The organism is Halomonas sp. WWR20 (assembly GCF_054602495.1).
This window is the reverse complement of the sequence record NZ_JBTRHR010000010.1, coordinates 1-57,671: the sequence shown is the minus strand read 5'-3', so window position 1 is coordinate 57,671 and position 57,671 is coordinate 1. Positions and strand designations below refer to the sequence as shown.

Here is a 57,671-nt window from a genome sequence, read left to right as displayed (position 1 = left end):
CGATACGCCCCAGCGTGACAGCAGCGCAGCCGAACCGTATGGTGACAGGACCATGGCTCGCCGGGCCACTCCCAAACGGCGTGGATGCGGGCGCAAGGACACGGGCAGGAGGAACGCAGATGTCACGTCAGTTCGCCATTCTGGGGCTAGGCTACTTCGGGGTGACCGTCGCCCAGGAACTCCGGCGTCGCGGCAATCAGGTGCTGGGTGTCGATCACGACGAGGAACGGGTCAACACGCTGGCCGACCAGCTCAGCCATGCGCTGGTCGCCGATATTACCAATGAGCAGGCGCTTGCTGAACTTTCCCTGGAAGAATACGACGCCGTCATCATTGCTGTGGACGACAATCTCGAGGCCAGCATGACCTGCACCCTGCTGGCGCGTGAGCAAGGGGCCCGCGAAGTCTGGGTCAAGGCCCATTCGGATACGCATTATCGTTTGCTCGATCATCTGGGCGCCGATCGTGTCATCTATCCCGAGCACGACGCGGGCATCCGCGTGGCGGAAAGCCTGCACTACCACGCGCTGGTGGATTTCATCGATCTGGGCGATCGCCATTTCGTCGTGGACCTGCAGGTCACCCGGCACCTCTGCGAGCAGTGTGCCACGGTGGCCGACCTTGACCTGGACAGCGACCACATGTCGCTGATCGCCATCAAGCGCGGCCATGAGCTGCTGTCATCCCCCGATGCGAACACCCGGCTACAGGAACAGGACAACCTGATCCTGATCGGCGACCTGGACGACCTACGCTCGTTGGGAAAGAAACTTTAAGTCCAGTCACTCAAGCCCAGCCAAGAGAGATCTCCCGTCACCATGAGGCTCCGCCAACGTCTTGCCCGCCCCTTCCGGCACCTTCCCCATGGAGGCGTGATTCGCTTTTCGCCCCCCGAACTGCTGCTGCTCGGCTTTGCTCTGCTTAGCGCCGTCGGTACCCTGCTGCTGCATCTGCCTATTGCCGCCTACACCCCCTTGGCCTGGAACGAGGCGCTTTTTACGGCCACATCCGCCGTGACCGTCACCGGCCTGACCATCATCGATACCTCGGGGCTCACCCTGTTCGGGCAGATCGTGGTGCTGAGCCTCATCCAGCTTGGCGGCCTCGGCTTCATGACCTTCACCGCCCTGACTCTGCTGCTGCTGGGCATGCGCCTGCCACTTCAGCAGCAGAAACTGCTGCGCGAAAGCCTGAGCCACACCTCCTTCAAGGATCTGGTCCACCTGGTGCGTCTGATCATTCTTTTCGCTCTGATCGCCGAGACATGCGGCGCACTGTTACTGGCCATCAGTTGGGTACCCGAATACGGGCCGCTGAAAGGAGCCTGGTTCAGCGTGTTCCATGCCATTTCGGCGTTCAACAATGCCGGATTCTCGACCTGGCCCGACAGCCTGGCATCCGACGTCGCCAATCCATTGGTCAATGGCGTGATCAGCGTGCTGTTCATCACCGGCGGCCTGGGATTCGTGGTGATCGCCGAACTCATCGGGCGGCGCAGACAGGCAGGCCTCTCGCTGCATGCCCGCCTCGTGCTGCGCACGACGCTGGCTCTGATCGGGGTGTCGATGGTCGCCCTGTTGCTGCTCGAATGGCGTAACCCCGCCACCCTGGGCGGGCTGGACGGCATCGGCGCGCGGCTACAGGCTGCCTGGTTCCAGGCCGTCACGCCACGTTCTGCCGGCTTCAATACCGTGGATACCGGCGCATTGACGGCACCCTCGACACTACTGACCATGTTATTGATGTTCATCGGTGCCGGCCCGGGCTCGACGGCCAGCGGTATCAAGGTCACTACCTTCGTGATCCTGTTTCTGGTGGCCCGAGCCTTTCTGCGCGGCAGCGCCCAGCCCGCCGCACTGGGCCGTGCGATACCCGAGGAAACGGTACTCAAGGCGGTGGCCGTGGCGCTGGCCGGCATGCTGCTGATTTTCACCAGTCTGTTCGCCCTGACCCTTACCGAACCCGACAAGGCGTTTCTCGATCTCGCCTTCGAGACGGTCTCCGCCTTCGGTACCGTGGGGCTGTCACGCGGCATTACCGGAGAGATGTCCCTGCCCGGCCAACTGGTGCTGATCGTCACCATGCTGCTGGGCCGCACCGGCCCGATCACGCTGGGCTATTTCATCGCCACGCGACGTCAGCGCGGCATCCGCTATGCCGAGGGTCAGGTGCATATCGGCTGATCACGCTGGAAAAGCCGCGACATCTCCCACCAGCAGACGCCAGGCGACCAGAATCAGCAGCGTTGCGATGCAGGCATCGATGATTCGCCATACCCAGGGATTGGCCAGGCGCGATGCCAGCCAGCCGGCAGCCGCAACGAGCCCGAAGAACCAGCCGAAAGAGGCACTGGCCGCGCCAAGATAGAAGCCCAGCGGGCTGGCCTGGGCCGCCCCGATCGCACCCAGCATGATCAGCGTGTCGAGGTAGACCTGCGGATTGAGCAGCGTCACCCCCAGCGTGGCCAGTACGACCCGGTGGCGCGACCCCGAGCGCACCTGGCTAGCGGCCAGACCGCCGCGGCGAGGCAGGCGGCGCAGCGCCTGGCCTGCCTGCCACAGCAGAAACGCCGCCCCCCCCAGCCGGGCCAGCAACATCAGCCCCTCGTGGCTGGCGATCAGCCGTCCCAGCCCCAGCACGCCCAGGCCGATCAGCAGCCAGTCGCAGAGCGCGCAGAGTGCCGCAACCGTCCAGGGATATTCCCGGCGCAGCCCCTGCCCCAGCACGAAGGCGTTCTGCGCCCCGATGGCGATAATCAGACCGGCCCCGGTCACCGCGCCCTGAATAGCCGAGCTCCACATGCCTTCCCCCGTTTCGTGGTGCCATTCCGTTTTGTGATACCGGAGTTGCAAGGAGATGGCAGAGTAAGCTTGACTAGGGAATAAGTGAAATTAATTGAAGAGATAGGTAATTAACAAATCTGATGCTTGACTACAAACTCCTCGAGGCACTTGCGGTGGTGATCGATCAGGGGGGATTCGAGCGAGGCGCGAAATACATCGGGCTCACCCAGTCCGCCATTTCCCAGCGCATCAAGCTGCTCGAAGCCCGCCTTGGCCAGCCGGTACTCGTGCGTGCTCCCAAGCTCGCCCCGACGCCGCTGGGCCGACGTCTGCTCAACCACGTACAGCAGGTCAGGCTGCTGGAATACGACCTGCTGGATCAGATCCCCGCACTGGGAACGCGCGAGCAGCGTCTACGCTTGGCCCTGAATGCCGACAGCCTGGCGACCTGGTGGTCGCAGACCACGGGAGAGTTCTGCCAGCGCCAAGGCGTGCTGCTGGACCTGGTCGTGGAGGATCAGGACGTTGCGCTCAAGCGCATGCGCGACGGTGAAGTCGCTGGCTGTATCTGCGCCACCTCGCGTCCGGTGCAGGGGGCGCGCGCCCATGCGCTGGGCAGCATGCGCTATCGCGCCCTGGCCAGCCCCGCCTATGTGGCGCGGCATTTTCCCGACGGCCTGAATCACCAGGCCCTGCGCCAGGCGCCTGCCATCGTCTTCGGCCCGGATGACCGGCTGCAGCATCGCTACCTGGAGATGCGCGGCTTTCGCGAGCCTTTCCCGCACCACCTGTGTCCGTCGTCGGAAGGCTTCGTGCATCTCGCGCTGGCGGGCATGGGCTACGGGTTAATCCCTGAACGTCAGGTTGTACGCGAACTCGCCGAGGGGCGCCTGGTCGATCTGGACCCGAGCAGTTACATCGATGTTCCACTCTACTGGCACCACTGGCGTCACGGCGGTGAAATTCTCGAGGCACTGACCGCACACTTGCTGGCTGCAAGCGGCGAATGGATGACTAATGCGCAAGATGCGCCACCAAGCGTTGCATGAACGCCTCGCAGGCTGCCAACTGCTCGATCTCGAGATATTCGTCGGGCTGGTGGGCCACGCGGATCGAGCCCGGACCACACACCACGGTTGGCCAGCCCTCGGCCTGGAACTGTCCCGCTTCGGTGGTATAGGCCACCGCCTGGGGCACCTGTTCACCCAGCAGCTCACGGCACAGCGCCAATGCCGGTTCGCGCTCCCCATCGCCCAGTGCCGGCACGGTATCCATCAGACGCTCGGTGACGATGCTCGCCTCGGGCGCCCGTGGGCGATACGGCGCGATCAGTTCCTCGGCAAAGGCGTCGACTTCGCCGAGCATGGCCTCGACATCCTCGCCGGGAAGATGGCGGATCTCCCACTCGAAGTGGCACTCGCGCGCCGTCACGTTGGTGGCGATGCCGCCGTGCACGCTACCGACATGGTAGCTGGCATGCGGCACGTCGAAGCGGTGATCGAGCATCGCATGACGAATCCGCTCCTGCATGCGGTTCTCGATGAAGGTAATCAGCTGGGCGGCGATATGAATGGCGCTGACGCCCTGGCCGACTTGGCTGGAATGGGCCGCGCGCCCGGTGATCGTGGTCCGCATGTCGGTGATGCCCTTGTGGGCGTTCACCACCTGCATCAGGGTCGGCTCACCGACGATCACGGCGCTGGGGGCCGGCAGGGTGTCACGCAGCCTTTCGATCAGCCGCGGCGCACCCAGGCAGCCGATTTCCTCGTCGTAGGAGAAGGCCAGCATGATCGGGCGCGTGAGCTTGGCCGCCAGCATATCCGGCACCGCCGCCAGTGCGCAGGCGATGAAGCCCTTCATGTCGGCACTGCCGCGGCCATGGAGCCGCCCGTCGCGCTCGACCAACTGAAACGGATCGCTTGTCCACGGCTGCCCTGTCACCGGGACCACATCGGTATGTCCCGACAGTACCACGCCGCCCGGCACCTCCGGCCCGATCATCGCCAGCAGGTTGGCCTTGGCCCCGCCATCGTCGGGAATCCGCCAGCAGCGCACCCCTCGGGCCTCCAGCCAATTCTGCATGGCGTCGATCATCACCAGGTTGGAATCCTGCGAGACGGTCGGCATCGCCACCAGGGTTTCCAGCCAGGCACGTGCGTTCATGGTCTTTTGGCTTGCCATCGTTGCCCTCGGTTCGTCTCGAAAAGAGAATATCCGCGAGTATGCGCAGCTTTACCTGTCTGTACCAGCCCGGTCACGATACCTGAACGTCAACCGGAATGGATAGCATCGGCCATGCATTGGCTTGCGCCGATGTCGCAGATAACAGACAGTAATGTCGCTCTGCCAACACGCTTGCGGAGCCAGACAGAGAGGACTATAAGAAGGAGTGCATGCTACGATCCGGCTGATCGAATAACACCTGCATTTTCAGCTCGGTAGCATGTATCTTGCGGTATCAGGATGATACCGCCATTGAGATGGCACCGCCCTGCGGACGCCCACCTACCCCCCGGAAAGGAGTCTTGCAATGACCTCACCCCATCGTATCTGTCGCCCACTGGCTTTCGGCCTGGCCGCCATCGCTTCGTTGACCCTGGTCGGTTGTGCCAGCGACAGCAGCTCACTGGAAAAACGTCCTACCGACTATGTCGTCACCGGTCTCGGCGACGATCGTGATGAAGCGCTTGCCGCCGCCAAGGAGCGCGCGCTTGAGCAATGCGAGGAACAGGATCAGGACTCGTTCGAAATCACCGAGCAGCACCTGTACCGTCCCGACTCGGCCAGCGCGCAAGACGCCGAGCAACAGTTGGAGGGGGCCACGATCGACGAAGACACGGAACTCAGTACTCTTTCTCAAGAGGGTGAAGCCTACAAGGCCGTCTGGACCATTCAGTGCCGCTGACACGCTAACAAGCAGCCTCACCCCGACTGCAACCTTACGATCGATGGCCGTCGACCTTGGCCTACGGTTGGCGGCCTCGCAGATCGAGTTAGCCCTCGTCGAGCAGCGCTTGAACACGGTCGATGCGACCGGCGATGGAGGATTCGGCGTCGGTACGCGTGCCGATGTGGAGCGTCGTGGTAATGCGCGGCGCGCCCATGGCGTGCACCGCCTCATGGCACTGCTTGACCACCGCCATCACCTCGTCCCACGGTCCTTCGATATTGGTGCCGAAGGCATGCAGGCGGTGTTCGAGCCCTGCCGCATCGATAATCCTTTCACACTCGCAGATGTAGGATGACACAGAAACCCCTACCCCCAGCGGCACGACACATAAATCGATAATCACATGCATGGCGCACTCTCCCGGATTGTCTGGCGATATGAAATAGCGTAGCAGCCTTGATAGTCGTATTACCGGGTTATTGTCACCATAGGTAATACTTAATTGACCCGACTGCTTCCAGCAGACAAGGTAATCTCAGCGAAACGGCTAAAGGCGGCATGCGCGCCCAGCGCCATACCACGTCTATCCACAACGCGCTTCTCGGCTATCCTGGAGCTTACCCAAGCCTTGAAGCGACAGCTCACACCACCCGACAGGGAGCCTGCGATGACGGAACGAACGAGCAGTGAATCCACCTCGGCAAAGCCGGAGATGGATGAGGAAATCATCAATTTCGCCAATGGTGTGTTCGACAGCATCCGCCGCGGTGAAACGGTAGAAATCAGCGAATTGCTGGAGCAGGGCCTACCCGCCAACTTGCGCAATCACAAGGGCGACAGTCTGGTGATGCTCGCCAGCTACCACGGCCACCTCGAGACGACGCGGGTACTGCTGAGTCATGGTGCCGACCCCGAGTTGCGTAACGATAATGGCCAGAGCCCGCTTGAAGGTGCCGCCTTCAAGGGTAATTTGCCCATGATCCAGTTGCTGCTGGAGCACGGTGCGAATGTCGAGGGTGCTTCACCCGATGGCAAGACGGCGCTGATGTTCGCCGCCATGTTCAACCGCACGGAAATCGTCGACTACCTTCTCGCCCAAGGGGCCGATAAAAGTATCAGAGATAGCCGTGGCATGACGGCTCATGACCTCGCAGCGGCCATGGGAGCCACGGAGACCCAGGCCCAGCTGGCCTCCTAGACACAAGCGTCTTGGCTATGCGCCCTTCGCGTCAGCTGGCGGCCAGATCGCTTCGCGTCGCTTCGAAGCGATTGAGCAGCGCATGCACGCCAGCCATCACGACCAGGCCGACCACCAGTGCGACTGCCATCGACGAGAAGCGATACAGGGCGCTATAGACCAGATCCTGATTAGGCGATAGATACTGGCCGAACAGGATACCCAGTGTGGATACCCCACCGAAGCCGATGCCCGAGGCCCCCCCTTCCAGCACGTGCGCCCGGGCAAACAACATCAGGCCGATCCAGTACATGATCAGCACCAGCAGCAGATTGTCGGCGTAGGTGAAGAGCAGCAACTGCATGATCAGCCCCATGTTGCACCCCAGCAGCGTACCAATGATGCGCTTGCGGGCCGAGACCCGTATACCCGGATAGTTCAGCGCGAACAGGATCAGGATCGTCGCCATCTGGGCCGACAGCGAATCACGCAAATCGAAGACCTGGAACACCAAGAAGGAGAGCGTTGCCATGATCGCGCCGAGCAGCGTTTCATGGCGTATCTGTCGCGACGACTTGGGCGGGCGCGCGGGGGGCGTGCGCGGCGCCACGTCGGGAAACAGTCGATACATCAACAGGGCGATCACCACCGCGAGTAGCGACGCGACGAAGTTGCTGGCCAGCAGGTCGTACAGATCCACGCTGGGATAGCTGGCAAAGTGGAACATGATGCTCAGGCTCAACACGCCGTTGGCCCCGAACAGGAACATCGGCCCACGCGCCATCAGGGCGAAACGTGTATAGAACAGCACGAAGACCACGCCCGTCATGATGACCGGCATGTGGCTCAACATCCCGACCACCAGACTCACTTCAATACAATTGATGGCCGCCCCGCCGAGGAACTGACGAACGATGTGCGCGTTGATGGTCGGCAGGATAGCCAGCAGGAACATGGGGAAAATGGTGAAGAAAACCCCGTAGTTCCAGTTCATCAGGTGACTGATCAAAAACCCCAGCGCTCCCCCTCCGGCGACACGCAGGCATTGCCTCAGCCCGTTGGTGTCGAGTCCGGGCCCCGTCTGGACGCGACCGCTCAACGGTCGCAACAGCCAGCCCAGCGCACTGCGCAGATGATTGGGTATCCGGCGCTGCCGACCTTGCACCGCCTGGGCAGGCCTTGGTGTCACCGCCTCATTCGATGACGTATCCGCAGGCGATGCGTCAGTAGACGATGGAGGCTCAGTAGACGGCTCAGTAGACATAGTGCAGCAGGCTCACCAGCCGAATCTGTACATGGGCAAGCCACTCGACAAGAGGATGATCCTCGGGTAACAACTGCACCGTGACCCGCGCGCCGGTGGCCGGTGTCTTGGGCAGCGTCTCCTCGAGCACGGCATGCAGGCGCAGTCGCTGTGCGTCGCGTACCCAGCGGTCGGTGGTGGGAATGTCGGTGAGCTGACCGTTGGCGAGCTGCTGACCGTCGCGCACCCCGGCATCGACCGAGGCCACTTGCGCCGTGAAGACCTGGCCCGGCATGGCATCGAATGCCACGCGGACCGGGTCTCCGACATCCACATGCCGCAGACTCTTTTCGCGAAAATCGGCGACGATATCCAGCGACTCGCCGACCAGCGCCATTACCGGCACGCCCGCCTGGGCATAAGCGCCCTCTTCGAGCTGGAGATTACTCACCATTCCGCCGTGTTCGGCACGCACCGTGGCGCGGCGCAGGTTGAGTTGGGCATTGGCCAGTGCATTGCGTGCCTGGCGCACCAGCAAATTATCCTCGCCGCTCTCGCCGCGCTGGGCTTCCAGTTCTTGAACGCTGGCTTCGGCCGCTTCGACCTCGGCCCTGGCGGCGCGGTAACTGGCCACGATCTTGTCGTGTTGCTGGCGCGAAATACTGTTGTTTTTCAGCAGGCTCTCGACCCGACGCCTCTCCTGGGCCAGCTCCTCGGCATCGGCACGCGCCGCGCTCAGATCCGCCCGGGCCGCCGCCAGTGAGGCATCGAGCCGGGCGTTCTGCTGCGCCGCTTCCTCAAGCGCCAGTTCGGCTTTCTCCACTGCGATGCGGTAAGGCTCGGCATCCAGACGAAACAGTACGTCTCCGGCATGTACATGCATATTGTTGGTCGCCGCCACTTCGACGACACGGCCACCCAATTCGGGAGCCACCTGGGTCACTTGGCGCATCGCCCGGGCCTGGGGCGTCAGCGGCATGAACAGATCCGCCACGATGAAGTACGCAAACAGCAAGGCAAACAGCGCGATCGCCATACGTACCCAGCGGGCAAAACGTTGGTCCGGCGTCATAATTCTCTCTCGTTACAGAATACAGCGGAAGGCTCAGGAGGAACCCAGCACCTCGTCGGCGTTACGTTCGATGCGCGCCAGCGCCCGCAGCAACGTGTCGCGCTCCTGTGCGGAAACGCCCACCAGCAGACGCGCTCGTGCGTCGTTCGCGCGGGCATCGAGTTCGGTCAGTACCCGCGAGCCTTCGGGAGTGAACCACACTTCCCGGGCTCGGCGATCTCCGACGCTGGTAAAACGGCGCACCAGGCCCTGGCGTTCGAGTTGCTCCAGGGTTCGGGACAACGAGGACAACTCGATGCCGAGCGAATCGGCCAACCGTTTCTGAGTCGTTCCCTCACCCAGATGACGCAGGACGATTAATGCCGTCCAGCGCGGCTGGGTCAGGCCCAATGGCGCCACGGTGTGATCGACGACCATGCGCCACAGGCGATGGACGTGGCCTAAGCGCAATCCAAGCCCATCCACGGAAGAAGGATATTCTTTTAGCATGCTAAGAAGTTTAGCAGAGAATTACTTAGCTAAGCAAGTATATGCCGCGTACCCCCCTCCGCCTGGGGGCGTCGTTGCGCATGGAAAGCGTTCAGCGGGAGCGGCACATCTCGGCGGGATGATACAATTGCGCCAGTAAATAGGCTTTGAGTTGGGAATCGACACGCATCTCGTCGAGCGCCGTACGCATGCACAACAGCCAGGCGTCGCGCTCTTCGGGACCGATGGGCAGGTGACGATGCGCCATGGGAATGGCGATCGGCCCGAAGCGCTCACGGTAGCGGCTGGGGCCGCCCATCCAGCCCATTAGAAAGGTCGCCAGCTTGTCCCGCGATAAAGAAAGATCCTCGGCATGCCAACCCCGAATAGTACGGGCCTCGGGCAGGCGCTGCATGGCCGCATAGAAACGCTCGGCCAGTTCCTGGACGGCCGCCTCGCCACCCAGCGCCTGCAATGTGCTGTCGCCGACGCCATAAATAGGCTGGGTCATGTCACTCCTCGCCATCTGCCAGTGCTTGCAACCAGCGTTGTTGTAGGGGGTCTTCCAGTGCCTTGCCGGCGCCGGCCGCCAAAGTGGCATCGTCGATCAGTTCCTGATCCAGCCCCCGCGACCAGCGCGTGCCCGGGCGCTGCTTGGCCTTGCCTGTCAACGCATGCAACGGATGACCGTCATCGGCCTCCAGCCGCGCCATCATCGGTGCATAAAGTGCCGATAGCCGTAAGCCGGGCAGCGAGTGGCGCAGATGACTGAAGATGCGCAGGCCTTCGGGGTCGAGATCGCCCCAGAACGTGATATTGGGCAGCGCAAGCAGCTCGGTCAGGCGATGCGACGACCCTCCCTCACCGATCAGCCGCACTTGCTCGGGCGACTTCAAGGCTTCGCCCAACGACAGGCCATAGCCGAAACTGCACACCAACGCCAAGCGCTCGTTCAGGCCCACCCGGCAGGCCTGGTCGAAACTCTGCGGGTTCTCGATCAGCAGCAAGCCCTGCGGGCTGTCAGGCACCGCGGCCAGCACCCAGGCCACGGGACCGCGAAACGCCGACGTATCGATGCCGAAACTGCGCACCAGCTCACGAGGCAGCGCTGTCAGCAGCTTGCTACTGCCGAGCAGATGATGGGCGCTAGCCTCGAAGGCACTCAAGGCGTATGCGTCGGGCAACGCTGCAGCCAGCCTTCGCAATCCACTGGCGAGGCATTGCTGATCCACCAATGACCAATCCTGCAACACGCCATCGAGAGCATGGCGCCAGGCAGCGGCCTGAGCGCTGTTCAAGCCCAGCGAGTCGTCGACCTCGGTGACCTCGGACGCCAGGCGATGACACAGCGCCTCGGACAGGCGCACGCGAACATTGAGACGTTGGCGAGACGAGACGACAGCCGGGGCCTCGATGACGCCGGCAGCGGCCAACTCGTACAGCGCCTCCCAGCCGTCCAGCTCGGTTTGGCAGCGCCCTTCGCGCTTGAGCCTTGCGACCAGTGGCCGGCTTTCCCAGGTCTTGCGTTTGCCCTTGAGGTGACACTGGCTCCATTCCCCTTCCAGCCAGGTCTGCACCGCTTCGGCCCGTTCGCTCAGATGACTCATGACGTCGGCTCCGTGACGTGAATACCGAACAGGCTAGCCTCTCCCGAATTGCGATCCACCGCCCGCGGATCGACGACGCGCCCGTTGCGGACGATGACATGTCCGCCCTGCCCCTGCTGGCCACCGATCACACTGCCGACCAGATAAGTGGGAAAGATCGCCGCATCGTTCTCGTAGTTGGGATTATGGATCAGGCCGATCATCTGGAAGCGGCCACGCGTGTTGCGCAGCGACTCCAGCGAGTCCTGGATGAGGCGACGATGGGACAATTTGGAGAACAGCCCGTCGAGCAGGATCACGCTTTCGCGACCGGCCCGGGCGCGACGCTTATGATGGCCGGGCAATTCGCGCAATTCTCGCTCGATGGCGAACTCCGAAAGCTTGACTAGCCACATCAGCGATACTGCCTCGCGCTGACCTTCCGACATGTCCTCGTTGAGCGAGAACAGGCGGCCGTGAGGGCGGATGGCATCGTGCTTGATACGAATCGCCACGTCGCGGAACAGCCCGCGATAGATGCGCCGACGGATCTGCCGGCTCAGTTCCTCGTCGCGACGGCGCTGGTCGCTGACGGCGACGCCAGCGTCCTGCTGTTGACGGCGGCGCATGGCCACCTGATGCTCATCGATGTCGGCGAGCAGTTGCTGAATCAGCTCGCGTACCGCATCGTCGCCGATCAGCGCCGCCCTGACCTCGAAATAGGCCCCGCCCTCGCTCGGGGGCTGGCCCTCGCGTTGCGTATCGCGGCGAGTGTCGCCACGTTTGGCCACACGTTTGAGAATGTCCAGATTGCCGGCAGCGTCGGTGATGATCGACCCCAACCGTTCGACCAGCGTGCCTTCGATGTGCTCACGTGAGGCATGCAGCTTGGCCACGCGATCACGGTGTTCACTGAGCTGCCCGTCGAGCTGGGCATACAGTGCGCGCAAGTCATCCAGCGCCGCCGCGCTGCCGCTCTCCCACGTTGCCAGCCGGGCACGCTCGGTATCGTTGAACAGCCGTCCCTCGCGTGCCTCAAGCAGCGCTTTCTCCAATTGCTGAGTGCGATTATCGACCTCACGGGCCTGCCGCTCGCGATCACGTGAACGTTCGCCGAGATTCAGCTCACCCAGCGCATCAAGCAGGGTCTGCTGGCAGGCTTCCAGGGCGGCGAGATCGATAGCGGTGTCGGCAGATTCCTCGCCGGGACCGGCCAGGCGCCGCCAGTCGAGCAGCGCCGTATCCAGCGCCGCGGCCCGGGGATGATCGATGGGCCAGCGGCTGGCATGCTCCAGTTCGTCGAGTGCCGCCAGGCGTCGCGGCCAGTCATGGGGCAATTCGCGTAGGACGCCCAGCCAGGCGATAGCCAACTGATCGGTCCACTGCATGGCCTGCTGGTGGACGCCGAGGCGTGTCTCGACATACGTCTGCTCACGATCATTGGCCTTGCGCGCCTCGCGGGCCTCGCCCAGTTCGCGCTTGAGTCGGGCGATCTCGCGTTCGAGTTTCTGGCTGCCACCCTGCGCGTCGCGCACCTCGAGGTAGGCACGAATACGTGCGAAATCGAAGTCCGCGCGGCGACTGGCGATGCCAAGCGCCTGCTCAAGTTCGGCCTTGACCGCCTCGGCGGTCTCCATGAACGCCTCGCCGCCCTCGTCCTCAAAGTCTGACAGCATCCGCAAGCGCTCGCGCTCACCGTCGGCGAACAGCTCACGCCACTGCGCAGCGACCCCATCGCGTCGCTGACGCAGCGTTTGCAGCTGTTCACCCGCCGCCTCGTAACGTTCGCCAGCGATGGCCTCCTGCTCGCGCAACTCGACCAAACGCGCCTCCAGCGCCGCCAAGCGCTCGACCCCGCCGGCATCGGCAAATTTCTCGGCGGCCAGCCAGGTGGCGCCGTGCGCCTCCAGTGCCTGTTCGGCCTGGGCAACTCTCGGGGTCAGCTCGGCCAGGCGGGTTTCGGCGTCAAGCAGTTCTTCTGCCACCGTCTCCAGTGCTCGGTCGCCCCCCTCTAGCAGGTAACGTTGGAAGTCATCGATGACTGCCAGTGCCGCATCGCTCATGCGCGGGGCCAATCGCTCGCGTCGCGCGGCGAGGGCGGCCTGCGCGGCGGCATTATCCTCGAGGGCCTGCACGACCTTCTCGTCGTCGGCTGTCTGCGCCTGCAACGCCAACGCAAAGCGTTCGCCGTGAGGGTCGAGACGCCCGATCTCCTCGCCCAGCGCCTCGCGGCGTTGATGATCGACCGTCAGCCGACTCTGGGTCTCGTCGCGTAATGCGCTCAGATATTGGGGGTCTAGCGCCGCCTTCACCGCCAGCGTCTCCACGCCCTGCACCGCGCCCAATGGCGGCTGGCCCGCGGCCAGACACCTCGCCAACCGTTCAGCCTCGATGACCGGCACACCCAGCCCGCGCGCCACTAACCGAGCGGCGGCGTCCGCGGCCGCTGCCTCGCCTTCCACCACCGGGGCGAACAACTGACCGGCGGCCTGGGCCAGCCAACCGCGGCGCTGATCCTCGCTGGCCTCGCTACCGGTCAACACTTCGTGCAGCGCAACGAAGGTGATCCCGGCTTCCTGCAACAGGCGATGTGCCTCGCTCTCGGCGGCCTGCCGCGCCAGCGGGTCGCCGGACAGGCTCTCCAGATAGCGTTGGCGAGCGACGATCCGCTCGTCCAGGCTCTCGGCCTCGCTGAGCAAGCGCGGGTAGCGGGTTCTGGCATCCTTCAACCATTGCCCCGGAGTGAGATCGCTCAGTTCGCCAAAGCGTAGCCAGGCCTGATGTAGATCGCGCAGATGCCGCTCTTGTTGGGCGAGACGATGGTTTTCATCATCGAGTTCGCGGGACTGCTGGTAGAGGCGGTCGCGCAGATGTACCGGCTCGTCGTCACCGTGCAGTTCGGCGTAGTGCCGTGCGGCCTCGGCCAGCGGCGTCAGGCGTGCACGCCGGAGCTTGGTCTCTTCCTGACGCTGACGCTGCTGACGAATCTCCTGCTGCCACTCGGAGAGCTCGGTTTTGCGGCGCGCCCAGAATTCGCGGACCTCGGCGCCGGGCCACCCGTCGGTGAATGCCTGCCAGGCATCGTGGCCCTGCCTGAGCGGCCCTTGCTCGCCTTCCAAACGCTGGCGCTCGCCCCCTAACTGGCCGAGCGCGTTACGGGCGCTTTCATGCCGGGCCGCCATAGCGTCCAGTTCGCGTTTGAGACGGTCGAGCTCCTCGCTCAGCGTCTCCTGCTGTTCGCCTTTTATCGCCAGCAATTCGCCCGGCGCGGTGTGCGGATGAGCGGCCTTGAACTCGGCATGCCAGCGCGCGGGCTGCTTGAGCTCGCCAATGCGTCCGATATGCGCGGTGAGGGCCTGACGGGCCTCATCCGCCGCAGACACAGCCGCCTGTTGGGTCGCCTCCGGAGCCTCCAATTCCGTTTCGCTGAACATTCCTTGGCTCAGCGCCTGGGTATAAAAACTCTGATTGTCGGTGAACTCGCGCTGACGTGATTCGAGCTGCTCACGTTCGCGATCGAGCCGCTCGCATTGGCCATTGAGGCTTTCGGCGTCGGCCTTGAGGGTCTTGAGGTATTCACGGTCGGCAATGACTTCTTCGCGAAAGCGGTTGCCATCGCGCGCCTCGAACGCCTCCGCCGCTTCATCCAGCCGCGCCAGGGCGCGATAGCGCGCCGAGTCGTCGCTCAATGCCTGACTGTCGGCCAGCCAGTCGCGTGCCGTGGTGAAGGCGACATGTTCGACGTCCTTGGCCGCCGGCCACGTCGCCTGCGGCAGATGGATCAGCCGGCGATGGGAATCGACTCGTACGCCACGCTCGGATAGTGCCTGACGCACGTGGCGTTCGGCTTGCTGGGTGAGCCGGGCCAGTAGCCAGATGGAGACCCGAGGACGCTGGGTATCGCCCGCCGCCCAAGCCAGCCCGGCGGCCAGATCGGCCTCGGCCGTAGCGTTCTCAGGGCAGCGCGGCAACCCCGGCAAGGCCGTCAGCGCCTGCCCACCCAGCAAGCGTTCGCTGGCGGCAAGCCCCTCGTCGAGTTCCCCGAGCCGACGACGTGCGTCGAGCAGCGCCTCGCCCTGTTCGTTGAGATCGGCCAGGCGAGTGACCTTGTCCGCAGCGCGACGCTGGTCGTTCTCGGCCTCGTCCAGGCGATGACGCAACTCGGTGACCTTGGTGCCCGAATTGAGAATGACATCCTCGATCAGCTCCTCGCCTTCGTCAGTCTCGCCACGTGTAGCGCCGGAGAGAATTTGCGGGGCCAGCACCTCGAAGAAGAACGCTTGGTCGGCCTTTTCGCCGGACCGGGGCTTGATGGCATTGAAGATCTGACTCTTGTCGGCACCGCCCTCCTTCTGGAAGGCCGCCATCTGCGCCAGTTCGCGTCTTGAAATATGGGCACCGACGGCATCCAGCCACTCCTCGCGATTGGCGCTACGCGTCACGCCGACGGTACGCATGAACGCCTGCACATCGGCATTGGCATATAGCGCCAGTTTGGCGTCGCGCGTGAGATGATGCACTGGCACGTCTTCGAGGCGGCCAGCGTAATGATAGAAGGACAACCCGCTGCCGTCGCTATAACCGTACATGCCGAACACGAAGGTCTCTCCGGCGACCTCTTCACCGGCGATGGCGAGCATGTCGGACTGCGCCGCCGCATCCCCCGCACGAAACTCGACACGTAGATGCGACCAGCTACGCCCATGACCGGCGACACTAGAAGGCGAACACTTGCGCCGGCTACGCGCCAGCAGGGTGCGGTCCCGCGATAGCAGGCCGATCAACGCTTCGGCGAGGGTGGTCTTGCCAAAACCGTTTTCCATGCTTATGGCGCTGGATTGACCGCGTAGGTCCAGCAGCAGATGGCGCATCTTGGCATCCCATGGCGAGGTAATGTCCCCATGCTTGTTGAGCAGGTTGGCGACCTCGATGCGATTGATCACGCTCATACGCGGTCTCCCCTATCTTCGTCATGTTTCGCCGGTTCGGTCTCTTCGTGCGCCTGCCCTGTCGTCTCGCTCAGCAGATCGGCCTGCTGCCCATCTTCTTCCGACCCAGCGGATGGAGCGTGGCTGGCGGTCTGATCCTGATCGCTGTCGGCGTTCGGCTCCTCGGCTGAGCTTGCCGCCGTCCAGTCAGACTCCCCTGTCTTGCGGGCGTCAGGCGACGCCTGGCGGCGTTCGCCCGAGAGCAGATCGACCAGATGCGATAGATGATGCATTCCTACCTGCTCGGCTTCCAGCGCGCCGAGCAGGGTCTGTTGCCAGATATCGCCGCCGTTCTCAGCCTCCCCCTGGCTTCCGCGCACGCTCTCGAGTTGACCGGCCCGCACCTGCAGATCGATGAAAGCCTTCACCCGCCGGGCAATGTCCTCGCCACGCTCCTCGAGCAGGACTCGGCTGATCTCGGGTGCGGATTCGCCATGGGCACGCAGGCCTTCGAGCTGCTCACGCAGCAACTCGACGAGTTCCGGCGTGGCAAAGGTCGCCTCCTGATAGCGACTGACATCGGACAGCGCGCGATTCAAACGGGTATAGAGCAGCGTCTGCGATAGCAACCACAGCTGCAGATACCACTGCGCCAGCTCGGCGCGGCTTTCCTGACGCAGCCGCAAGGTGTCGAAGACCGGCTCGAGGGTATACAGCGGCGGTTGTTCCAGCTCGGGATCGGGCAACAGGGCGTAGAGGCGCGAACCGGGCGCGATGCCCGGATAGTCGCCGGATTCGAAAATTCGCAAACGCAGGCCCTGGCCGGCAAGAAAGTCACGCAACGCCTCGCGCTCGGACTCCAGCGAATCATCGATCAGTGCGCATACATCGCGTTCGGCGAGTTGCCCCTCGCGGGCCGCGCGACGCTTACGGCCATTGCCGGGGTGGCGCTCGGCGGTGCGGTAGCGCAACAAGTAGGCGACGACCTCGCCCATCTCGGTCATGTTCATAGATTATCTTCCTGATCGGCGAGACTCTCGGCAGTATCCTGCTTGGAATCGATAGCATGCGGCGCGGCGCCGGGCGCCTTGGAGGACGACGCCTGAAAGAATCCCAGCGACGGCGTGACGGCTCCCTCGATACGGCGTCCATCTTCCATGGTGACGACAAAAGGCGCGTCCTCGATTCCCACCGCCAATCCTTCGCTCAGCAACTGGGTGTCGACGAAAACGTTGAGCAACTGAGCCAGGCAATCTTGATTCTCGAAATGGTGCCAGCCCTCCTGCAAGGCAGCGGGCAGCGACAACGGCACCTCGCTCACCCGTTTGCGCAGCGCCGGGCCCCGTGCCGCAAGAAAACGTGCCAATACCGGATCCTCGGGCCGGGCGTCGTCGCGCTCGTCGAAGACCAGCGCGGCACCGCTCTTTTCGGCGCGCCGGCTTTCGATCAGTACCATCAACGGTGCGACACGCGGCATGGCCACGGCCAGGCCAAACGGCATCATTCTCGACACCAGCGCGTCGCGCAGCGAAGCCGGCGGCGGGTCCGCGAGCAGACGCCGCGACAGGTCGGCGAAGTCGACCACGCCCATGGACTGGATACGCCCTTCGGCAATATCCGAAAGCAGCTCGGACAGACGCCGTGAGAGGTTCTCTATCGCTGTCAGCACTCGCCCGATCGCCCCGGCGAGCATGCGCAGGTCCCAGTCGTCGTCCTGCTGCTCGCGCCACGTTTCGAAGCGCTGCATGACCTCCGGCGTCGCCAGCTGCGAACGTGCGCTGAGCAGCGTATTCTGGATCGTCGATAAGGCATTGTGGTAATGCCGCTCGTGATCGAGAAACGCACTGAGCTTGCCCTCGCGGGTAGGATTCTCGCGCACCCGGCGCAATTCCTGGGTCAGGGCGCGAATCGCCATCAGGATCTGGTGAGTAATATCGGGGATACGCGCAAAGTCGCTGCGCGCCAACGCCGCCAATACCTTGGCGGCATCGTATTCGGAATACAGCAGGTCCTCGACCTGGCTGGCCAGCGTCACCGCCTGACGGCCACTTGGCGTCAGGCGCACCTGGCCGGTCTGCCCCTGCTTCTCGATCAGCGCGGTGCGCTTGGTGCTGCTTGCGCCACGGGCCTCGTACGTCCCGAGCGTCGCCGGGGTGGCACGAAAATGGATCTCGCTCGGCGTCGCCAATAGATTGACGACGAAGCTCAGGTCTTCATGAGGCAGGTCGGGATAATATTCGCGCAGGTACGCCAGACAACGTGTCTGCGAGACGAAGGCGCTATTGGTAGCGAAATCGATATCGAGCAGAAAGTCGAGCAGCAGACATCCCAAGTCCAGCCAATAGCCGTCACGCAGACCGCGGCGGTGTTCCTGGCTGACCTGGACGAACGCAGAGCCCGGCTCGTGGCCGCTGTCATGCAGGTCGATCAGTCGTGTGGTGGCGACAAGTAACTTGCTCCAGGCGGTCATGCGCCATCCCCGGTAGGCCAAAAGTCGCCATTATGCCAAGTCAGACGGCTCCAGGTCATGCCGGGGATCGACGTGGGTCCGGTTCATCGTCGATCGTTCTGTGTCTGGAACTCGTCCATTACCTGCCGACAGCCCGGTCCGGCGTCTTCCCCCAGGCCCAGATCCACCCAGGGCAGTATCGCCAGCGGGGGGGCGATGAGCGCGCCGATGATGGAGGCAGCCCCCCGCGCGATCAGCTCGGCGGACATTACGCTCACCTGAGGACTTCGCAGCGGCCCTTCGAGTTTCACCGGCGAGGCGGACTCCAGGAAGCTAATGTCCTTGGGATGCCCCTCGAAAGCCAGTTGCATCCGTTCGGCACCCAGGTCAATCGTGCCGCCGCCGGTGAAATTGGAGTCCCGTGTGCCGATAAAGAACTGTTCGAGCTTTGCCAGGCCGTTTTCGGCATTCAGCCGGGCGTAGGCACACTGCATGGGAACCTGATCCGAATCCGCCAGTTTGGCGACCAGGGCTTCACCGGCATCCAGTCCCAGTATCTCAACCGTTAACATATCCAGGTGGCCGCCGGACATGGCCAGTTCCAGCTTGCCGTTGAGGTTGGCCATGACCTCGTCCATCGAGCGGCCATGGAAACGCAGCTGCGTCTCGCCTCCCAGAATACCGGCGGAGTCCTGCGCGATATCGGGCAGATCGGCACGCCGCAACAGCGGCTTGAGGTTGACCCCGCGTGCCGAGAGCTGCAGTCGCCCGTTCATCGGCGCCTGCCGGGCATCCAGCCGCAGTTGACCGGTCACCTCGCCGGTACCGAGGCCGATACGCAGGGGCTCCAGCATCAACACGCCCTGGTCGAGCGTCAGTTCGAACCGTGCGTCATTCAACGGCACGCTACTGGCACTGATGTCGGCGGCCGTGTAGTGCACCTCGGCATCCATGCGACGCAATCCGGCGAGATCCCAGTCCTCGTCGGGAAAGAGGCTGGTCTGCTGGTGTTGGCGCTGGGCGCGCTGACGCTGTTGAGGTGAAGCGGTCTCACCCTCACCGATTTCAGGTGCCGCCCCCCAGAGAGGCCGCAGGTCATCAAAGTCCAGCTTCCGGGAATGCAAGGTGGCCCATAACATGCTCCGCTGCTCCCATTCGAGACGCACATCGCCACGAATGTCGCTATCGCCAAACTGGCCGCGCAGATTATTTAGCCTCAGCAATTGTGAGTTCCCGCGCAGCCGACCCTCCAGTTCGTAAGGCGGCACCGCCGGCAGGTTGAGGCCGGTCAGCACATTGATGCGTGCCGGGTTGGGCCCTGCGATGTGAAACTGGGTATCAACGGCGCCCAGCTTGAGCGGCTGGGTAATGGTGCCATCGACATACGCGCTGGTCTGCCGCGAAGCGAGAGTGCCGGAGACCGGATAGGGCTTGTCGGGATCGTTGAGATCGAGCAGCGGCCCGAGCACCAGATCAAAGCGAAACGGTTGCTGGTGACGCGCACCTCTGCCCTCGATATGTACGCCGGGCGCCGCCACCCCCTGAATCTCCTGGGATTCGGCGTGCAACTGCACGCGCCAGTCACGGGCCGGGGAACGGTAGGCCAGATCCGTGTCGCGTAGCGTCAGCGCGGCGTCTTCCAGCGCCACATGGATTTCGCCGTCCAGCGTCCCCAGTGCCGCGTGACCCAGCGGTGCCAAAGCCTGCCCCAGATCCACCTGGTCCAGTTGAGCGTCGAACTCGCCCCGTGGGGTCTGCGGCTGCACGTCCAGCCAGCCCTGAACGCTCAGTTCACCCTCGCCCTGCACGGCATGCAGACGCTGCACATCGAGCCGACCGTTATCGAGCTGTCCGACAACCGCGACGTCGCGCAGCACTTCTTCACCGTAACTCAGCCGCTCCAGCCCGATATCGACTTGGCCCTGGTAGCGGCGCAACGGTGCCAACTGCTGGGCCCAGCGCTGCTTTTGACTATCGCTGGCGGCGGCGTCCGAACTTGCCTGCTCCTGCGAGGCATCCTCTTCATCGCCCCGGAGCATTTCCATCACGCCCCAGCGGTTGAGATCGAGCCACTTGGCGTCGACCTGCGCATCGATCCGCGGCGTCTCGCCCATGGCGACGCTCACCGAGCCGGTCCAGTGGTTATCGCCGACCCGCGCCTCGAAATCCTGTAGCGCCCAGAGCAGGTTCTCCTGGTTCAAATGTTCCAAGCGGAGCCGTGTGTCGAGCGTGAACGGTGAATCCGTCGGCACGTCCAGCCCCGTCCATTCGTTCAGATCGATCAGATGATTCACGGTCGCCAAGCTGTTGCCTTGACCATGCAGCATGACGTCGGCAGCCGACGGATCCAGCGGCCGGGTGACGGTGCCGTCGAGCCTCACCGACGTGTCCCGGGAAGCCACGGTCCCCGACACGGGATAGGGGTCGGCGTCGAGCAGTTGCAGCAACGGCCCGATCACGAGGTCGAACTGAAATGGCTGCCCCTGCCGGATACCGCTGCCCTCGACATGCACACCAGGGGCCTGGGTGGCCTTAATCTCGCGGGACTCGGCATGCAACTGCACGCTCAGGGCCTGATTCGGGAACTGATAGGCCAGGTCCGTCTCCTGCACGGTCAGCCCGCGCGAGGAGAGCTTGGCGTGGAGGTCGCCATCCAGCGTCCCCAGATCGCCATGCCCCAGCGGGGCCAGGGCTTCGCCCAGATCCAGCCGGTCCATCCGGGCCTCAACCTTGCCCTGCAGTGTATCGGGCTGAACCTCCACCCACCCCTGGGCGCTGAGCTCGCCATTATCCTGACGCGCGTGCAGACGCTGCACGTCGAGTCGGCCATCGGCGAGCTGGGCTTGCAAAGCGACGTTGCGCAATACTTCGTCGCCGTAGTCCAACCGTGCGACCGTCACGTCCATCTGCCCCTGGTAACGCCTCAGCGGCGCCAGTTGCTGGGCCAAGCGCTGACGCCAGTTGCCGCTGGCTGTTTCCTGTTCTCCACCCTTTAGCAGTTCCATAAGGCCCCAGCGGTTGAGATCGAAACGATCGGCCTCGATCTGCGCCTGGAGACGCGGCGTCTCGCCTCGTCTCCAGGCCAGCGAGCCGGTCAGTTGACTCTGCCCGACCTGCGCCTCGATCTCCCGTAGGGCCCAGCGTTGTCCTTGATGGGAAAGTCGCCCCTGAATGTCGAGGGCCGGAATCTGCGGCTGCTGGCGCCCCAGCAAGGCCGCAATATCTGCCGATGCCGGGGCCGACACCGAGACCTGGCCCTGCAACGATGCGAGCCGTTGGATATCCTGCGACTGGCCGTCGAAATGGATCCGGATCTCGCCCAAGTGCCCATCCAGCGTCGCGGGATAGGGCTGGGGCTCCTCGGCCAGCACCCGACTCGGTGCGCCGCCCTGGGCCTGGAATTCGAGTGGCTTGCCCTGGAAGCGTCCCTGCCCCTGGATCTGCAGACGCTGCGAATCGGGGCCCTGGCTGGTGGTATGCACGTCCAGCGTGATGTCGGCATCGAGAATGGGGTCCTGATAGGTGAGCCGCCCCTGGTCGATGGCGATCACTTCCGGCTGCAGGCTCGAACCGCCGCTGTCGCTACCGCCGGCTAATGCGGCCCAGTTAGCAACGCCTTGTGCGTTTCTGGCCAGGTGGGCCACGGGCTGCTGCAGATCGATACGCGTGAGTTGAATATTGCCTTGCAGCAACTGGCCGGTATCGACGGCAATATTCAGCGCCTGGATCTGTAACATCCGTTCATGTGTCGCCCAATCGGTATTGGCTACGCGGATATCTTCGAGATGGATATTCAATGGCCAGCCCCAACCGATATCCAGGCTGCCAATCTCGACTGGCCTGCCTTCGAGGCGTTGACTGACCTGCCCTTCCAGCCAGTTTCTTGTCCAAGACGACTCCAGCAGCAGCATCGCCATCAGCAATAGCAACCCCAGCCCCACCAGTGCCGCAAATATTCGTCGGGCCGTCTTGATCACCGTCCCTCTCCCGCGCATAACGCCTTACCAAGCGAGGTATATGAGATATGCAAGGCATATAAAAGGCAGCTAGTCATTTACCAACTGCCTTAATGCTTTTGCTTAATATTTTTTTATGGCCATGGCTCTTATCTAATGCCTCCCGCTTTTATTGGAAGCGTATTAGTTGCTATTACGGCCATCGTAACTGTTCTGATTGCCATAGCGATTCTGATCGCCGTAGCCGCTCTGGTTGCCGTAGTTCTGGCTGCCCTGGTTGCCATAGCGGTTCTGATCGCCGTAGCCGCTCTGGTTGTCATAGCGGTTCTGGCTCCCCTGATTGCCGTAGCGGTTCTGGTCGCCATAGCCGTTCTGATTACCGTAATTCTGGTCGCCGTAGCGGTTCTGATCGCCGTAGCCGCTCTGGTTATCGTAGTTCTGGCTACCCTGGTTGCCGTAGCGGTTCTGGTTGCCGTAGCCGCTCTGGTTGCCTTGGTTGCCATAGCGGTTCTGGTTGCCGTAGCCGCTCTGGTTGCCTTGGTTGCCATAGCGGTTCTGGTCGCCGTAGCCGCTCTGGTTGCCTTGGTTGCCATAGCGGTTCTGGTCGCCGTAGCCGTTCTGGTTGCCTTGGTTGCCATAGCGGTTCTGGTCACCGTAGCGATTCTGGTCACCATAACCGTTCTGGTTGCCGTAGTTCTGGCTACCTTGGTTGCCATAGCTACCTTGGTTTCCCATGCCCATTCCGCTCTGGCCATCGTAACCTCGCGTACCGCCAGCGCCTTGTTGAGCAAGCGCAGCACCAGAGGAGGCAATTGCGGTCGAAACTGCAACCGAAACGAGTAATTTCCTAAACATGGTTGTCTCCTTTAGTCGATAATCTCTTATCCATTCATGAAGACTATGCACAACCAAGTTAGAAGCTAATGATGCAACTAAAAGCTACGTTAATTATAGTTTTGTTAAGCTTAACGAACCAAGCGCAGCTCTAAGCCCGGGCCTCCCCCTTCCATAAACAGACGGTAGCAATCAAATTCATGTTTCACCAGCGCCAGACAACTGCAAGTGTCAGCTCGCCTGAGCCAAGCATTGGGTGTTTTAAATCCATCATGAAATGCTTTAGGCCAGTGCCTACAAGAGCAAGACGATATAAGTCAAATAGGCGCCAGCCACCCAACGTTCTCATCAGGCTGCCAGCGCCGTAGGCGATACGACAACGCTTAACCGCCCTGGCTACTCTGTGGCCCACCGGTGCCGCCCTGGTTAGCCTCTTCGGCGCCTTGGTCATCTCCGCCATTTTGGCTGGCGCCCGAGTTTTGTTCGCTTATGACATCCTGGTTACCATAGCCCCTACGGTACTCGTTATCCTGCTGATCCCTGACGGTGGGCACGTGGGTATCGCCCCGTTGATTCTCATCATGGAATTTTTCCTGGTGAGGGTCGTCAAGACGCTGCTTGCCATCTTGCTCAGCAATGGCGGAACCGGCGGCGGCGAGCGCGACCATAACCGTCGCTGACACGAATAATCCCCTAAACATGGCGTTCTCCTTGCTCCTCTCAATATTTATACAGGATCAAGTCTAGTCTAAGAATGGTGGCTAGATTGGCCTGCATTCGTGATTGACTCATTCGTCTTCGCTATCTGCGAAGCGGATAGCTTAGGTCGTGCTTGCCCACCGCCTGTGCCGTATTAAGGTCGGCGCACCGGTCGCCAGCGAGACCGAACTCACTGAGGCTTCAGGTTCACGGTTGGCAGTTCGTCGAGCGCAATGGCATCATGCCCTTGGGGCATATCCGTATGCTCCGCCATTTCGACTGGCCCTGGGGTCTCCCCCCGGTGGGCACAAGCGCCGAGGATGAGGGCCATCATCCAACGTGGCTCACCGCATGAGGGAAGCGGTTGCTAGCCAGGCGGTTCATGAATCGCCTAGTGGCACTTACACTTAGGGCCAGTGCAAGAATGATTTCATTCATGGCCGCCAGAACCGACGAGGTAGCGAAGTAACATGTTCGAGCAGATTGCGCGGGTTCCCGGGGATGCCATTCTCGGGTTGATCGAAGCCTTCAACAAGGACACCAATCCTCAGAAGGTCGACCTGGGCGTTGGTGTCTATCGCGATTCCCACGGCAATACGCCGGTGATGCGGGCCGTCAAGGAAGCCGAGGCACTGCTGCTGAAGAACGAGACCACCAAGAGCTATATCGGCTCACACGGTGACCCGCGCTTCGGCCAGGTCATTCTTCCGCTGGTACTCGGCGAGCAGTCGCCGGTGCTGGCCGAGAAGCGTGCCAGCGCCACCCAGGCCCCCGGCGGTACCGGCGCATTGCGCCTGGCAGCCGACTTCATCAAGACTCAACTGCCCGGCAAGGGCATCTGGGTCAGCGATCCCACCTGGCCGAACCATCTGGGCATCTTCGAGGCCGCAGGCGTCCCGCTGAGCAAGTACCCTTACGTCGATGCCGACAACCGTCTCGACTTCGAAGGTATGCTCGCGGCATTCAAGCAGATTCCTCAGGGTGACGTGGTGCTGGTGCACGCCTGCTGCCATAACCCCTCGGGTTTCGATCTTTCCAGCAGTCAGTGGCAACAAATTCTGGAAGTGATCAAGGAGCGTAATCTGCTGCCGCTGGTGGACTTCGCTTATCAGGGCTTCGGCGACGGCCTCGAGGAAGATGCCTACGGGGCGCGGCTGCTGGCCGAGAATCTCGACGAGTTGATCATTACCAGTTCTTGCTCGAAGAATTTCGGTGTCTACCGCGAACGTACCGGTTGCCTGATCATGATCGCCAGGAATGCCGAGCAGATGGAGAACGTACGCTCGCAAATGGCCATCGTCGCCCGTGAGAACTATTCCAACCCGCCGGCCCACGGCAGCGCTATCGTCTGCGAGATCCTGCAATCCGCAGAACTGGCCGCGACCTGGCGTGAGGAACTTACCGAAATGCGTGATCGCATCAACGGACTGCGGCGTGATTTCGTCGAAGCGCTGAAGCCCTACGGATTGGACAAGGCTTTCGCCCATGTCGCCGAGCAGCGCGGCATGTTCTCCTATACCGGCCTCAAACCGGAGCAGGTCGATCGCCTGCGCGATGAGTACGGCATCTACATGGTGCGCTCCGGCCGCGCCAATGTGGCGGGACTTGCCACCGAGAATCTGCCCTACGTCACCCAGGCCATCGCCGCCGTTTCGAAGTAACTCTCATACCAGAAAAGTCCTGCGCCCGGGTTTCGCCCGGGCGCTTGTCGTTGCACGAAACTTACTTGCAGGACACCGAAGAAGGAGACCCGCCGCGCGAGGCGTCCTTGCCGCGCGTGCCCAGCGAATGCTGAAAGAGCCCCAGCGCCACGGCCCCCGCCAGTACATTGCCCACCGCTGCGCCCAACGCCAGGCCGACCATTCCCCCCCACATGGCGCCCAGCCACACGAAGGGCAAGTAACATACGAACAGGCGCAGGAAGGACAACACCATGGCGCGAAGCGGCCAGCCCAGGGCGTTGGACGCCGACACCACCAGGATGCACAACCCCAGCAGGGAGTAACTGGGCAGCAGCGCCCGGATCAGCACGGTCAGGTCACCTTGCACCTCGGGATTGCCCGATAGCGCCTGCGCCACCCAGGGAGCCGCCAAGGCCATGACGATTCCCAGCCCCAGTTGCCACACCACAACAGCGCGAATGGCGATTTGCATCAGTTGACGGATGCGCGGCCAGTCATTGGCGCCATAACAGCGCCCCAGCCAAGGGGGCAACGACATGGTCAGTGCCAGCACCACCATCAGGGAGACGGTTTCCAGGCGGCTAGCCAGCCCCCACGCCGCCACTGCCGTTTCCCCCAGCATCGCCACGATCGCCGTCGCCAGCATGGCGGAGGCGGGCGGCATGAGCTGGCTGATCATCGCCGGTCCGGCAATGCCCAGGAAGGTGCCGGCGGAGCGACGGCTCTCCGCCGCCAATCCCTCGCGGCTCAGCCAATCCTGATGTCTCAAATGCAGCATCACGATGAGTAGCCCGATACCGAAGGCTAACGCCGTCGCCCAGGCGGCCCCCGGTAGACCCAGACCGGGAAACGGCCCGGCGCCGAAGATCAACAGCGGATCGAGCCCCAGGTTGAGCAGGCTGGTCAGAACCATCATCTTGCCGGGCAGGCGGGTATCGCCGTGTGCCCGAAACAGGCTGTAGCCGAAATACAGCAACGCCCCCAGCCAACTGGCAAAGAGCTGCGGTGCCCAGTAGGCGCGGATCAGCGTCAGCACTTCATCGTTTGCGCCCAAACGCTGAAAGATCGGCACCTGCAAGGCCCAGAGCACGACCGACAGCACCGCGATGGCGATACTACCGCCGAGAAGTACCAGGCTGCCCAGCCGACGCGCACGTGCCTGTTCGTCCGCGCCCAGCGCACGCGATACCAATGCCGCAATGGCAATGCCTAGACCGACCTGGACGCCGATGATCAGGAAAGACAACGGAAAGGTGAAGGATTGTGCGGCCAGCGGCACGGTGCCCAGCCGGGCAATGAAGGCGCTATCGACCAGTTGAAAACCCAGCAGCGACAGCACGCCGATGGCCATGGGCCACGTCTGCTGCCATAACTGCCGGCGTAACGAAGAAGGTTCCAGCACGTCGGCTCTCAAGTCTTGGATGGGTGGAATGTTTCAATAAGGATAGTCATGAAGGTGGTGCACTCGTCGTGTTCGCCTCGTGGGCGTGGCGTACCAGCCATTGTCGAGCTTGTGCAATATCGAGCGGATGCGACAGCCAATAACCCTGTCCGATAGCGCATCCCTCCTCGCGCAAAAACGTCGCCTGCGCCGCGGTTTCCACACCTTCGGCGATCACTTCCAGTCCCAGGGCATTGGCCATGGCGATCATGGCGCGGATAATCTGGCTATCTTCACGACTGTTAGGTAGGTCATGCACGAAGCTGGCATCGATTTTCAGGGTATCGATCGGCAGTCGCCGCAAGTAGGACAATGACGAGTAGCCGGTGCCGAAGTCATCGACCGACAGCCGCACGCCAAGCGCCTGCAGGCGATGAAGTACGCGTTGCGTCACGTCCGAATGATCGGGAATCAGACAGCTTTCGGTCAATTCCAGTTCGAGCAGCGTGGACGGGAGAGAAAAACGTGCCAGTCGATTTTCCAGATCGTCGACGAAGCGCTCTTCACTCAATTGGCTTGCCGAAACATTTACGGCAATCGGCACACGCCTCAGATTCTTCCATGTCGCCTGCTGCGCGCAGACCTGGTCGAGAACCCAGCTACCGATACGCTCGATCATACCGAGCTTTTCCGCCAGGGGAATGAACTGCGCCGGTGAAACGACGCCAAGTTCCGGATCGTTCCAGCGCAGCAGCGCCTCGAACCCCGCCAGATGTCCGTCGTTCAATGACACCTTGGGCTGATAGACCAGTTCCAGAGCCTGCTTGTCGAGCGCTCGGCGCAAGCTATGTTCGAGGGTCAGCTCGTTGCGGTTATGCTGTCCCATATACGCGGTATAAAAACGGAACTGATTGCGCCCCGCCTCCTTGGCCCGGTACATCGCAGTGTCGGCGTGCTTGAGCAGACGGTCGGGCGTGTCGCCATCCTCGGGATAGACACTGATACCGACACTGGCCGACACGCCAAGTTGATGGCCCAGCACGTCGAGCGGCCGACAGACTTCGAGAATCAGCCGTTCGGAAAGACGTTCGAGGTGTGCAAGTTCGGTCAGCTCCGGCACGAGAATGGTGAACTCGTCACCGCCCAGACGCGCCACGGACTCCCCCTCACCCACGCCGACATGCAGGCGTCGTGCGATGTCCCGCAGCACTTGATCGCCAATGTGGTGTCCCAGGGTATCGTTGATGCGCTTGAACAGATCAAGATCGAGAAACAGCACGCCCATGCGATGCTGATGACGATGCGCACTGGCCAGCGCCTGGCCGAGACGATCCAGAAACAGCCGGCGATTGGCCAGTCCTGTCAAGTCATCGAAATACGCCAGGCGGTGAATCTGCGCCTCCTGGCGCTTGCGATCGGAGATATCGCTGAAGATCGCCGCGAACTGCTGAAGTTCGCCCTCGTCATCGCGGATTGCCGTGATGGTCAGCCATTCGGGATAGATTTCGCCGTTTTTGCGCCGGTTCCATATCTCGCCCTGCCAGTAGTCCTGTTCAAGCAGCGCGCTCCACATGCGCCGGTAGAAGGCACCATCCTGACGCCCCGAGCTCAGAATCCCCGGCGTCTTGCCGACGGCTTCCTCGGCACTGTAACCGGTCAGCGTGGTAAAGCTGGGGTTGACCGACTGGATGATGCCATGCGCATCGGTGATGATGATGCCATCCACCGAGGCATTGATGACGCGCTGAGCCAAGCGCAGGTGCTCGGACGAAGCCCGCAGGGCATGGTCGCGCTCAGTCAACGCCTCCTTAAGTTGATCAACCATCTCGTACTCGATGCTTGCGACGATATCGGCAAATGACAGCAGGCCACATAATTCACCCCCTGCATCCAGCACGCCCAAGTGGCGGAAATCCCTGTCACGCAATAACGTTACGGCACGCATCAGCCCGGTCGAGTACGATACCGCCAGCAGATGACGGCTACTGATATCGCCGACCTGCTTGTCAGGCACGACGTCTGCCAAGGCTGCGACCAGATCACGCTCGGTGAGGATGCCGTAACTTCGCCCACCGTAATCGATGACAGCCGCATCGACATCCGCCTCACGTAACCGAGCCACCGCCTCGCCGAGCGAAAGGCTCGCCAAGAGCACCAGTGGCGGCCGTGAAATTGTCGCTCCTACGTCGCGCATGGACAGGTAATATTCCATGCCCTGTTCACGCACGATATCCGTTAGCGTCAGCATTCCCAGCGGTTGCCCCTGGCTGTCCTCCACCAGCAGGCGGCGCAGGCGCTTTCTTTTCATCAGCATTGCGGCGTCGTTGAGATGCGTATCGTGTGCAATACGGATCACGGGGCTACTCATCAAATGCGCGATCGGCATGCTGAGAAGGGTGCGGTCGGCAAAATCCAAGCGCCGCGCATCGCCTTCGCTCCAGATACCGCAGATTGCGCCTCGCTCAGTCACCAGAATGCAGCTGACTCGCGCCTCGCGCATGCGCCGCGCGGCTTCACCCAGCAAGGTCGTCGACGCACAAGTCAACAATCCCCCCCGGACCAAGTGCCCCACTTGAGGGTTCCCCCCCCTGCCATTCTGTCCCCGATGCATTCGATGTGCTTCCACGTCGTTTATTAAATTGCCGCGCGTGACTATCTTTAGCGGTGATTGAACCTCGGCGAAATTCAACATTGCCGATAGAACGCCCATAAACAGTGGCGAGTGGCTATCTTAACATCAAAGCGGGGAGCTCTTTGTCGGGCCGGTCAACTTCATGACGGTACGCTCCACGAAGTCAGTGAAAGCCGAAATGCTACGATCTCTTACTCATCCCAGGCGGGCGCAAAATCAGGGTCGGCGATACGCTCGCCCGCATCCAATGCATCGATACGGCGACGCTCGTCATCTGACAATGGCAACTGCATGGCCTCCAGGTTCGCCTTCTGATGCGCGGGTTGGGTCGAGGAAGGAATGACCACGATTTCGCGCGACGCCACCCAGGCCAGAGCCACCTGTGCCGGCGTGGCCTGATGGACTGCGGCAATATCCTGCAATACCGGATCATCCATCACCTTGCCTACCGCCAGCGGCATGTAGCCCGTCACCTGCAGGCCCTTTGCCTGGCAGTGCTCGACCAGCTTGTGGTTGGCCAGGTAAGGATGCACCTCGATCTGATTGGTGATCAAATGCTCGCCTCCCGGTACCTCCAAGGCCCGATCGATCTGGGTCATGGTGAAATTAGAAACACCGATGTGTCGGGTCAGGCCTTTTTCACGCGCTGCGTTAAGCGCGCCGAGAGTTTCCTCCAGGGGTACCTCATCGCGGGGAGATGGCCAGTGAATCAGCACGAGATCCAGCCGATCGACATTGAGCTTGTGTAGGCTCTCCTCCAGACTGGCGATCAACGCATCGTGCCTGAGCCGGTCCCACCAAACCTTGGTGGTCAAAAAAATCTCGTCCCGCGGCACGCCGCTCTGGCGTATCGCCTCACCCACTTCACTCTCGTTATCGTACATCTGGGCAGTATCGATCATGCGGTAACCCAGCTCCAGCGCCGAAGTCACCGAAGCGAGAACAGCCTCGCCTTGCAGACGGAAGGTACCCAATCCCATACGGGGCAATAGACGTTGAGCTTGTGGCATGTAACACCTCATCGGACAAAAATGATGCACCGGCATTGCCGGCGATTGATCACGCAATGCCTGATGAGTATAGGCATGCCATAGGAGATTGCCTGAGCGCAGACATAACCAGGTCAGCTACCGTCGAGACGAACACGGCCCCATGAGAAGACTCACGGGGCCGGTTCACTCGTCACATCAGCATGGCGCTACTGGATCATGGCGCTACTGGCGAATGCCCTCGAAGACCATATACATCTCCACCTCGGAGGCGGATGGGCCGAGCATGCTGGTATCGATGCCGAAATCTGACAGGGTCAGCGTTGTCGTTCCCTCGAAGCCTTGGCGATAGCCGCCCCAGGGATCTTCTCCACCGCCGATATGGTGCACATCGATGGTGATCGGCTGGGTCTCGCCGTGCAGAGTGAGATCCCCGGTCAGTTCGCCTTCGCCGTCGCCGTCGCCGGTGGATTCGAATCCGGTGGACTCGAAGGTGGCTTCGGGATATTCGCTCGCATTCAGGAAATCGTCACTGAGGATATGCTTGTCGCGCTCAGCATTGTCACTGTCGAGGCTGTCCACCTGGATAGTGGCATTAACGCTGGAATCCTCAGGGCTTTCCGGGTCATATGTAAAATTGCCCGAAAAATCAGGGAACGTACCCAGAACATAGGAGTAACCCAAGTGACTGATCTTGAACTGAACGAAGGCGTGCTGGCCTTCGGTATCGATCACGTAGTCGGCCGCCTGAGCCTGGGACAGCGGAACCATGGAAGCCGCCATCAACGCTGCTGCCAATGCCGTTTTCTTGAACATCGTTATCACTCCTTGTGAGTCAAAAGAATCTGCACCGCGTTTTACCTGCCTCTTCGTGCCGCCATGTACCCCGACGCTCCCGGCATGACCGTTTCTACAATGGCATGGTGACTTCCACCGTATAGCCGAGCGCAGCGAATGAAAAGGGATTCTAGTGCTGTCGGGCATGACGCGGATCCAGCATGCGCACCAGCGTGTCATGGCGGTCCAGCCAATGATGCTTGAAGGCTGCCAGCATGTGGCCCACGGAGAGTATCACCAACGCCCAGGCGGCATACCAATGCACGTCACCCGCCACGGTAGCCTGGTTGGGCAAACCGCTGACCAGCGCCGGCACCTCGAAGAGCCCGAATACGCTGATGCCCCGCCCCTCGGCAGTCGGGATCAGATAGCCGCTGATCATCACCACGAACATCAGCACATAGAGCAGCCAGTGTCCGGCATGCGCAGCCCAGCGCTCGGCCCGACGCCCATGGGCCCGCGGCGTCGGCTGTATCAGACGCCAGACGACCCGCAGCACGGTGACCGCCAACAGTAACAGGCCAATCGATTTGTGCCACCAGGGACCAAGCTGATACCAGTTGTCGTAGTAACCCAGCCCGGTCATCCACCACCCGAGGGCAAAAAGCCCGAAGACCGCCAGGGCACTCAGCCAGTGCAGACCCATGCTCATCAGGCCCCAGCCGCGTGTCGTGTTACGCCACATGTCGCCGCCTCGTTGGAGTATGTCTTGAGCATACGGCGTCTTCTGCGCTTCGACAGCCCAGCAAACGTGAACGCATCATTTACTCCAAGGAAACAGTTACTGTTTCTCGCGAAAAATCCTGCCCCGACCGCACCAGCCCGAGACAAAAAAACACCCCGCGAAGGCGAGGTGTCGGAAAGATTGATCTATCAAGGCCGGGTCATATCTGCTTCAGGCCACGTGCCAGGTCGGCCTTGAGGTCGTCTATATCCTCAAGCCCTACGGCGATGCGTATCAGCCCCTCACGAATGCCTGCGGCGGCCTTCTGTTCCTCGCTCAGGCGGCCGTGGGTGGTAGTGCCCGGATGCGTGATGGTGGTTTTCACGTCGCCCAGGTTGCCGGTGATCGACATGATGCGGGTCGCATCGATGACCTGCCAGGCCCCCTCTCTCCCGCCGCGCACCTCCACGCCCAATACCGCCCCGGCCCCCTTCTGCTGGCGCTGGGCCAGTTCATGCTGCGGGTGGCTCTCCAGTCCGCTGAAATGGACGCGCTCCACGGCGGGCTGAGCCTCCAGCCAGCGCGCCAGCGCTAAAGCATTCTCGCAATGAGCCTTCATTCTCAGACTGAGCGTTTCCAGTCCCTTGAGAAATATCCAGGCGTTGAACGGGCTCATGCTCGGCCCACAGGTCCGTACCACGCCAAACAGCTCTTCAAGCTCGGCATTACGTCCTACCACTGCGCCGCCGATGGCCCGTCCCTGGCCGTCGAGGTACTTGGTCGCCGAGTGTATGACCAGGTCCGCGCCGAGATCCAGCGGACGCTGCAACGCAGGCGTCAGGAAACAGTTATCGATGGCAAGCCAAGCGCCGTGCCGGTGCGCCAGTTCGGCAAGCTGAGCGATATCCACCAACTCCGACAGCGGATTGGAAGGCGTTTCGGCGAACAGCAATTTGGTCTGCGGCGTGATGGCCGCCTCCCAAGCCTCGAGATTGCCTAACTCGACATAGCGGGTAGTGATGCCGAACTTGCCCAGATACTTGCTGAACAGGCTGACGGTCGAGCCGAAGACCGATCGCGAGGCGACGATTTCGTCGCCGGCCTGCAGCAGCGCCAGCGCGGTGGACAGAATCGCTGCCATGCCCGAGCTGGTCGCGACGCAGCGCTCGCCGCCTTCCAGCGCCGCTAGACGTTTCTCAAAGGTGCGCACCGTCGGGTTGGTGAAGCGAGAATAGATGTTCCCCGGCTCTTCACCGCTGAACTTGCGCGCCGCCTCGGCTGCGCTGCCGTAGACGAAACTCGACGTGGGAAAAATCGGCTCGCCGTGCTCCTGCTCGGCAGTACGCACATGGCCTGCACGAATCGCCAGGGTATCCAGCGCTACATCGTTCAGATAATCATCGTTCATGGGTTATCTATTCCTCCGGCGGGGCTGGTCAGCGCCCGCGGTCTTGAGTGTTCCGCAGACGCCGACGGCTTGGCAAATGCCCCTAGTCGTAATTCTCGACGTCGTTGTGCAAGTCGACCACAGAATGGGCCGTACCCGCCTGATGCTTGACGGCATCGCTGCGCAAGGCCTCCAACGCGGCCAGATAGGCCTCGTCGATATCGCCGGTGACGTATTCGCCATCGAATACCGAGCAGTCGAACTGCTCGAGCGAAGGGTTGACATTGCGACAGGCGGTCTTCAGATCCTCGAGATCCTGATAGAAAATGCGATCGGCGCCGATCAACTCGCCCACTTCGGCCTCGCTACGCCCGTGCGCGATCAGTTCGTTGGCCACCGGCATGTCGATGCCGTAGACGTTGGGATAGCGTACCGGCGGTGCGGCAGAGGCGAAATAAACCTTGCGCGCCCCGGCTTCGCGAGCCATCTGGATGATCTGTTTGCACGTGGTCCCGCGCACGATGGAGTCGTCGACCAGCAGCACGTTCTTGCCGGCAAATTCCACATCGATGGCATTGAGTTTCTGACGCACCGACTTCTTGCGCTGAGTCTGCCCCGGCATGATGAAGGTACGTCCGATGTAGCGGTTCTTCATGAAGCCTTCGCGGAATTTCACCCCTAGATGCTGGGCCAGCTCCAGCGCCGAGGTCCGCGAGGTATCGGGAATCGGAATGACCACATCGATGTCGTGATCCGGCCACTCCTTGAGAATACGGTCGCCGAGCATACGCCCCATCTCCATGCGCGTGCCATAAACGTAGGCACCATCGAGGATGGAGTCGGGCCGCGCCAGGTAGACATGCTCGAAGATGCACGGCGCAAGCACCGGCCGGTCGGCGCACTGCTGAGTATAGATCTGACTGTTGAGGTCGACGAAGATCGCCTCCCCTGGCGCCAAGTCACGGCTCAGCTCGAAGCCTCCCACGTCCAGCGCCACCGATTCAGAGGCGATCATCACGTCCAGGCCTTGCTCGGTCTCCAGCGTACCGAACACGACAGGACGGATGCCGTGTGGATCGCGGAAAGCGACCATGCCGAAACCGTTGATGAACGCTACCGCCGCGTAACCGCCGCGACAACGCCGATGAACCCGACGCACGGCATCGAAGATATCGTCGGGCGTCAGGTGGTGGCCCTGCTTGCCAAGCTCGTGAGCGAAGACATTGAGCAGCACCTCGGAATCGGAGCTGGTATTGATATGCCGCAGGTCGGTGGAATACAGCTCCTGCTTGAGCTGTTCGGAGTTGGTCAGATTACCGTTGTGCGCCAGCGAAATGCCGTAAGGCGAATTGACATAGAACGGCTGGGACTCCGCTTCGCTCGACGACCCCGCCGTCGGATAGCGCACATGGCCGATGCCCATGTTGCCCTTCAGCCGGTTCATGTGGCGAGTATGGAAGACATCGCGCACCAGGCCATTGCTCTTGCGTAACAGAAAGCGACCATCGTGCCATGTCATCATTCCGGCGGCATCCTGCCCACGGTGCTGCAGTACTGTCATGGCGTCGTATAACGACTGATTGACCGCCTGATTGGCCATGAGGCCCACGATACCGCACATTCCGCCTTACCTCGCTTGCGTTGAACATCGTCAGCGAGACGCGCAACGTCTCGCCATACTTCAAGAAACCGCTTACGCCCTGGCATACGGGCCGACGGGAAGCGTCCCGCCACACCTGCTTCGTCATGGCTTCAATCTTGATGGGGACTTATCGAGACCCTCTTACAGCCCATAAAATTCCACTCGGGCTCTTGTCGCTCATTCTACCCGCTTTCATCTTCACGTCCCTCATGGGTGCGGCTCGTTGCCGCCGATCGCGGTGCGCTCGAAAGGAGTGTCCTGAAAAGAGACATCATCAGGCGGCATGCGCAACGTGTCGGGCATGGATGGCAGGCGCTCGATCAGACGGGAAGCCGACCCGGTACGGTCCTCCCAGGTTCCCATGCCCTCCCAGGTTTCCAGACGACTAACCGACCAATTGCGCAGTTCTTCAAACGCAGGACGCAGCTCGGCCTGGCGCCAGGCCAACATCTCACTCAACGGCGTGAGACTGATGACAATGGTGACCAGTACCAGTACCGCCGCGCCGCGCAAGGCGCCGAAAACACTTCCCGCAACACGGTTGAAGAAGCCCATGCCCACCCACTCCACCGCCGCATTGATGAGCCGGATCACAAAACCGCACACCATGACCACCCCGAAGATCACCAGCACGAAACCGAGCACTAGCCGTACGTCGGGATGCGAGATGAACCCTTCCAGCATGTTGCCCACCGGCAAGGCAAACAGCCGTGCCGCAAGTAGCGCAACGATCCAGGTCGCAAGACCTAGGGCTTCCCGTACCAGCCCGCGCAGAAAGCCGGTTAACATCGAGACTGTCAACACCAGCAGGAAGGCCCAGTCGAGCCATGTCAGGGTCATCCCTGTTCCTTGATACGGATCAGCAGGCCCTGAATGTTAGCTTTCGACTTGAGCTGCGTACGTGCCTGCTCCCCCGCCTCGGAAGACCCGAAGGGGCCGACATAGACAGTGGTGAGATTATTGTCGCGCGGCTGCTTATATGCCGGAAAGCCTTGCTCCTTGAGCTGCTGGGTCAGGCGTTCCGCATTGTCCGCTTTTCCAAAGCTGCCAACCTGCACGGCCCATTCACCGTTGGGGGCACTGGAAACCGTGGGAGCGGATGCGGACGCCGGCGACGAGGACGTGGATTTCGATTGGGCAATCTCGGCGATCGGATCGGGCTTGGCCGGGGTGGGCTCTGAAGCGGGCTCAGGCTCAGGCTCGGGCTCGGGTGAGGCGGGCATTGCCGTAACCTGGGGAGGCTCTGATGACTCCGTGCCGGAGGACAACGCTTGCGGTGGCTGACGGTTCGCCGGTGTGTCCTGACTCAATGAAGCCGGCGGCTGCGGCGCCGCCACCGGTCGCCGATCGACCGGAATTGGCTGCTCGATGGTCAACACCGGCTCGGGGCGTTCTCCCCGCGGCGTGGGTTCATCGAACAGCATGGGAAGAAAGATGGCGCCCAGGGCCACGAGGATAATGGCACCGCTGATGCGCTCACGCATTCCATATTTCATGACGCTCTCCTAATCTACATCTGCTGCCATCAAACACTCGAGAGCTCCTGCGACGGTATAAAACGAGCCGCAGACCAACACCTCCTCACTTTCCGTCAGCCGCGCTCTCAACCATTCGGTACCCTCGGCCGGTGACGCCGCCTCATGCAACAGTGTCTGGCCCTGCTCCTGCAATAGCTCGGCCAGCTCTGCGCTGCTGCGTGCCCGAGACCCCTCGAGCCCCACCGCCACCCATGCATCTATGACCGGCGCCAAGGCGGCGATGACTCCCGCGGCATCCTTGTCGCCCAGCATGCCCAGCAAGCCGATACGCCGGGCAGGCCGGGCACGCCGGGCCAACTGAGTCGCCAGGTAATGGGCTGCATGGGGATTATGGCCGACATCCAGACACCAAGGCCCTCGCCACTGCATGCGCCCCGGCAAGCCTACCGCCTCGAAGGCTTCGACACAGGCGGCTGTTTCCGGCGCAAAACCCGCCAGCAAGAAAGCCTGCAACGCCGTGGCGGCATTATCCAGCGGCAAGCCGGGATCGGGCAGCGGTTCGAGCGTCCGCTTGCGGCCTTGGCCATCGACACCGTGCCATCGCCACTCTTCGCCGAGCGATTCGCGCAGGAAGTCGCGCCCCAACGCGAAGGCGGGAGCGCCAAGCGCGTCCGCCACCTGATGAACACTGGCCGGCAAGCTTTCGCTCCCCAGCACGACAGGGTGGCCGCCGCGCAGGATACCCGCCTTCTCGCGTCCGATGCCTTCAAGGTCCGTGCCCAGGAAATCGGCATGATCCTGCGCGATAGTGGTGATCACGGCGACATCGGCATCGACGACGTTGACCGCATCCAGCCGTCCGCCCAACCCCACTTCGAGAATCGCCACATCCGGCTGCGCCTCGCCAATGAGCCACAACGCTGCCAGCGTTCCAGCCTCGAAATACGTCAGGCTGACGGGCTCATCCTCCAGGCGTGCCGCCTCGACACGCTCGAAACCGCTGACTAGCGCAGTATCACTGGCCTCGAGACCGTCGAGTCGCAGTCGCTCGTTGTAACGCAGCAGATGCGGCGAGGTGTAGGCCGCAGTCGTATGCCCATGTGCCCGGGCCAGGGCTTCGAGCATGGCCACGGTAGAGCCCTTGCCATTGGTGCCGGCCACGGTGACGACGTGCCCGGCCAGACGCCGCTCGAGCAGCCCCAGGCGACGGGCGACCACGACGACACGCTCGAGGCCGAGATCGATGGACACAGGATGCTGGCGCTCAAGATGCGCCAGCCAATCCGACAGGGTTAGCGGTGTGGACATTCAGGGTTCGGCCTGAGAGGAATCCAGATCATCCAGGGTCGTATCGGTTATCTCCTCGGGCGGCGTGTCGACCACGCCGCCGATCATCGGCTGATGCGTCAGCTTGCGCAGTATCGCGCCTAGGCGCTCGCGCATTTCGCTGCGATGAATGATCATATCGACAGTGCCGTGCTCAAGCAGGAATTCGCTACGCTGAAAGCCTTCCGGCAACTTCTCGCGTACGGTCTGCTCGATGACCCGCGGTCCGGCAAAACCGATCAGCGCATAGGGTTCGGCGACATTGAGATCGCCCAGCATCGCCAATGATGCCGAAACGCCACCGAAGACAGGGTCGGTCAACACCGAAATATACGGCACCCCCGCCTGCTTGAGGCGCTCCAGCGCCGCAGAGGTCTTGGCCATCTGCATCAGCGAGAACAGCGCCTCCTGCATGCGCGCCCCACCCGAGGCCGCAAAGCATACCAGAGGAATGTTCTCCTCCAGCGCCAGCGTCGCTGCGCGTACGAACTTCTCCCCCACCACGGCCCCCATGGAGCCGCCCATGAAAGTGAACTCGAACGCTACGACCATCACCGGCAGACCGTCCAGCGTTCCGCGCATGGCAATCAGCGCGTCATTTTCGTCGGTCGCCTTCTGCGCCGCGGCCAGACGATCCTTGTATTTCTTGGAATCGCGGAACTTGAGCCGATCGGCAGGCTGCAGGTCGGCGGCAATCTCTTCGCGGCCCTCGGCATCGAGGAACCAGTTCAGGCGCTTGCGTGCCGTCAGTCGCAGGTGGTGATCGCACTTGGGACAGACGTTGCAATGCTTCTCGAGTTCAGGGAGATAGAGCACCGACTCACACTTGGGGCACTTGCGCCAAAGCCCGTCGGGCACACTGCTGCGGCGGTCGCTGCGCTGGGTGCGGCTCATCGACGGCACGATCTTGTCTAGCCAGCTCATGGTCAGGAAAGGTTCCGTGTTGCTTGTCGATCCACCCGGCTCGCGAGACTTGGCCGGGCCTACGAGGATTAATGTCTAAAAGGCAGCCTGCTAGGACTCAGCGGTCGAGTGCTTGGCGCATCTCACCAAGCACGGCCTTGAGCTCGCCGGGTATGCGCTGGGGCGCTGTCGCATGTTCAGCGATGCGGTTAACCAGTGCGCTGCCGACAATGACGCCATCCGCCACCTGGCCCACCGCCGCGGCAGACTGCCCATCGCGAATACCGAAGCCAACGCACAGCGGCAGCGAGGTCATTTCGCGCAGCATATCCAGTTGCCGCCCCACGCCGTCGACATCGAGTGTCGCCGCTCCGGTTACACCCTTGAGCGAAACGTAATACAGGTAGCCTTCACCATGGGCGCATATTGTAGCGGCACGCGCGGGTGAGGTGGTAGGGGCCACCAGGAAGATCGACTGTAGGCCGCGCGCCTTGAGCAGTGCGGCGACATCACCCGTCTCCTCGGGCGGCATATCCACCACCAGCACACCGTCGATGCCGACTTCCCGGGCGCCGTCGGCGAAGACCTCATAGCCCATGCGCTCGATGGGGTTGAGATAGCCCATCAGCACGACGGGCGTCTCATCGTCCCGCGTGCGAAACTCACGGACCATATCGAGGATGTGCGACAGGCGCGTGCCGTACACTAGCGCCCGCTCACAGGCCTTCTGGATCACCGGCCCGTCGGCCATGGGATCGGAGAACGGCACTCCCAGCTCGAGAATGTCGGCGCCGGCTTCGACCAGCGCATGCATGAAGTCGACCGTATGCTCCGGTGCAGGATCACCCGCCGTGATATAGGGAATCAGCGCGGTACGGCCCTGTTCCTTGAGAGCGGCGAAGCGTTGATCAATACGATTCATGTTCTGGACTCCGCCGTTAGAATTGGACGCCATCGATCTTGGCCACCGTCAGAATGTCCTTGTCGCCACGCCCGGACAGGTTGGCGATGATATGCTGATCCGGGCGCATCTCGCGTGCCAGTTTCTTGGCATACGCCATGGCATGCGCAGATTCCAGCGCCGGCATGATGCCCTCGACGTGGGTCAACTCACGGAACGCCTCGAGCACCTCGTCGTCATTGGCGGCAACGTAGGTCACCCGACCGACATCCTTCCACAACGCATGCTCCGGCCCTACGCCGGGATAATCAAGGCCCGCCGAGATCGAATGCGTATCGGCGATCTGGCCGCCTTCGTCGGACATCAGGTAGGTGCGATTGCCGTGCAGCACGCCCGCCGGTGCGTTGGCAGTCAGCGGCGCGGCGTGGCGCCCGGTCTCGACACCGTCACCGCCGGCCTCGACCCCGTACATCGCAACCTCATCATCTTCGACGAAGGGATAGAACAGCCCCATGGCATTGGAACCGCCACCGACGCAGGCGATCAGCGCATCCGGCAGCCGTCCGATCTGCTTGAGCGACTGTTCGCGCGCCTCGCGCCCCACCACCGAGTTGAAGTCGCGTACCAGCATCGGGTACGGATGCGGGCCGGCGACGGTACCGATGATGTAAAAGGTGTCGTCGACGTTGGTCACCCAATCACGTAGCGCCTCGTTCATCGCGTCTTTCAGAGTCCGCGAACCGGAGTCCACCGGGATCACGTTAGCGCCCAGCAGATGCATGCGATAGACGTTGAGCTTCTGACGCTCGACGTCTTCGGCCCCCATGTAGATGTCGCACTTGAGCCCCAGGCGCGCCGCCACGGTGGCGGTGGCCACGCCGTGCTGGCCGGCACCGGTCTCGGCGATGACCCGCGGCTTGCCGCTCTTCTTGGCCAGCAGGGCCTGCCCGATGGTGTTGTTCACCTTGTGTGCGCCGGTGTGATTGAGATCCTCGCGCTTGAGCCATATCTGTGCGCCACCGAGCTGGCGGGACCATCGTTCAGCATGATACAGCGGAGACGGACGGCCAACGTAATGGGCCAGGTCGTAGTCGAATTCCGCCTGGAAGTCCGGATCATCGCGAAGACTCATGTACGTCTTCTCCAGTTCATCCAGGGCGAAGCTCAGAGTCTCCGAGACGAACCGGCCACCGTAAGGGCCAAAATGGCCACGGGCATCCGGCAGTCGGGTCAGGTCGCTGAACTTGGTCACGAAAGACACCTCATGGGGCTTGAGTTAAAAACACTTGATGAAGAAATGCCTGGATCTTGGCGGGGTCCTTGATGCCCTTGGCGCGCTCGACGCCTCCCGAGACATCGACGGCGTGAGGCCGAACTGCGCCAATGGCCTCACCGATATTGGCCGGATCAAGACCTCCAGCGAGGATAACAGGTTTTGACAGGGTCGGGGGGATTCGCGACCAGTCGAAGGTTTCCCCCGTACCGCCCGGAACCCCCGGCTTGTAGGCGTCGAGCAGCAACCCCCGGGCCTCGGCATAATCGCGGGCCGCGGCGTACAGGTCGACGCCTTCACGCATGCGCAGCGCCTTGATCCAAGGACGCGTGAAACCGTGACAGGCCTGCGGGCTCTCCTCGCCATGAAACTGCAGCAGATCGAGATGCGCCTCGCAGCGGCGAATGAATTCGGCGTCCTGATCGACGAACAGGCCGACCCGCGTGACGAATGCGGGCACACATGCTGACAGCTCGGCCAGCCGGGCCTCGTCGATGGCTCGCGCACTGCCCGACCACATCACGAAACCGACGGCATCGGCGCCGGCCTCGACCGCCGCGGCAATATCTTCTTCGCGGGTCAACCCGCAAATCTTCACTCGGGTACGCATTGCGCCCTCCTCGGCCGGACAAAGCCCCCCTTGGGCAACACACGCTCGCCGGTCCACTCACCTCGAAACGCCAGCAGACTAGGGCCCAGCGGTTCGCGCGGCAGGTCGTAGCGAGCATCATAGATGGAGTCGACGAAGTGCAACCCGCAACCGGGCGCCGTGGCATTGGCCAGCGAGCGATCCTGGTGTGCCAGCAGGCGCGCCATATGCCCCTCATCCTGCTCGCCCCTGCCGACCACCACCAGCGCGCCGACGATATTGCGGATCATATGGTGCAAGAAGGCGTTGGCCTGAATGTCGACCACTACCAGAGGGCCATGACGCTGCACTTCAATGAAATGCACATGCCGCCATGCGCTCTTGGATTGGCAGCTCGCGGCCCGAAAGCTCGAGAAATCGTGCTCGCCGATCAGCGCCTGCGCGGCGACATGCATGCGCTCGGCATCCAGTGGTTCGCGGCACCAGGTGGCGTTGGCCCGTTCGAGTACCGGCCGGTTGGGCTGGTTGAGCAGCACATACTGGTAACGCCGCGCCAGGGTGCAAAATCGCGCATGAAAGTCGCTTGCCACCGGCACGGCCCAGCGTACCGCGACATCACGCGGCAAGTTGGCGTTGGCGCCGAACACCCAGGCTTTCTGGGAACGCGCCACGTCACTGTCGAAGTGCACGATCTGACGCGTGGCATGAACACCGGTATCGGTGCGCCCGCTGCACAAGGCGCGAATGGGCGCGTTCGCCACCTTGGAGAGCGCGGTTTCCAGAGCGGCCTGCACCGAAGGGGCGTGTTTCAAGCGCTGCCAGCCACAGTAAGCGCTACCATCGTACTCCACGCCCAGCGCGAAGCGTCCGACATGGCGCTGAGAGTCATCCAAGGAGGTAAAAAACGGCATGGGCCCACAATCTTACGTCAATGAACCTGCCTTGCCCGGCTCGGGTAGAACATGAAACGCCAGGTATTGCGCAGGTCTGCCGAACGATGCGGCTCTCGCAAAAGACGGCCTCAGCAAGACCTGCCTACCGTCAGCGGGAACCGCGCTTGAAAGAGGGCTCATTATCCAGATGCAGGGCCTCGAATGCTACCTCCTCGATCTCCCACTCCACCTCGGGCACCCCGTGGGGGACCTCAGGGGCATGCGCGTCAGCGTCAGCGGTATCAACCTCGGGTAGCTCATATTCGATGCTCGGCTGCTCCAGCACAAGGGAATGTGCGGTACGCTGCTCGGCATTCAATACCGGAGGCTCGTACTCTATCATGCTAGGCTCGGCCTGAGCCGAGCTGGCGCATGACTCTGCGCTCGACTCCCCCACCGGTTCGGCCCCGGTCTTCACTTCGGCGGCTACCGGTGCGTCGAGAGTCTGCGCCGACGTCTCTTCAGCCACCTCAAGGGCCGCATTGTCCGTCGGGGTCGATTCGGCACCTGGCGGGCGTGACGCGGCATGACCGCTACGCCAGTCGGGAACCGTGCTCAGCGGGGCGAGCATCGTCGCTGCCGCCGGCACCGCGTCGTTAGCCCGCGACTGGCTCTCTCTCGCCGGCTCGATGTTCGATGACGGCTTCGATACCGCATCATCAATCTGGCTTTCGCGCTGCTCGGCATGCCGTGTGCGGTAGTGTTGGGCGAGTCGCAACGCCTCCTGGCGATGCTCGGCATGCGGCGTCTCACGCAAGCGCTGGGCCTCGCGCTCGACACCGGACATATCGCCCAGCTCGCCCAGCACCATTAACAATTTCAGGCGCAGGGCCTCATTGTCAGGCCCCGTCTCGAGACGGGTCTGCAACCAGTCACGTGCCTGGTCGTAGCGTCGATAGGCGATGTAGATATCCGCCTCGCTGATCGCCGTGGCCTTGAGTCCCTCATCCTGATTCGCGGATCGGGCCTGCCCGGGCGACATCATGGAGGCTTCGCGGGACGGCATCGAGACCACGGGTTCCTGCTGACGGCGGCGCATCCATCCCAACCATCCCAGCAGCAATACGGCCAGGCCACCGGCCCACCACTGCCACTGACCCATTGCCTTCTGCCACCAGGGCCGAGCCATGCCAGCCTGGGCCGTCGCTACCGGCATGGCCGCTTGCGCCATGCTCCCCCCGGCATCAGGCTCGACCGTCGCATCGGCCACCGTGGGCTCTCCAGCCGCGGCGGCCGTGATCTGCGGCTCGGAGCGGCTGTCGAGGGCGTCGCGTAACGCGGCGACCTGTTCCTTTAGACGCTCGACCTCCCCGGCCAGTGCTTCGCGTTGCTGTAGCACCTGATCGAACTCGCTCCGACTCGTGTTCCAGGCATCCTCTAGACGTACCAGGCGTTGCGCGATATCGCTGCCGGCACCACTCTGCCCATCGTCGCTGAGCAGTGTCAGCCGTGGCCGTGCCTCGCGCTCGGTTATCGAGGCGGCATTGCCTGGAGCAGCGGTCTGGCCAACGTCAGCGGACGAAGCCTCACCCTGAGAGGAGGCTGCCACTGCATCCGTCACGTCACGCTCGGCAATCCAGTCCCGATACTGCGTGCTGATTTCCGTCGCCGCCTGTTGCGGATTTTCCGCGCGCATGGCCTGCGCCGAAGGAACCTGAAGGAAATCCCCGGCCTGCAGACTGTTCATGTTGCTCCCGACAAAGGCGTCGGGATTGGCCTCATATAGCGCGAGCATGACTTGGCGCAAACTGAGGTCCGGGGCGGGGCGCACACGGCTGGCGATGCCCCATAACGTATCGCCCGGGCGCACCTCGACGTTATCTGGACCTTGTCCGCGCGGCACTTTTGCCGGGGCAGTCACCGGAGCAATCTCCGAGACACTCGGCGCGTTCCCGATGTCCTCAGCCGGGTGCTGGCCAACGATCAAGGCCGGCGCGGAATGGTAGTCGACGGGGTCGAAAAGCAGCGTCACCTGACGTTGCAGTTGCCCGTTCGGCCATTCCAGATCCAGCAACAGATCGAGGAAGGGCTCGCGAACCGGCTTGGGGCTGGTGATGATCAGTTGCAGACCGTCGACGATCTTGTCCACATGCAGGCTGAGACTCTCCGCAAGTGCGCTACGCTGCATCCCAGCACGCTCATAGGCACCCTCGCTCGCCAGACTGGCATGCAGTTGCGAACTATCCAGCCCTTGCGTGTCGGTGAGCGTCAATGTGGCGTGCAAAGGCTCGTTCAGGCTCGAACGCAGCTGCGGCTCGGCAATGCCGAGCGCCATCACCATCGGGCTGAAAGCCACCAGCCCCAACAACACGCTCCACGAATTCTTGCGCCTCATGGCGATCCTCTGGGTACCTTCCGAGCCCTATAGCCGCCATCCGACTCATACAAACGGCCCAGGTAATGGTATGTATCATTTTATATCTACCATACCGCTTATGGTAAGTTCTCGTCATTGGTTCATGCCCGTTATTACATGCTTATTCCGACGATTGCACAAAAAACGCCTCCCGAAGGAGGCGTTTTTCATCAATCTCAGCGCAGCGTGAATTACTGCTCGCGCAGGATCTTCAACATGCGCTTGAGCGGCTCGGCGGCGCCCCACAGCAACTGGTCGCCCACCGAGAAGGCGGTCAGGTACTCGCCGCCCATGGCCAGCTTGCGCAGACGCCCTACCGGCACGCCCAGCGTGCCTGTGACCGCTGCCGGCGTCAGCTGCTGGATCGTGGCCTCCTTGTCGTTGGGCACGACCTGAACCCAGTCGTTGTGCTTGGCGATGCGGTCCTCGATCTCATCGATCGGCACATCCTGCTTGAGCTTGATGGTAAACGCCTGGGAATGCGAACGCATCGCACCGATACGCACACACAGCCCGTCGATGGGCACCGGGTGGTCGCCGGTGGCGAGAATCTTGTTGGTCTCGACGCCAGCCTTCCACTCCTCCTTGCTCTGGCCGTTGTCCATCGCCTTGTCGATCCACGGCAGCAGTCCACCCGCCAGCGGTGCCCCGAACTGATCGATGGGGAAGTCGGCACCGCGCATGCTCGCCGACACCTTGCGATCGATTTCCAGGATGGCGCTTTTCGGGTCGAGCAGCTCGTTGACGACGCCCTCGCGCAGAGCGCCCATCTGATTGAGCAGCTCGCGCATGTTCTGGGCGCCGGCCCCCGAGGCCGCCTGGTAAGTCATCGAAGTCATCCACTCGATCATGCCGGCCTCGAACAGTCCGCCCAGGCCCATCAGCATCAGGCTGACGGTGCAGTTGCCGCCGACGAAGGTCTTCGCACCCTTGGCCAGTTGGGCATCGATGACGTGGCGGTTGACCGGGTCGAGCACGATGGTCGCTTCATCCGCCATGCGCAGCGTGCTGGCGGCATCGATCCAATAGCCGTTCCAGCCCGCCTCGCGCAACGGCTGGTAGACCTTCCCGGTATAATCGCCGCCCTGACAGGTCACGATGACGTCGAGTGACTTGAGCGCATCAATATCGAAGGCATCCTTCAGGGCGGGCACGTCGACGCCCACGTCGGGGCCCGGCTGGCCGACCTGCGAAGTGGTGAAGAACACCGGCTCAAGCCCCGCGAAGTCATTCTCCTCGCGCATGCGATCCATGAGCACCGAGCCCACCATGCCACGCCAACCGACAAATCCGACTTTCAACATGATTCATATCCTCCTGGGATTCTGAGTATGTGCGCCCTCAGGGGAGCGCGGGGCCGCGGGTGCCACGGACCTCATACGATTTAGCGTCTACGAAAGGCGGCCAGTACGGCCTCGCCCATTTCGCTTGTCGATACCTTTCGCGTACCGGGATAGGCGATATCCGCGGTGCGCAGGCCCTCGTCAAGAACCGTGCCGACCGCTCTCTCGATGCGCTCGGCAAGCGCCGGAGCATCCAGGGAGTAACGTAGCATCATCGCCACGGACAGGATGGTCGCCAGCGGGTTGGCGATGCCCTGTCCGGCGATGTCCGGCGCGCTGCCGTGACACGGCTCGTACATGCCCTGACCGCTCTCGTTGAGTGAGGCCGAGGGCAGCATGCCGATCGAGCCGGTAAGCATCGCGGCTTCATCCGAGAGGATGTCGCCGAACATGTTGCCGGTGACGATCACGTCGAACTGCTTGGGCGCACGCACCAGTTGCATGGCGGCATTGTCGACGTACATGTGCGACAGCTCGACATCGGGATAGTCCGCCGCCAAGCGTTCCATCACCTCGCGCCACAGGATGGTGACCTCGAGCACGTTGGCCTTGTCCACCGAGCACAGCTTCTTGCCACGCTTTTGTGCCATCTCGAAGGCGACGCGGCCGATGCGCTCGATCTCCGCCTCGGAGTAGACGTAGGTGTTGAAACCCACGCGCTGCCCGTCGCGTTCCTCGATACCGCGGGGCTGGCCGAAGTAGATCCCTCCGGTCAGCTCGCGCACGATGATGATGTTCAGCCCCGAGACGACCTCGGGCTTGAGACTCGACGCCTCGGCGAGCTGCGGGTAGAGGATCGCCGGGCGCAGGTTGCCGAACAGGTTGAGATTCTTGCGCAGCCCCAGCAGGCCCTTCTCGGGACGCTTGGAAATGTCTTCGAGCTTGTCCCACTGCGGGCCGCCCACTGCGCCGAGCAGGATGGCATCGGCGACCCGCGCCTTGTCCAGCGTCTCGGCCGGCAGCGGCTCGCCATGCGCGTCGATGGCCGCGCCACCAACCCGCCCTTCCTCGAGGCTGACGTCGAGGCCCGCCTCGCGGCAGGCCTCGAGGACCTTGACGGCTTCCGCGGTGATTTCCGGACCGATACCATCGCCCGGCAGAACAAGAATCTTACGGCTCATGTCACGTATCTCTAGCTGACTCGCCTGCGGCAATGAGCCAGGCAAGTCCTGATGAATGGGGCGCTTCCCTGCGCATTAGCGTCCTTGGCGTAGGTGTCCAGCGTTGTTGTTGTGCGTGTCAGCCCCGAAACAACCAGGGATTCGTCTGGCGATGGCGCTGCTCGAAGCTGCGGATGGCCGCCTCGTCCTGCAGCGTCAGACCGATATCATCGAGGCCGTTGATCAGGCAGTGCTGGCGGAACTCGTCCACCTCGAAGCCCAGCACCTCGCCACCGGGTGTGGTCACGGTCTGCGCCTCGAGATCGACATCCAGGCGATAGCCCTCGTTAGCCTCGACTTCCTGGAACAACCGGTCGACCGTATCCTCGTCGAGGGTGATCAGCAGAATGCCGTTCTTGAAGGCATTATTGTAGAAAATATCGGCAAAGCTCGGCGCGATGACCACGCGAAAGCCGTAGTCCTCCAGCGCCCAGGGTGCATGCTCGCGGGAGCTGCCGCAGCCGAAGTTGCGCCGTGCCAGCAGCACGCTGGCGCCCTGATAGCGTGGCTGGTTGAGCACGAAATCGGGATTGAGCGGACGCTGTGTGGCGTCCTGGCCGGGATAGCCTTCATCGAGATAGCGCAGCTCGTCGAATAGGTTGGGGCCGAAGCCGGTACGCTTGATCGATTTCAGAAACTGCTTGGGGATGATCAGGTCGGTGTCGACGTTGGCACGATCGAGCGGCGCGACGAGCCCCTGCTTGCGAACGAACTTTTCCATGCTCAGACCTCCTGCGGCTGGGGCTGATTGACGAAGTCACGCACATCGACGAAATGCCCGGCGATGGCGGCTGCCGCCGCCATGGCGGGACTCACCAGATGAGTGCGACCGCCGTAACCCTGGCGTCCCTCGAAGTTGCGGTTCGAGGTCGAGGCGCAGTGTTCACCGGCGCCGAGCTTGTCGGCGTTCATGGCCAGACACATGGAGCAGCCCGGCTCGCGCCACTCGAAGCCCGCCTCGACGAAGATCTTGTCCAGCCCCTCGGCCTCGGCCTGACGTTTGACCAGCCCCGAACCGGGCACGACCATCGCCAGCTTGATACTGTTGGCGACCTTCTTGCCCTGGGCGACCTTGGCCGCCTCGCGCAAATCCTCGATGCGCGAGTTGGTGCAGGAGCCGATGAACACCTTGTCGAGACGAATATCGGTGATCTTCTGACGCGGCGCGAGTCCCATGTATTCCAGGGCCCGGGTGATGCCGCGCTTGACGGTGTCGTCACCCGCCTCCTGGGGGTCCGGCACGCTGCCGCCGATCCCGGCGACCATCTCGGGGCTGGTGCCCCAACTGACCTGCGGCTCGATCTCGGCGGCATCGAGTTCGATCACCTTATCGAACGATGCATCGTCATCGGAAACCAGCGCTCGCCAGCTGGCCACGGCGGCGTCCCACTGCTCGGCAGTCGGTGCATACGGGCGGTTGCGCAGATATTCGACGGTAGTGTCGTCGACCGCCACCAGGCCCACGCGGGCGCCCGCTTCAATGGCCATGTTGCAGATGGTCATGCGCCCTTCCATGGACAGCTCGCGAATCGCGCTGCCGGCGAACTCGATGGCATAGCCGGTGCCACCGGCGGTGCCGATCCTGCCGATCACCGCCAGGACGATGTCCTTGGCCGTCACGCCAGCGCCAAGCTGGCCCTCGACGCGCACCTGCATGTTCTTCATCTTGCGCTGAATCAGACACTGGGTGGCGAGGACATGCTCGACTTCGGAGGTGCCGATACCGTGGGCCAGCGCGGCAAAGGCGCCATGCGTCGCGGTATGCGAGTCGCCGCAGACCACGGTCATGCCCGGCAGGGTCGCACCCTGCTCCGGCCCCACCACGTGGACGATGCCCTGGCGAGCGTCGTTGATGCGAAACTCCTCGATACCGAAGGATGCGCAGTTGTCATCCAGCGTCTGCACCTGAATCAACGACACCGGATCGACGATACCGGCGTTGCCTGCGGCGCGCTCCTTCACCGTGGTCGGCACGTTGTGGTCGGGGGTCGCCAGGTTGGCATCCAGACGCCATGGCTTGCGGCCCGCCAGCCGCAGACCTTCGAAGGCCTGCGGCGACGTCACTTCGTGGAGCAGTTGACGATCGATATAGATCAGCGCGGTGCCATCGTCACGCGACTTGACCAAATGCTGTGACCACAACTTGTCGTAGAGTGTCTGGCCTGCCATGGATCTCCTCCCACGGGGCGCCGGCCCCGGCGCCTGCTGGCGCATTGATGACGCTCTGTGGCGTCTCGTTAAAATTCGATGTGCCGAACGGTGACGTTCAACGCTACAGAGACTACGAAGAACACTCCATAAAAGCAATTCATGTTATTTATGCTTTGGATTCCATTTGGGAATACAATGCGCTTAACGATTCCGCTTTCCCAAGAGATGCCATGGATACGCAAAGCCTACAGGCCTTTCTCGCCGTCGCCGACAACGGCTCCTTCTCCACCGCTGGCGAGCAGCTGCACCTCACCCAGCCGGCGGTCAGCAAACGTATCGCCACACTGGAGGCGCAAATCGGTGCCCGGCTGTTCGACCGTATCAACCGCCGCGTGGCACTGACCGAAGCAGGCCGTACCCTGCTACCGCGGGCCCGCCAGATTCTGGTGATGTTCGACGACAGCCGGCGGGCACTGTCCAACCTGGAAGGCGAAGTACAAGGCAGCCTGACCATGGCCACCAGCCACCACGTCGGCCTGCATCGTCTGCCGCCGATCCTCAAGCGCTATACCCAGAACTACCCCGGCGTGAAGATGGACATGCGCTTTCTGGACTCGGAACAGGCCTATCAGGGGGTGCTCGAAGGGGAGCTGGAGCTCGCCGTGGTCACGCTCGCGCCCTCACCCGACCCGCAGCTGACCGTGGTGCCGGTGTGGGTCGACCAGTTACGTTTCGTCTGCGGCCGCGAACATCCCCTGGCCGGCCATGCCCGGCTGCCGCTGTCACAACTGTCGCAGTACGATGCGGTGCTGCCGGGGCATCTGACCTTCACACGCGGCATCGTGGTCGACACCTTTGTGCGTGAAGGACTCAAGGTGAACGTGGCGCTATCGACCAATTACCTCGAGACATTGAAGATGATGGTCGCCATCGGCCTGGGCTGGAGCGTGCTGCCGGAGACGATGATCGATGCCGACATCAAGGTGCTGCCCATCGCGTATCGTCCCATCCAGCGCCCACTGGGCTATCTGGTACACAAGAGCCGCACGCTGTCGAATGCCGCACGTGCCATGCTTGAAATGCTGGAGGCGGCAAGAGCCGTATAGCGAAAGCACGCCGCTCTCCGGTTCGTATCTTCGAGCGAGCGGCGTGGCAGAGGTCAGCTCAAGCGGGGAGTGTCGACCTGCACGTCAGCATTCTGGGCGCGATGGCGCAGCAGGTGATCGATCAGCGTCAGCGCCATCATCGCCTCGGCGATAGGCGTGGCGCGAATGCCTACACAAGGGTCATGCCGCCCCTTGGTGACGACCTCGACGGCATTGCCGTGGATATCGATGGAACGTCCCGGCAATGTGATGCTCGAGGTGGGCTTGAGCGCCAGATGCGCGACGATCGGCTGCCCCGAGGAGATGCCGCCCAGCACGCCGCCGGCGTGGTTGGAGACAAAGCCTTCGGGCGTCATCTCGTCGCGGTGCTGACTGCCGCGCTGACTGACGCTGGAAAAGCCGTCGCCGATCTCCACGCCCTTCACCGCGTTGATACTCATCAGGGCGTGAGCCAGCTCGGCATCGAGGCGGTCGAAGACCGGCTCCCCAAGCCCCACCGGCACGCCTTCGGCGATCACGGTGATGCGGGCACCCACCGAATCCTGATCGCGGCGCAACTGGTCCATGAAGGCTTCGAGCTCGGGCACCCGCTCAGGGTCGGGGCAGAAGAAGGCGTTATCGCTGACGCTCTCCCAGGATTTGAAATCAATTTCAAGAGCACCGAGTTGGCTCATGTAACCGCGCACGTTAATACCGCGCTCGGCCAGGTATTTCTTGGCGATCGCGCCAGCCGCCACACGCATGGCCGTTTCCCGGGCGCTGGAGCGTCCACCGCCGCGGTAGTCGCGGATGCCGTATTTGTGATGGTAAGTATAGTCGGCGTGTGCCGGGCGGAACTGGTCCTTGATTTTCGAATAGTCGTTAGAGCGTTGATCGGTATTCTCGATCAGCAGACCAATCGGCGTGCCGGTGGTCAGCCCCTCGAACACCCCCGAGAGAATACGCACCTGATCGGGCTCGCGACGCTGGGTGGTATGCCGCGAGGTGCCCGGGCGGCGGCGATCGAGATCGGCCTGCAGGTCGGCCTCGCTCAGTGCGAGCCCCGGAGGACAGCCATCGACAATGGCGCCCAGCGCCGCGCCATGGCTCTCGCCGAAAGTGGTCACGGTAAACAGCTTACCGAAGGTATTGCCGGACATTACGCATTCCTCAAGAAACCAGGCACAAAAGCTAGGCGAAAGACGCCGCATGCTCATCGAGTTCACGCGCGGTCAGGGCAAAGACGCCTTGGCCGCCCCGCTCGAATTCCAGCCACAAGAACGGCACCTTGGGAAAGGCCGCTTCCAGGTGGCGCTCGGAATTGCCGACCTCGACGATCAGCACGCCCTCCTTGGTCAGATACTGGCGCGCCTCGCGCAGAATACGCCGCACGATAGCCAGGCCGTCCTGTCCCGCCCCCAGCGCCAAGGCCGGTTCATGCCGGTACTCGGCGGGCATCGAGGCCAAATCGCGCTCGTCAACGTAAGGGGGGTTGCTGATGATCAGATCGTATTGCTGGCCCGCCACGCCGGCAAACAGATCGGAGAGCACAGCGCGCACCCGCGTGCCCACATCGTGGCGCACGATGTTGGTCTTGGCGACGGCCAACGCCTCCTCACTGATGTCGACCAGATCGACCTCGGCGGTGGGCAGGTTGAGCGCCGAGGCAATGCCCATGCAGCCCGAACCGGTACATAAATCTAGAATCCGGGCGGGCGGATCTCCGGGAAACCAGGCGACGAAGCCATGCTCGATCAGCTCGGCAATCGGCGAGCGCGGAATCAGCACCCGTTCATCCACCTCAAAGGGATAACCGGCGAAGAAGGCCTCGCCAAGCAGGTATGGCAGTGGCGTGCGGGTTTCGATGCGCGATCGCACCAGGGCGACGATCCGCTGGCGCTCGACCGGCAGCAGTCGGGCATCCTGTACCGAAGGATCGATGTCCCAGGGCAAGTGCAGCGCTCCCAGCACCAGTGCCACCGCTTCGTCCCAGGCACTGGCGGTGCCATGCCCGAAATGCAGGCGATGGGCATGGAATTCGCTGGTGGCCCAACGCAGATAATCGCGTAAGGTGATCAGCCCCTCGGCAAGCGCGGCGTCTTCAAGCTCGAGGGTCGAAACAGCAGGCAAACCGGAGTCAGACACGCGATGCCCCTATGAAATTTATGAAAAGACCAGACAGCCACCGATTGTAACCGCGCCCGGCGCCGGTTCACAGCCGCCGGCAAGCCAGTATACTGGAGCGACTTCGCCTTCACCCGACGCCCCGCTGACAGGAAGCCCCCATGAGCCGACGCCCCGGTACGCCCGACGACGAGGAAATCTCGCTGTTTCGCCAGGCCCTGGAAGAAGCCGGTGTGCGTCGTCTGGCCCATAACCGTGCCGACCCCGGCACACGCCGCCGGGACAACGCCAGCCTGGCCGAGCGGCGAGCCGCGGCGGCCAACGCCACGGCGGACGCCCCCTCCAGTCGCACCTCGGATGGGCGCGTGGAGCCGGTCCGCCCTAGTCAGACACTCGATTTCGCCCTGCCCGACCTGCCCTACCGGACCCGCAGCCAGCTCAAGCGCGGCCAGATCGCCTGGGAGGCGGGCCTGGATCTGCATGGCTACACCGTCGACGAGGCCCGCGCCGAGCTGGAGGGCTTTCTCACCGATGCCCGTGCCCAGCGGGCCCGCTGCGTGCTGGTGGTACATGGCAAGGCACGCAGCAATGTCAGTAGCGGCATGAGCGACTATCCGATCATCAAGAGCCACGTTAATGCCTGGCTGCGTGAATGGCCCACCGTGCTGGCCTTCTGCTCGGCATTGGAACTCGATGGCGGCACCGGTGCCGTGTACGTCCTGCTGCGTACCCGTCGCGATGCCTGATCGATCACTTCGCAGGGGGAAGGTCCGGAGAAACCGGACGCTGCGGGGGAGCCGTGTTGCCGTTGGCGCGCGCCCTGTCGGGTTTGCCCTCGTAGCTGTCGAGCGCCTGGGCCGTCAGGTGGCGGCCCAGGCGAATCAGCGCCTCGGCACGGTGGAACTCGTAGGCGCTGCAGACCGTCTTGGGAATCTCGATCAAGATATCCGGCGGGTAACCCGCCACCTTGTATTTGGCCAGGGCCGCCTGGGCAATATCGAAGGATGACAGCATCATGTCCAGGCGGCCCCAGGCACGCTCGGTAGCCGCCTGGGTACGTCCTTCCACATCTTCGCTTTCTTCCATTACCTCGCTGTTGCCGAAAGTATCGAACATACGCAAGGCACGTTGGCGCACTCCGCCGAACCAGCCGCTGAATCGCTGCCCGGCTGCCGCACGGGCCCGTTCACGAGCGGCTTCCTCCGCCGCTTCATCGGCAGGCAGCAGTTCCTCGAGAGTGACGGGGCGAGACGATTGAGCCGTGGCATTGGCCGCCAGGATCAGGTCCGCGCGCGACGACACGGTGGGAATGATCGGCAAGGGATTGAGCAAACCGCCATCCACCAGCACCTGCTCCCCCAAATGCACCGGGGTGATGATGCCGGGCACGGCAATGGAGGCCCGAATGGCCCGGAGCAACGAGCCGCTCTGAAACCACACCTCGCGCTGGCGCACCAGGTCGGTGGCCACCGCGGTGAAGGCAATGGGCAGCTCCTCGATACGCGTTTCGCCGATCATCCCCTCGAGCTTGCTCATGACCTTGCTGGCCCGCATGGCGCCCATCGGGCTCCAAGTCACGTCCACCAATCTCAGCACATCGAAATAATCCAGCTTGCAGACCCAGTCACGATAGCCCTGGAGCTGTCCCGCGGCGTAGATACCGCCGATCACGGCTCCCATCGAGCAGCCGGATATCGCTACAATCTCATAGCCCCGCGCCATGACCTCGTCGATCACGCCGATATGCGCGTAGCCGCGTGCGCCGCCGCTTCCCAGCACCAGCGCAATCCGCTTGCTCATGTCCCGACTCCCAGCATTCGCCTCTCGCTTTATGCGTGATTATCCCGCCTCGCACGGGGTATGTCCTACTCCTTAACGAGCGAGTCTCGGGCGTGTTCGATAATGGCATGCGCCACCTGGGCCACTGCGGCCTTTTCCAGATGCAGATGATGACCGCCCGGCAGCACGGTACGGCGCAACCTCGGCACTGCGCTACGGGCCCGGGGGGCGAAATCACGCTTGACCATGATGCCGTCCTCGCCCTCGATAAGGAGTACCGGCGCCTGAATCGTTTTCAGTATGACCAGAACTTGCTCCGGTGTGAAACGCACAATCGAAGGACGTAACAGGCGGGCATCGGTGCGTAAGCGCACGTGCCCCTGACCCTCGCTTTCAACGTTGCGGGCCACCAGAGGCGCTGCGGTGGCGGCATCGATCGGTGTGACGCCACCCGCTACGCGCGCCGCCACCGCCGTGTCCAGGTCGGGATAGCGTGGCGTGTCCGATGCCGGACGGCGGTGATCCAGCAGCCCCTTGCGAAGCTGCTTGACAGTGTCTTCCACCGGGGTCGTCAACGCGCCCAGGCCATCGATCAGGTATAACCGCTCGACCCGCTCGGGCAGTGCCGCCGCCATCAGACAGGCCACCCCCGCCCCCATGGAGTGGGCCAGCAATGGCGCACTATCCACCGCCAGCTCGTCCAGCACGTCCAGCACATCGCCCACATAGTCCCACATGGCGTAATCGGCACCCACCGGACGCGGCAGAGACAGGCCATGCCCCGCAAAATCGACAGCCACGATGCGCACGTCAAGCGCCTCGGCGAGCAGCGGCGCCAGGCGGCTAAAGCTGGCGGCATTGTCGAGCCAGCCGTGCAGGGCCAACCATACGGGGGCGCCAGGCGCTCCCCAGCTCAGCGCGGCAATCCGGCCTTGGGCAAGGCTCAGCGGTTCGGGATGAATCATGGAAACTCCGGCATTGGGGTTATTGTGGACAGCGGGAAACCGGTCAGACCGCTTGTGCGGCGGCTCGAAGCTTTATGCTGGCTTCGTCTAGGCGTAGCAGACTAACGGGTTTACCATGAAACGCTTTATGACCAAAGCCTGCGCTGGCCGCGCGGCTATGGACATTGGTCGTGTCCATGGCCGATATGGCCGCGCTGCATACCCTCCCCCCTCCCAAGCGTAAGGAAAATGTCGTGCCCAAGCCTCGCCCTTCCCGCGATACTCGCCTGAGAAATCGGCTGTTCTGGATCATCGTGGTGGCAGCCATCGTGGTGGGATGGCGACTGGTCAGGCAGGGGTAGGTAATCCATGGATCTGTTAGCCGTTTTTACACACACCCTTGAAGTCACGCTGCCGGTATTCGCCATGGTGTTCATGGGTATCGGCCTGAAGCGCATCGGCTGGATCGACAGCGCATTCATCTCGACGGCATCGGCCCTGGTATTCAGGGCCACCATGCCGACCCTGATCTTTCTTAGCATCATCCGCGCCGATCTCGATGCCACGCTCAATCCCAGATTGCTGGGCTTTTTTGCCGTCGCCACGCTGATGACGTTCGTCCTCAGCTGGTTGTGGGCCAGTTGGCGCGTGCCGCATATCGATCGCGGCGTCTACGTGCAAGGCGCCTTCCGCGGTAACTGCGGTATCGTCGGCATAGCGCTTGCCGCCAGCATGTACGGCGACTATGGACTGTCCGCCGGTGGATTGCTGCTCGGTGTGGTGATTCTTTCCTACAATATCCTATCGGTAGTGGTGCTGGCGGCCTACCAGCCGGGCAAGCGGGCCGACTGGCGCAGCGTACTGCTGCATATCATGCAGAACCCGCTGATTATCGCGGTCATCCTGGCCATTCCCACCGCCTGGTCCGGCGTAACGCTTCCCGGTTGGCTGATGACTAGCGGCAACTACTTCGCCTCGCTGACTCTGCCCCTGGCGCTGATCTGCATCGGCGGCACGCTGTCAATCAGCGCACTGCGCGACGACAGCATGACCGCATTCGACGCCAGCCTGATGAAGATGGTAGTGCTGCCGATACTCGCCACCGCAGCGGCGTGGCTGATCGGATTCTCCGGCCCCGAACTGGGTCTGCTGTTCCTGTTCTTTGCCAGCCCCACGGCGGCAGCGAGCTTCGTGATGGTCAAGGCGATGGGCGGCAATGCCAAGCTGGCGGCGAACATCATCGCCATTACCACGTTAATGGCCAGCGTGACCATCACTGCAGGCGTATTCGCCCTGCGTGTCAGCGGGTTGATCTAAACCTTACCGCTATACACAACGGGGCGACCAGAAAGGCCGCCCCGTTGTGTATAGCATCGATTAAGTTATCGATTCACTACGTCAATCAGTCCTCGCGCTTGCCATCCACGAGGCGCTTGAGGCCCAGCGGGTTGCCCTCCTTGAGCGCCTCGGGCAGCAGCCCTTCCGGCAGTGCCTGGTAGCACACCGGACGCAGGAAGCGGAAGATCGCCGCCGAGCCCACCGAGGTGGTGCGGCTGTCGGAGGTCGCCGGGTACGGCCCGCCATGCACCATGGCATGGCACACCTCGACCCCGGTCGGCCAGCCGTTGACCAGCACACGCCCCGCCTTGCGCTCCAGCGTCGGCAGCAGTGCCCGCGCCGCGTCGAGATCGGCGTCGTCCATCTGCAGCGTGACGGTGAGCTGGCCTTCGAGGTGCTCGGCGACCCGCTTCACTTCCGCCGTATCCGCGCACTCGATGACCAGGGAGGAGGAGCCGAACACTTCTTCCTGCAGCGTCTCTTCGGCCAGGAAGTCGGCCGCCGAGGTCACGAACAGCGCCGACTGGCACTGGTTGGGCGTCTCGCCGACCTGGCCACGCGAGATCTCGCGGACCTTGTCGTGGCTGGAGAGCCGGCCCACACCCTGTTGATAGGCATCATAGATGCCCGGGGTGAGCATGGTTTGTGACGCGCTGCCCTTGAGCACCTCGCCGGCCTTGGCGACGAAGG

General features: G+C 62.6%; 49 protein-coding genes. 10 read left to right on the top strand and 39 right to left on the bottom strand.

Translation table 11 applies throughout. From position 1 onward, the window contains the following. Positions 1-119: 119 nt before the first annotated feature. On the top strand, positions 120-776 hold the full coding sequence (locus tag ACW4DH_RS16450; protein ID WP_459637492.1) for a potassium channel family protein: 657 nt from the start codon (positions 120-122) through the stop codon (positions 774-776). 42 nt (positions 777-818) lie between these two features. Further along, a complete protein-coding gene (locus tag ACW4DH_RS16445; protein ID WP_459637491.1) occupies positions 819-2,183 on the top strand; it encodes a TrkH family potassium uptake protein in 1,365 nt (454 codons plus the stop codon). On the opposite strand, the gene ACW4DH_RS16440 is transcribed toward ACW4DH_RS16445, so the two are convergent. Further along, on the bottom strand, positions 2,184-2,801 hold the full coding sequence (locus ACW4DH_RS16440) for a LysE/ArgO family amino acid transporter (protein WP_459637490.1): 618 nt from the start codon (positions 2,799-2,801) through the stop codon (positions 2,184-2,186). A 122-nt stretch (positions 2,802-2,923) separates the two neighbouring features. Here ACW4DH_RS16440 and ACW4DH_RS16435 point away from each other — a divergent pair, with 122 nt between their 5' ends. Further along, positions 2,924-3,832 (top strand): LysR family transcriptional regulator ArgP, encoded by a 909-nt coding sequence (locus ACW4DH_RS16435; RefSeq protein WP_459637489.1) that lies wholly within the window; start codon positions 2,924-2,926, stop codon positions 3,830-3,832. Here ACW4DH_RS16435 and argE read toward each other — a convergent pair. After that, the gene (gene argE / locus ACW4DH_RS16430; RefSeq protein ID WP_459637488.1) at positions 3,798-4,964 is read right to left on the bottom strand and encodes an acetylornithine deacetylase; all 1,167 of its coding nucleotides are present in this window, start codon (positions 4,962-4,964) and stop codon (positions 3,798-3,800) included. The genes ACW4DH_RS16435 and argE overlap by 35 nt on opposite strands. Before the next feature lie 349 nt (positions 4,965-5,313). On the opposite strand from argE, the gene ACW4DH_RS16425 reads away from it, so the two are divergent. After that, complete coding sequence (locus ACW4DH_RS16425) at positions 5,314-5,688, top strand: hypothetical protein (RefSeq protein WP_459637487.1); 375 nt, start codon at positions 5,314-5,316, stop codon at positions 5,686-5,688. Between the two features lie 88 nt (positions 5,689-5,776). Here the strand turns inward: ACW4DH_RS16425 and ACW4DH_RS16420 are convergent, their stop codons facing one another. Further along, positions 5,777-6,082 carry an MTH1187 family thiamine-binding protein gene (locus ACW4DH_RS16420; RefSeq protein ID WP_459637486.1) on the bottom strand — a complete coding sequence of 102 codons (306 nt, stop codon included), beginning with the start codon at positions 6,080-6,082 and terminating at the stop codon, positions 5,777-5,779. 258 nt (positions 6,083-6,340) lie between these two features. Here ACW4DH_RS16420 and ACW4DH_RS16415 point away from each other — a divergent pair, with 258 nt between their 5' ends. Then, the gene (locus tag ACW4DH_RS16415) at positions 6,341-6,871 is read left to right on the top strand and encodes an ankyrin repeat domain-containing protein (protein WP_459637485.1); all 531 of its coding nucleotides are present in this window, start codon (positions 6,341-6,343) and stop codon (positions 6,869-6,871) included. A gap of 31 nt (positions 6,872-6,902) precedes the next feature. On the opposite strand, the gene ACW4DH_RS16410 is transcribed toward ACW4DH_RS16415, so the two are convergent. The 11 genes from ACW4DH_RS16410 to ACW4DH_RS16360 form a co-directional block, all read right to left on the bottom strand. Continuing rightward, positions 6,903-7,970 carry a DUF2955 domain-containing protein gene (locus ACW4DH_RS16410; RefSeq protein ID WP_459637543.1) on the bottom strand — a complete coding sequence of 356 codons (1,068 nt, stop codon included), beginning with the start codon at positions 7,968-7,970 and terminating at the stop codon, positions 6,903-6,905. 133 nt (positions 7,971-8,103) lie between these two features. Beyond that, the gene (locus ACW4DH_RS16405) at positions 8,104-9,165 is read right to left on the bottom strand and encodes an HlyD family secretion protein (RefSeq protein WP_459637484.1); all 1,062 of its coding nucleotides are present in this window, start codon (positions 9,163-9,165) and stop codon (positions 8,104-8,106) included. Positions 9,166-9,198: 33 nt separating this feature from the next. Continuing rightward, entirely contained in the window at positions 9,199-9,615 is a 417-nt protein-coding gene (locus ACW4DH_RS16400; protein ID WP_459637483.1) for a MarR family transcriptional regulator, read from the bottom strand. A 130-nt stretch (positions 9,616-9,745) separates the two neighbouring features. Beyond that, positions 9,746-10,144, bottom strand: a complete 399-nt coding sequence (locus ACW4DH_RS16395) for a group II truncated hemoglobin (RefSeq protein WP_459637482.1) — start codon at positions 10,142-10,144, stop codon at positions 9,746-9,748. Position 10,145: 1 nt separating this feature from the next. Continuing rightward, positions 10,146-11,240 carry a Wadjet anti-phage system protein JetD domain-containing protein gene (locus tag ACW4DH_RS16390; RefSeq protein ID WP_459637481.1) on the bottom strand — a complete coding sequence of 365 codons (1,095 nt, stop codon included), beginning with the start codon at positions 11,238-11,240 and terminating at the stop codon, positions 10,146-10,148. Continuing rightward, a complete protein-coding gene (locus ACW4DH_RS16385) occupies positions 11,237-16,168 on the bottom strand; it encodes a hypothetical protein (RefSeq protein ID WP_459637480.1) in 4,932 nt (1,643 codons plus the stop codon). Before ACW4DH_RS16385 ends, ACW4DH_RS16390 begins: the two co-directional genes overlap by 4 nt. Further along, positions 16,165-17,157, bottom strand: a complete 993-nt coding sequence (locus ACW4DH_RS16380) for a hypothetical protein (protein WP_459637479.1) — start codon at positions 17,155-17,157, stop codon at positions 16,165-16,167. The genes ACW4DH_RS16385 and ACW4DH_RS16380 overlap by 4 nt, the downstream gene beginning before the upstream one ends. After that, positions 17,154-18,617, bottom strand: coding sequence for a hypothetical protein (locus tag ACW4DH_RS16375; protein WP_459637478.1), 1,464 nt, complete (start codon positions 18,615-18,617; stop codon positions 17,154-17,156). Before ACW4DH_RS16375 ends, ACW4DH_RS16380 begins: the two co-directional genes overlap by 4 nt. An 83-nt stretch (positions 18,618-18,700) precedes the next feature. Beyond that, positions 18,701-22,573: an AsmA family protein gene (locus tag ACW4DH_RS16370; RefSeq protein WP_459637477.1), complete on the bottom strand. Its 3,873-nt coding sequence runs from the start codon at positions 22,571-22,573 to the stop codon at positions 18,701-18,703. Between the two features lie 162 nt (positions 22,574-22,735). After that, a complete protein-coding gene (locus tag ACW4DH_RS16365) occupies positions 22,736-23,287 on the bottom strand; it encodes a hypothetical protein (RefSeq protein ID WP_459637476.1) in 552 nt (183 codons plus the stop codon). Between the two features lie 482 nt (positions 23,288-23,769). Beyond that, the gene (locus ACW4DH_RS16360; protein ID WP_459637475.1) at positions 23,770-24,087 is read right to left on the bottom strand and encodes a hypothetical protein; all 318 of its coding nucleotides are present in this window, start codon (positions 24,085-24,087) and stop codon (positions 23,770-23,772) included. A gap of 468 nt (positions 24,088-24,555) precedes the next feature. Here ACW4DH_RS16360 and ACW4DH_RS16355 point away from each other — a divergent pair, with 468 nt between their 5' ends. Further along, on the top strand, positions 24,556-25,746 hold the full coding sequence (locus tag ACW4DH_RS16355) for an amino acid aminotransferase (protein ID WP_459637474.1): 1,191 nt from the start codon (positions 24,556-24,558) through the stop codon (positions 25,744-25,746). A gap of 61 nt (positions 25,747-25,807) precedes the next feature. Here the strand turns inward: ACW4DH_RS16355 and ACW4DH_RS16350 are convergent, their stop codons facing one another. The 20 genes from ACW4DH_RS16350 to leuC form a co-directional block, all read right to left on the bottom strand. Continuing rightward, positions 25,808-27,118 (bottom strand): MATE family efflux transporter, encoded by a 1,311-nt coding sequence (locus ACW4DH_RS16350; protein ID WP_459637542.1) that lies wholly within the window; start codon positions 27,116-27,118, stop codon positions 25,808-25,810. A gap of 97 nt (positions 27,119-27,215) precedes the next feature. Beyond that, positions 27,216-29,720: an EAL domain-containing protein gene (locus tag ACW4DH_RS16345; protein ID WP_459637473.1), complete on the bottom strand. Its 2,505-nt coding sequence runs from the start codon at positions 29,718-29,720 to the stop codon at positions 27,216-27,218. A 251-nt stretch (positions 29,721-29,971) separates the two neighbouring features. Further along, positions 29,972-30,790 (bottom strand): 2,5-didehydrogluconate reductase DkgB, encoded by an 819-nt coding sequence (gene dkgB / locus ACW4DH_RS16340; protein WP_459637472.1) that lies wholly within the window; start codon positions 30,788-30,790, stop codon positions 29,972-29,974. A gap of 204 nt (positions 30,791-30,994) precedes the next feature. After that, positions 30,995-31,585 carry a YceI family protein gene (locus ACW4DH_RS16335; RefSeq protein WP_459637471.1) on the bottom strand — a complete coding sequence of 197 codons (591 nt, stop codon included), beginning with the start codon at positions 31,583-31,585 and terminating at the stop codon, positions 30,995-30,997. Positions 31,586-31,736: 151 nt separating this feature from the next. Then, positions 31,737-32,291 (bottom strand): cytochrome b, encoded by a 555-nt coding sequence (locus ACW4DH_RS16330; protein ID WP_459637470.1) that lies wholly within the window; start codon positions 32,289-32,291, stop codon positions 31,737-31,739. A 199-nt stretch (positions 32,292-32,490) separates the two neighbouring features. Then, positions 32,491-33,678, bottom strand: a complete 1,188-nt coding sequence (locus ACW4DH_RS16325; protein ID WP_459637469.1) for an O-succinylhomoserine sulfhydrylase — start codon at positions 33,676-33,678, stop codon at positions 32,491-32,493. A gap of 82 nt (positions 33,679-33,760) precedes the next feature. Further along, positions 33,761-35,278: an amidophosphoribosyltransferase gene (gene purF, locus ACW4DH_RS16320; RefSeq protein WP_459637468.1), complete on the bottom strand. Its 1,518-nt coding sequence runs from the start codon at positions 35,276-35,278 to the stop codon at positions 33,761-33,763. Positions 35,279-35,506: 228 nt separating this feature from the next. Continuing rightward, positions 35,507-36,139: a CvpA family protein gene (locus ACW4DH_RS16315; protein ID WP_459637467.1), complete on the bottom strand. Its 633-nt coding sequence runs from the start codon at positions 36,137-36,139 to the stop codon at positions 35,507-35,509. Then, positions 36,136-36,795, bottom strand: coding sequence for an SPOR domain-containing protein (locus tag ACW4DH_RS16310; RefSeq protein ID WP_459637466.1), 660 nt, complete (start codon positions 36,793-36,795; stop codon positions 36,136-36,138). Before ACW4DH_RS16310 ends, ACW4DH_RS16315 begins: the two co-directional genes overlap by 4 nt. A 9-nt stretch (positions 36,796-36,804) precedes the next feature. Next, complete coding sequence (gene folC / locus ACW4DH_RS16305; protein ID WP_459637465.1) at positions 36,805-38,085, bottom strand: bifunctional tetrahydrofolate synthase/dihydrofolate synthase; 1,281 nt, start codon at positions 38,083-38,085, stop codon at positions 36,805-36,807. Further along, a complete protein-coding gene (accD, locus tag ACW4DH_RS16300) occupies positions 38,086-39,027 on the bottom strand; it encodes an acetyl-CoA carboxylase, carboxyltransferase subunit beta (protein WP_459637464.1) in 942 nt (313 codons plus the stop codon). A 97-nt stretch (positions 39,028-39,124) separates the two neighbouring features. Further along, the gene (gene trpA, locus ACW4DH_RS16295) at positions 39,125-39,928 is read right to left on the bottom strand and encodes a tryptophan synthase subunit alpha (protein WP_459637463.1); all 804 of its coding nucleotides are present in this window, start codon (positions 39,926-39,928) and stop codon (positions 39,125-39,127) included. A 16-nt stretch (positions 39,929-39,944) separates the two neighbouring features. Next, positions 39,945-41,159 carry a tryptophan synthase subunit beta gene (gene trpB / locus ACW4DH_RS16290; protein WP_459637462.1) on the bottom strand — a complete coding sequence of 405 codons (1,215 nt, stop codon included), beginning with the start codon at positions 41,157-41,159 and terminating at the stop codon, positions 39,945-39,947. A 10-nt stretch (positions 41,160-41,169) separates the two neighbouring features. After that, positions 41,170-41,790 carry a phosphoribosylanthranilate isomerase gene (locus ACW4DH_RS16285; protein ID WP_459637461.1) on the bottom strand — a complete coding sequence of 207 codons (621 nt, stop codon included), beginning with the start codon at positions 41,788-41,790 and terminating at the stop codon, positions 41,170-41,172. Then, positions 41,775-42,680 carry a tRNA pseudouridine(38-40) synthase TruA gene (gene truA, locus ACW4DH_RS16280; protein ID WP_459637460.1) on the bottom strand — a complete coding sequence of 302 codons (906 nt, stop codon included), beginning with the start codon at positions 42,678-42,680 and terminating at the stop codon, positions 41,775-41,777. Before truA ends, ACW4DH_RS16285 begins: the two co-directional genes overlap by 16 nt. A gap of 130 nt (positions 42,681-42,810) precedes the next feature. Next, positions 42,811-45,036: a type IV pilus assembly protein FimV gene (locus ACW4DH_RS16275; protein WP_459637459.1), complete on the bottom strand. Its 2,226-nt coding sequence runs from the start codon at positions 45,034-45,036 to the stop codon at positions 42,811-42,813. 212 nt (positions 45,037-45,248) lie between these two features. Then, positions 45,249-46,361, bottom strand: a complete 1,113-nt coding sequence (gene asd, locus ACW4DH_RS16270) for an aspartate-semialdehyde dehydrogenase (protein WP_459637458.1) — start codon at positions 46,359-46,361, stop codon at positions 45,249-45,251. Positions 46,362-46,441: 80 nt separating this feature from the next. Then, positions 46,442-47,521: a 3-isopropylmalate dehydrogenase gene (gene leuB, locus ACW4DH_RS16265; RefSeq protein ID WP_459637457.1), complete on the bottom strand. Its 1,080-nt coding sequence runs from the start codon at positions 47,519-47,521 to the stop codon at positions 46,442-46,444. 118 nt (positions 47,522-47,639) lie between these two features. After that, on the bottom strand, positions 47,640-48,281 hold the full coding sequence (gene leuD / locus ACW4DH_RS16260) for a 3-isopropylmalate dehydratase small subunit (protein WP_459637456.1): 642 nt from the start codon (positions 48,279-48,281) through the stop codon (positions 47,640-47,642). Between the two features lie 2 nt (positions 48,282-48,283). Beyond that, positions 48,284-49,729, bottom strand: a complete 1,446-nt coding sequence (gene leuC / locus ACW4DH_RS16255; RefSeq protein ID WP_459637455.1) for a 3-isopropylmalate dehydratase large subunit — start codon at positions 49,727-49,729, stop codon at positions 48,284-48,286. Between the two features lie 212 nt (positions 49,730-49,941). Here leuC and ACW4DH_RS16250 point away from each other — a divergent pair, with 212 nt between their 5' ends. Further along, positions 49,942-50,817 (top strand): LysR family transcriptional regulator, encoded by an 876-nt coding sequence (locus ACW4DH_RS16250; RefSeq protein WP_459637454.1) that lies wholly within the window; start codon positions 49,942-49,944, stop codon positions 50,815-50,817. A 53-nt stretch (positions 50,818-50,870) separates the two neighbouring features. On the opposite strand, the gene aroC is transcribed toward ACW4DH_RS16250, so the two are convergent. Then, positions 50,871-51,956, bottom strand: a complete 1,086-nt coding sequence (gene aroC / locus ACW4DH_RS16245) for a chorismate synthase (RefSeq protein ID WP_459637453.1) — start codon at positions 51,954-51,956, stop codon at positions 50,871-50,873. A gap of 31 nt (positions 51,957-51,987) precedes the next feature. Beyond that, complete coding sequence (gene prmB / locus ACW4DH_RS16240; RefSeq protein ID WP_459637452.1) at positions 51,988-52,941, bottom strand: 50S ribosomal protein L3 N(5)-glutamine methyltransferase; 954 nt, start codon at positions 52,939-52,941, stop codon at positions 51,988-51,990. A gap of 140 nt (positions 52,942-53,081) precedes the next feature. Here prmB and ACW4DH_RS16235 point away from each other — a divergent pair, with 140 nt between their 5' ends. Continuing rightward, entirely contained in the window at positions 53,082-53,666 is a 585-nt protein-coding gene (locus ACW4DH_RS16235; protein ID WP_459637451.1) for a Smr/MutS family protein, read from the top strand. A 4-nt stretch (positions 53,667-53,670) separates the two neighbouring features. Here the strand turns inward: ACW4DH_RS16235 and ACW4DH_RS16230 are convergent, their stop codons facing one another. After that, positions 53,671-54,720 (bottom strand): patatin-like phospholipase family protein, encoded by a 1,050-nt coding sequence (locus tag ACW4DH_RS16230; protein WP_459637450.1) that lies wholly within the window; start codon positions 54,718-54,720, stop codon positions 53,671-53,673. Positions 54,721-54,785: 65 nt separating this feature from the next. Further along, on the bottom strand, positions 54,786-55,664 hold the full coding sequence (locus tag ACW4DH_RS16225) for an alpha/beta fold hydrolase (RefSeq protein ID WP_459637449.1): 879 nt from the start codon (positions 55,662-55,664) through the stop codon (positions 54,786-54,788). Between the two features lie 170 nt (positions 55,665-55,834). Here ACW4DH_RS16225 and ACW4DH_RS16220 point away from each other — a divergent pair, with 170 nt between their 5' ends. Together ACW4DH_RS16220 and ACW4DH_RS16215 are read left to right on the top strand one after the other, a co-directional pair. Next, a complete protein-coding gene (locus tag ACW4DH_RS16220; protein WP_459637448.1) occupies positions 55,835-56,005 on the top strand; it encodes a hypothetical protein in 171 nt (56 codons plus the stop codon). A 7-nt stretch (positions 56,006-56,012) separates the two neighbouring features. After that, positions 56,013-56,960 carry an AEC family transporter gene (locus ACW4DH_RS16215; RefSeq protein WP_459637447.1) on the top strand — a complete coding sequence of 316 codons (948 nt, stop codon included), beginning with the start codon at positions 56,013-56,015 and terminating at the stop codon, positions 56,958-56,960. Between the two features lie 85 nt (positions 56,961-57,045). Here ACW4DH_RS16215 and ACW4DH_RS16210 read toward each other — a convergent pair. Further along, positions 57,046-57,671 (bottom strand): aldehyde dehydrogenase family protein (locus tag ACW4DH_RS16210; RefSeq protein WP_459637446.1); only part of this gene is annotated, 626 nt, incomplete at its 5' end.

Excerpts from the sequence above, each read along its gene's own strand:
- ACW4DH_RS16450 (WP_459637492.1), top strand. The coding sequence starts at position 120 with ATGTCACGTCAGTTCGCCATTCTGGGGCTAGGCTACTTCGGGGTGACC.
- ACW4DH_RS16445 (WP_459637491.1), top strand. The coding sequence starts at position 819 with ATGAGGCTCCGCCAACGTCTTGCCCGCCCCTTCCGGCACCTTCCCCAT.
- ACW4DH_RS16440 (WP_459637490.1), bottom strand. The coding sequence starts at position 2,801 with ATGTGGAGCTCGGCTATTCAGGGCGCGGTGACCGGGGCCGGTCTGATT.
- ACW4DH_RS16435 (WP_459637489.1), top strand. The coding sequence starts at position 2,924 with ATGCTTGACTACAAACTCCTCGAGGCACTTGCGGTGGTGATCGATCAG.
- argE (WP_459637488.1), bottom strand. The coding sequence starts at position 4,964 with ATGGCAAGCCAAAAGACCATGAACGCACGTGCCTGGCTGGAAACCCTG.
- ACW4DH_RS16425 (WP_459637487.1), top strand. The coding sequence starts at position 5,314 with ATGACCTCACCCCATCGTATCTGTCGCCCACTGGCTTTCGGCCTGGCC.
- ACW4DH_RS16420 (WP_459637486.1), bottom strand. The coding sequence starts at position 6,082 with ATGCATGTGATTATCGATTTATGTGTCGTGCCGCTGGGGGTAGGGGTT.
- ACW4DH_RS16415 (WP_459637485.1), top strand. The coding sequence starts at position 6,341 with ATGACGGAACGAACGAGCAGTGAATCCACCTCGGCAAAGCCGGAGATG.
- ACW4DH_RS16405 (WP_459637484.1), bottom strand. The coding sequence starts at position 9,165 with ATGACGCCGGACCAACGTTTTGCCCGCTGGGTACGTATGGCGATCGCG.
- ACW4DH_RS16395 (WP_459637482.1), bottom strand. The coding sequence starts at position 10,144 with ATGACCCAGCCTATTTATGGCGTCGGCGACAGCACATTGCAGGCGCTG.
- ACW4DH_RS16390 (WP_459637481.1), bottom strand. The coding sequence starts at position 11,240 with ATGAGTCATCTGAGCGAACGGGCCGAAGCGGTGCAGACCTGGCTGGAA.
- ACW4DH_RS16385 (WP_459637480.1), bottom strand. The coding sequence starts at position 16,168 with ATGAGCGTGATCAATCGCATCGAGGTCGCCAACCTGCTCAACAAGCAT.
- ACW4DH_RS16380 (WP_459637479.1), bottom strand. The coding sequence starts at position 17,157 with ATGAACATGACCGAGATGGGCGAGGTCGTCGCCTACTTGTTGCGCTAC.
- ACW4DH_RS16375 (WP_459637478.1), bottom strand. The coding sequence starts at position 18,617 with ATGACCGCCTGGAGCAAGTTACTTGTCGCCACCACACGACTGATCGAC.
- ACW4DH_RS16365 (WP_459637476.1), bottom strand. The coding sequence starts at position 23,287 with ATGGGAAACCAAGGTAGCTATGGCAACCAAGGTAGCCAGAACTACGGC.
- ACW4DH_RS16360 (WP_459637475.1), bottom strand. The coding sequence starts at position 24,087 with ATGTTTAGGGGATTATTCGTGTCAGCGACGGTTATGGTCGCGCTCGCC.
- ACW4DH_RS16355 (WP_459637474.1), top strand. The coding sequence starts at position 24,556 with ATGTTCGAGCAGATTGCGCGGGTTCCCGGGGATGCCATTCTCGGGTTG.
- ACW4DH_RS16350 (WP_459637542.1), bottom strand. The coding sequence starts at position 27,118 with ATGGCCATCGGCGTGCTGTCGCTGCTGGGTTTTCAACTGGTCGATAGC.
- dkgB (WP_459637472.1), bottom strand. The coding sequence starts at position 30,790 with ATGCCACAAGCTCAACGTCTATTGCCCCGTATGGGATTGGGTACCTTC.
- ACW4DH_RS16335 (WP_459637471.1), bottom strand. The coding sequence starts at position 31,585 with ATGTTCAAGAAAACGGCATTGGCAGCAGCGTTGATGGCGGCTTCCATG.
- ACW4DH_RS16330 (WP_459637470.1), bottom strand. The coding sequence starts at position 32,291 with ATGTGGCGTAACACGACACGCGGCTGGGGCCTGATGAGCATGGGTCTG.
- ACW4DH_RS16325 (WP_459637469.1), bottom strand. The coding sequence starts at position 33,678 with ATGAACGATGATTATCTGAACGATGTAGCGCTGGATACCCTGGCGATT.
- purF (WP_459637468.1), bottom strand. The coding sequence starts at position 35,278 with ATGTGCGGTATCGTGGGCCTCATGGCCAATCAGGCGGTCAATCAGTCG.
- ACW4DH_RS16315 (WP_459637467.1), bottom strand. The coding sequence starts at position 36,139 with ATGACCCTGACATGGCTCGACTGGGCCTTCCTGCTGGTGTTGACAGTC.
- ACW4DH_RS16310 (WP_459637466.1), bottom strand. The coding sequence starts at position 36,795 with ATGAAATATGGAATGCGTGAGCGCATCAGCGGTGCCATTATCCTCGTG.
- folC (WP_459637465.1), bottom strand. The coding sequence starts at position 38,085 with ATGTCCACACCGCTAACCCTGTCGGATTGGCTGGCGCATCTTGAGCGC.
- accD (WP_459637464.1), bottom strand. The coding sequence starts at position 39,027 with ATGAGCTGGCTAGACAAGATCGTGCCGTCGATGAGCCGCACCCAGCGC.
- trpA (WP_459637463.1), bottom strand. The coding sequence starts at position 39,928 with ATGAATCGTATTGATCAACGCTTCGCCGCTCTCAAGGAACAGGGCCGT.
- ACW4DH_RS16285 (WP_459637461.1), bottom strand. The coding sequence starts at position 41,790 with ATGCGTACCCGAGTGAAGATTTGCGGGTTGACCCGCGAAGAAGATATT.
- truA (WP_459637460.1), bottom strand. The coding sequence starts at position 42,680 with ATGCCGTTTTTTACCTCCTTGGATGACTCTCAGCGCCATGTCGGACGC.
- ACW4DH_RS16275 (WP_459637459.1), bottom strand. The coding sequence starts at position 45,036 with ATGAGGCGCAAGAATTCGTGGAGCGTGTTGTTGGGGCTGGTGGCTTTC.
- asd (WP_459637458.1), bottom strand. The coding sequence starts at position 46,361 with ATGTTGAAAGTCGGATTTGTCGGTTGGCGTGGCATGGTGGGCTCGGTG.
- leuB (WP_459637457.1), bottom strand. The coding sequence starts at position 47,521 with ATGAGCCGTAAGATTCTTGTTCTGCCGGGCGATGGTATCGGTCCGGAA.
- leuD (WP_459637456.1), bottom strand. The coding sequence starts at position 48,281 with ATGGAAAAGTTCGTTCGCAAGCAGGGGCTCGTCGCGCCGCTCGATCGT.
- leuC (WP_459637455.1), bottom strand. The coding sequence starts at position 49,729 with ATGGCAGGCCAGACACTCTACGACAAGTTGTGGTCACAGCATTTGGTC.
- ACW4DH_RS16250 (WP_459637454.1), top strand. The coding sequence starts at position 49,942 with ATGGATACGCAAAGCCTACAGGCCTTTCTCGCCGTCGCCGACAACGGC.
- aroC (WP_459637453.1), bottom strand. The coding sequence starts at position 51,956 with ATGTCCGGCAATACCTTCGGTAAGCTGTTTACCGTGACCACTTTCGGC.
- ACW4DH_RS16235 (WP_459637451.1), top strand. The coding sequence starts at position 53,082 with ATGAGCCGACGCCCCGGTACGCCCGACGACGAGGAAATCTCGCTGTTT.
- ACW4DH_RS16230 (WP_459637450.1), bottom strand. The coding sequence starts at position 54,720 with ATGAGCAAGCGGATTGCGCTGGTGCTGGGAAGCGGCGGCGCACGCGGC.
- ACW4DH_RS16225 (WP_459637449.1), bottom strand. The coding sequence starts at position 55,664 with ATGATTCATCCCGAACCGCTGAGCCTTGCCCAAGGCCGGATTGCCGCG.
- ACW4DH_RS16215 (WP_459637447.1), top strand. The coding sequence starts at position 56,013 with ATGGATCTGTTAGCCGTTTTTACACACACCCTTGAAGTCACGCTGCCG.